This is a genomic window from Streptomyces sp. NPDC086554, from assembly GCF_040686095.1.
In the GTDB taxonomy this organism is placed as follows: Bacteria; Actinomycetota; Actinomycetes; order Streptomycetales; family Streptomycetaceae; genus Streptomyces.
Genome location: NZ_JBFBJK010000040.1, coordinates 1 through 52,600, shown reverse-complemented (window position 1 = coordinate 52,600; position 52,600 = coordinate 1). Strand labels below are relative to the sequence as shown.

The following is a 52,600-nucleotide window of genomic DNA, read 5'->3' as shown; positions in this document are numbered from 1 at the left end:
ACAGTCTTCGTATGAGGCGCCGGAGGGGACTTCCGACTGGCATCGCGGGCACTCTCCAGCGCTGCACGACGGACCTCCTGGATACGATCCGTTGTATCCCGTAGAGCGGATTCTCCGGTCAGGGCCGACCACCACAGCTCCGACGCGGCAGCGGCGACAATCGCCTCGTAGAGCGACAGCTTGAGCGATTCCAAGGAAGTACGTGTCCCAGTCTGGGCGGTCGTCAAGGTTCATCATCCCTTGGTCGCCTTGAAGAATTCAACGAGGTCGGCCTGACTCTTCATTCCGGCCAGCCGGCCTATGTGCTCTCCGTCTCGGTGAGCCACCAGAGTGGGTACCGAGGCCACGTCGAACCGGTACCGGCGCCGGTCACCTCCGTCCATCACATCGGACTCTTCGATCACGACATCAGCGACGATGGCTTCCTGAATGATCACGGGCTTCATTCGCTTACAGGAGTGGCAGGTGGGGGACGTGAAAACGATGTACTCGGTCACTCGGCAGCCTCGCGGTTCTTCATGTCGTAGTCGGCGGCGTCCATCAGCTTTTGCAGGGTGACTTCGTTGCCTGTGCAGCAGAGGCACCCGCCTTCCGCCACGGTTTCTCCGGACGGGTCGTGGATGAGCATGGTGAAGCCCTCTTCGCCGCCCTCTACGTAGTAGTCCTCGTAGCTCACGCGCCGGCCTCCGCTTCCTGCGGGGCGATCATGATGAGCTGCCAGAAGTCGGCTCCCATGGCTTCGGCCAGGTCCCTGGGGCAGCCCCACTCCTTGGCTTCCTTGATGATGAGCCCGGTCAACCGTGCCGTCTTCAGGCCAAGTTCCGCGGCGTTGCCGAGAACGCGTTCGTTCATCTCGGTCTGAAGGTTGTCCATCAGTTCTGCGAAGCCGTCCGTGTTCTTGTCGTCATTCATACTGCCTCCCGGTGGATCACGTCGCAGAGGTCGCAGTACTGGCCCTCGGCCATGTATCCGCAGCCCCAGCTCTTTCCGTATACGGAAACGTCGGTATCGATGAGTACGCCGCTCATGGTTTCCTTCATGATCTGAGCGGCCTTGGTGGTTGCTTTCAGTGCGTGCTCGGCGGGGAATTGGAAGATCACTTCGTCATGCACCGGAAGCAGGCAGTAGGGGCCGTATCCGGCCTTCTGGAGCCGAAGGATTGCTCGACCTGTCACGTCCCTCGAAGCGCTCTGCACGGCGTAGTTCAAGGCGGCGTATGGGCGCCGCTTGTCTACGTACAGGCGTCGTCCCGTGTTGGTGACGATGTAGCCCTTGCGGCGCGCTTCGCGCTGAAGTTCCTCGGAGTACTGCTCGACGCCAGGGAAGACCTTGAAGAATCCCTTGATGGCTCGCTCAGCGACTTCCCGAGTGACGTCCGCCTGCGCCATGAGGGCGGCCGGCCCGCCCCCGTACACGGTCAGGAAGTTGGTCATCTTGCCTGTGCCGCGATCAACCTCGGCGGCATCCGCAGTGATCTGGTGAAGGTCGGCTCCCTCTCGGAACGCCTTCTTCATCGCCTTGTCTCCCGACAGGGCGGCGAGCACTCGGAGTTCCTGCGCCTTGTAGTCAACTGCGCAGATCGTCATGCCTTCATCGGCAACGAAGCCGCGGCGAACCAACGAGTCCCCCGAGGGGAACGTCTGCGCCGGGATCGCTCCGGAGATTGACATCCGAGCTGTCCGGGCGCCGGTTGAGTTGATCCCGGCGTGCAGCCTGTCTTCCGCATCCCGGTTGCTCAGCGCATTGTCGAACCACGTGCTCTTGGCCTTGGCTGCCTTCTTGCCCTGGTAGATCGCCTCGCAGAGCGGGTCTTCGAGGTGGGCCTTCAACAGGTGGTCATCGACCTTCGGCTGACCGGTGGGGGTCCGCTCGGTGATGGCGATGCCACGGGCGACGATCGCTTCCCCGACCTGCTTGGGGCTGTTGATGTTCTCCAGTCCGAGCCGGGCGGCAACGTCCTTGAAGTGGACCTCGGTCTCCGCCAGCTCGTTGGCGCGGTCCCGGATGTACGGCACGTCGGCCTTGATGCCTCGCCGCACCATGTAGGCGCAGGCGGCGGCCAGCTCGTGCTCGTAGGGGACGAGCTTGCGGGCCGTGGCCGGAATCTTGGGCTTGAGGAGCTTGGCCAAGCGGTACGCGAGGATGGGGTCCATGCCTGCGTAGAGGTTGAAGCCCTCATGATCCAAGGGGATCACGGGCCAGACTTCCGCCTTCTTGACCTTCAGCTCCTTGGCAATGGCGGTCATCGAGCCCTTCACCTCATCGGCCACGTCTGCTGAGAGGTAGTGGCGGGTGAGTTCTTCGAGCGAGTGACCTATGCCGCCGTCTTTCCGGCCCCGGCTGTCCACTAGGTGGGCGATGATGCGGCTGTCGAGCAGGCGGGGGAAGACCATCTCGGCCTTGACCCCCCAGACTCGATCCATGCAGAGGACGTCGAACGTGCCGTTCTGCATGACGAGCTTCTTGACCCAACTCACGGCCTTGATGGCGTCTTCTTGGAAGAGGCCGCCCCGCTCCACGGGGAGGACGTAGCTCTCGTACTCGTTGCCGAACTGGGCGAGCCGAATACGGAACCCGTCCTCCCACCAGGAGAGGCCGTCGGTCTCCGTGTCGAACCCAAGGACGCTGTGGTTGGCCTCGACAAAGCGGTGAAACTCCGGGAGGTCAGATTCATCTTCAACGATGTTGATTCGCACCAGATCTGTTTTAACCTTGTACTCGATGATCTTCATTTAGATTCTCCCATATCTCACACTCCAACTTGCTGCGCTCAAAAAGGCGGCCCCTCTGCCTTGATGCGGGCCTCCATGCGGTCGAGAGCGCGGCCGACCGTGCTGGGGTGGACCTCGTAGGCCCTGGCGATTTCGTGGTACGTGCAGCCCACGTCGTTGTAGAGCTGCCAGATCTCTTCGAGGTCGTTCTCGTCCAACTTGGGACGGTTGTCCTTGACCTGGGACAGGGCCTCGCACTTGACCTCCAGCTCCGAGTACTCCTTCGCGGAGATATCAAGCTGTTCCTCAAGCTGGTCGCAGTACTCGTTGAGCCGGCCGATCGAGTTGAGGTGGTTCTGAACGGTGCGCTGCGACAGTTCGAGGGCCGCGGCGAGGTTCCGGATCTCCTCGTTCTTCTTGCGGTAGATCACTTGAGGATTCCTTCCGTCACACCGTCCTTGTAATGAATGAACCCCTCGTATCCGTCGATCCACTTCATCGAGAACTCGTGGTCCAGGTGCTCACTGGCCGGGCTGCCGTAGATGGCGGGGAAGTCCTCGGCGTCGTCGTCATCGAGGTAGTCAGACCACCGGTTGCCGCAGCAGGAGCAGTCGTTGTCGCCGTCGAAGTAGAGGCCGATCTCTTCGGCTCGGTCGATGGCGTCCTTCGGGGAGTCGGCCTCGATGATGACGAAGTGGCTGATGCCGGCCGACTCGTCGTAGTCGAACCCGCCTCCGGAGTTGTTCTGGTTGAAGGTGAAGAACGGCATGTCAGTACGTCCCGTCCAGGGTCGAGGGGAATTCGGTCTCGTCGGTGTCGGGTCCGATGCGCCGTTCGACCGTCATGTTGTTGTGGTCAAAGACGTGCTGGGGGACCTCAGTCCAGTCAGCGAACACCGGCAGCCCCCAGGGCGGCGTCGATCTCGTTCAGGCGCTCCTCGGCGCCCAGGCCCTCTTCCCAGGCCATCTCTCGGGCGGCGTCGGCCTTGATGCCTTCGAGGCGGCGCTTGCGCTCCGAGAGGTGCTTGACGAGGCTCACGTACCGGTGACCGCCTCCGCCCTGGGCGGCCTTGGCCTTGGTGAGGTCTGCGGTGAGGGTCCGGGAGTGCGCCCGCTCCTGCTCGTACCGGTTGAGCCAGTACCGCTTGGCGGTCTCGGCGGCGTCGGCCTTCCGAGTGGCCTCGGCAAGGTCGCGGCGAAGCGTCTCGATGAGTGCCTTGTTCTCTTCCTTGACCTCGATCGTGACCTTGTCGAGCGGTACGTTCATGAGGTCCATCTGCGAGTTCTCGCGCTCGTACTGGACGTTCCAGATGCTCATTCGTTGTCTCCAGGGGTTTCGCAGGCCGGGCAGAAGGCTTCGAGGTAGGGGGCTTCGGTGCGGTCGTATTGCTCGACAAAGGAGAAGCCGCAGTCGCACTGGTAGAAGCCGAGGGTGTCTACGAGGTCAGCCATTACGGGGCGACTCGTCCGTGCTTCACGAAGTGCTCGTGGGTGACGGGCATGAGGCGCTTGAACTCGGCTTCCATCTGGTCGGCAACCATCTGGATCTCGACCTGAGGGAAGCTCTTGTACTTGGCGTCGTCGCTCTTGGTGCGCGGGCTCAGGAAGTGCATGAAACTCTTGGGGTGGACGGGGGCCGGGAGGAGACCCAGCCCCCACGTCTCACACTCCAACTTGAAGTGATGAATTTACTTGCCGTTGAACCACTCGATGAAGTCGCAGCCGCCACCCGAGCGCCAGTCGCGAACCTTTTCGGCGCACTTGTAGGCGCGGTACGGCTTGCCGAACTTGTTCGTGCCCCACTCGGTGTAGGAGCTGGGCTCGCCACACTCACACTCGGGGCCAGGGCCGGGGTCGTTGGACTTCTGGACCTTGCCACCGGAGAAGGAGTTCTTCTGGCCACCGGAGGCCGCAGCCGGGGCCTTGGCGCCCTTCTCGCTCGCGTTCAGCTCGCTGTTGAACGACTGGATCTTGGCCATGCGCTTCATGAGCGAGGCGAGCCGCTGGCCCTCGGCTTCGAGGAGCTGATCCATCTCGGTGACGGTGCCAGCCCGGAGGACCAGGAGGGAGGCGTCGTAGCCGGTGCCGCCCTTGAAGGAGAGGGTGACGCCTTCCTGAGTGTGGGCGGTGGCTGCGGTGGCGGTAGTGGTCACAGGCGACTCCTTGGCGTTCTCAGTGGTGGGATTCTTCGTGGGATCGTCCCACGGGGAGGTGTTTCCGAACGGACTCTCGCTCATATATTTATCCTCTCACAATAGGTCTCACACTCCAACTTGCGGAGCTGTGAATAGGGTCACTAGATGGGGCAGGCTCCGGAAGCGCAAACCTCGTCGTAGCCGGTATCTGCTGCGGTTTCGCCAATGAATGCGATGGCGTCGAGATACGCTTCCTTGCTGATTCGCTGATAGGGCGCCTGGTCTCGGCTCAGCTCGGGAAAGATGGTCGTTCCCTTGAGGGCCGGCAGGAAGCTCTCCAGCACCCGTCGTACGTCGTTGAGGCTGTACTTCTCGGGATCGACGGAGGCTGTGTAGGACACGGCCTGGTCCGCCCAGAGGTCCTGGTAGAGCTTCTGGACCGAGAGCATCTGCTCAAGGGTCAACTCCCCCGTGTGCTCGAAGAACTCGGCGTTCTCCGTGTCCTCTGCGAGGAGCGGGTCCACGGTCGGGATCTCGATGACCGTGGTGTTCGCCGCGTAGATGCACGGCTCGGTGTGGTAGCCCTTCTTCTTGTACTCCTCGATCTGTGCGGCCTCGTTGGGCTCGATGTTGGAGAACCGGATGCGTCGCAGGAAGTAGCCCGCGAACGGTGCGTGGATGCCTTCTCCGGAGGCGGAGGCGAGCTTGCTCGTGGTGCCGGTGGGGGCGATCACGCGCTTCTTGATGGGGACGGGGATGCGCAGTTCGTTGGCGTACTCCGCGGCGGCCTCGTCCACGACCTTGGCGAACGCCTTGAGGTCGTACCGGACCTCGAAGGAGTACGGCGCGGAGCTGTACTTGATGCCCTGCTTGATCAGGTAGTCCGCGAATCCGAGGTGTCCGACGCCGATGCGCCGATACTTCTGGATGGCCGCGTACGACTTCGGATCGGCCACCTTGGCGAAGGTCGCTCGTATCAGATAGCGCGTCGCTAGACGGTGTGCTTCAGTCAGTCCGTCGAAGTCCGGGTCGCCCTCATGAACGAACGAACCGAGGTTGACAGAGCCCAAGTTACATGGTTCGGCAGGGAGCAGAAGAGCTTCTCCGCACGGATTTGTGGTGAAGGTTCCGTCCACCTCGCCGACGTTGGAGAGTGAGCGATTCCAGAAGCCTGGTTCACCCGATCCGAGAGCGCCTTCAGCGAGGGCGTTCATGATCTTGTTGGCACGTTCGTTCCGACCATCGAGAGCCCGAATGAACGCGTTGTCGATCTCGACCGAGATATTCGTCGTCCACATCGCGGTCTGGTCACCGCTCTTGCACTTCAGGAACTCCTCAATCAGGGTGTCGTTCCACGCCATGATGCTCATGCGGGCCGAACGCCTCACGCCGCCCGCCACGATGGCCATCGCAATCTGGTGGTCGATCGCCATGGCGTCCATGCCGGTCATCCGCCAGCCCGCGGCCTCGGTCAAGATCTCTCCGACGTTGACCAGCATTCGTGCCAGCGGCTCAGGCCCACTGGCCGTGCCGCCGAACTTCTTGAGCGCGGCGCCCTTGGGCCTGACCCTGGTCACGTCGTAGACGCGGTTCTCGTGCTTCATCGCCGGATCGTGGGCGGTGCGGATCAGGTCGCCCAGGGCGTCTGCCCAGCCCTCGCGTGAGTCCTCCACGCTGTAGGCCCCGGCCCACTCGTAGTCGTACTCGGTGCTGATGAGCCCGGCCTCGGCCAGATTCTCGTAGTCCTGGTGGCTGGGGTCGCAGACGATGTGGACCTTCATGGCGTTCTCGATGACGGGGAAGCCGTAGAAGTACCGGGAGCTGTAGTTGCTGCCGACGCCGCCGCCTTCGGCCAGGCGGAGGAGCGTAAACGTGAAGTGCTCCTCGGGCTGCTCGGCGTCCCAGCCGCTTGCCCAGCAGTTGTTCAGCGCGAAGTCGTTTACGCCGCTGCTCTTGAGGTGCCGGCCTGCGGGCAGGAACTTGAAGTTCTGGATGAGGTGGATCAGTCGCTCGCGCTCGCCCTCCTCGATGTAGCGGGGCTCGACCAGGGCGAGGTTGCCGTTCACAACGCGCTCGACGGTTTCGGGCCAGGTCTCCATCTCGCCGTTCGGCTTCTTGCGGGAGTAGGTGCGCTTGAAGACGGTCTCGGCGGTCTCGGTCTTGAACAAGTGGTTCTCCTATCGGTGGTTGAGTGCGGCGGTCAGCATTTCGACGAGCCTCGGGAGGTCCTGACGCGGAACGTTGAACTCCGCGGACTCGTCCTTGTCGTGCAGCCCCAGGTAGATGGGTGAGATCGAACCCGAGTCGTAGATGACCTCGATGGCGATGTCTTCGCGGTCGTACTTGTGGTGGGTCTCGATCACGAGATCTGGGCCTCTCGTCGCAGGTTGCGGTTCATCTCGTAGGACAGGGCGACGACGGCTCGGGAAAGGGCGAGCTGGTCTGCGTGGCTGTCCATGGGGAGGCCGTAGACGAAGCGCTTCAGCAGCAGCGTCCGGTACCGGTCATTGACCTTCTTCAGTCCGGCCTCGGCGTCCTGGCGGGCCACGAACAGGTTGTCGGTGACCTTGCAGGACGTGAGGTCGTCCTTCTTCCCGATCAGTTCACCGAACTCTTCGTCGGTGTAGAGGAAGGTCCGCATCGCCGTCTTGGCGTCGTCGGGGGTGTAGTAGTACTCCCCGTCCATGAGGTCGCGATAGTTGCGCTCCTTGGCCGCGTACCGCTGACCGGCCTTCCAAAAGATCTTGCGAAGGAAGTCCTCGTCGGCGTAGTGCCGCTCAATGACGTGACGCTCGTTCAGGGCGTGCATCATGATTTCCTGCTTCACATCGTTGGCCTCTACGATCTGCCAGCGCTCGGCAATGGCGTAGGAGATCCGGCCTGCCACGTTGGCGAGGTAGCCCCAGTCGATGTCGGTCTCGTTCACGCTGCCACCCCCGGCGAGTATCGGTAGCCAGCGAACTCGAACTCGCGGGCCTGATTCATGTAGATCACCTCGGGCTTGAAGTGGCCGTTCTTGCTGAAGTGGAGGACTCCGAACGCCTTCTGCCAGTCGCCGGGCGTCCCCTTGAGGTATCCGGCCTGGGACTCGTCCATGACGTGTCCGACCTCGACCCCCCAGATGGTCTGCGGAGTGCCGATGCCGAGGGTGTGAGGGATGGCCGCGGCTCGGTGGGTGTGGCCCATCACCACGGACTTGGTGAACCGCTTCGCGGCGTTCAGGGCGGTCATCCCGGCGACCTGGGCGAGCCGGATGCGTCCGAGGTGGCCGTGGGTGGTGACGACGTTGGGAAAGACCTCGTAGAAGTCCGGGAGCCGCTGTACGTCGTGGTCCTCAAAGTGGCACAGGTTCTCGAAGTGGAAGTGCTTGGACTGTCCGAGAGCCGGGGCGTACTTCTCAAGGTACTGACGGGGGCGAAGGTCGTGGTTGCCTTCGTGGATGCCGAAGAAGCCGTCGTGAACCTCTCGCACCGGAGCGATGAACTCGTTGGTGAAGTCCTCGGCTTCCTGCTCGACGTTGCCCGCGTATTCCTCTCGGGTGTCCTTTGTCCAGCGGGCCGGCCCTTCGAAGTCGAGGGCGTCTCCGATGTGGATGACTCCGGTTGGCTGCACGTCGGCTATGAAGTCCACGATCGCCTTCATGGCCACTGAATCGTGCTTCGGGTTCTGCGAGTCCGGGCAGACGACTACAACCTGATCCTTGTTCACACAACCACCATCGCCTTCAAATCTTGATTCTCGATCTCTAGTGCCCGAATGCGCTTGAGAAGGGAGTTGCGTGCAAGCATCTCCGCCGCATTATCAGCTTGCGTCACGTCTTGCAGATGGCCAGGATTGATACACTTCCTATTCGCGCACTTGTGATGAACAGCATGGCCGGGCGGGATTTCCCGAACAATGCCTGCATAGATGAACCTGTGAGCCAGATGACATTTCCCTCCGAAATTAATCCTCCCGTATCCGTTCCGCCCCACCCAGCCTGAGTGCTCAAGGCAAGACCCGTTCGGAACGGCCTTCGACAGGACATGCACGGCTTTCTCGCGAGGGTCTTTGAATATCTTCCGTACGTTATTCGGCAACTTCCCAGCCTTGGCGTGCCCGTAATGCGTTGAGCAATAGATCCGCATCCTGCGAACATTTGAGCAGCCCGGCAATCTACAGAGGTCTCCAGCCGCCTCTCTAGCCGCCAGCATCTTCTTCACTCCGCAGCCACTGCACAGGCCACCACGAGTATTCCGCCTAGAACGCTTCCCGCAATCCGACTCAGGGCAAATGTTCACTATTCACCCCGCGCAACTTCGATGTACTTCTTCGCGTACCAGATGAGTTTCTTGACGTCCTGGATTCCGCCGTCTTCGTGCTTGTGCTGACAGCGGAGCAGATACTTGGTCATGTTTCCGAGGAGGTATCCGAGGAATGCTTCCTCGCTCAGGGAGTCCTCGATGATGTCGATGACCTCGTACTGGCCGTTGGTGTAGTGACTGGGGCTATTCACCTCGCCACTCTCACACTCCAACTTTGTGATCTGACTGTTCACTCGATTCCGCACTTCTCACGGAGGGCCTTGGGCCCGTTGTCGTTCACGAACTTGTTCACGTCGCACTTCGCGCCGAAGTGGATGGGTACGACGTTGGGCAGCCGTTCGGCCAGCTTCTCTACGAACTGCTCGCCAGGCCCGTCGCCATCGGTGAAGGCGAAGACTGCCTCGAATCCCAGGAAGGCCGGGTCGAAGTGATCCCTCCACGCGCTGACTCCGGGGACGCCCACGGTGGGGATGCCGGCCAGCTCGGCGGAGGCCGCGTCGAACTCGCCCTCGCTGAGACCGACGTACGGGGAGGCCGTGATGAGTGCCTGCGTGTTGTAGAGCATCGGCCGGGAGCCGGGAAGACTCTGGTACTTGCCGTGGCCCTCGTGCCACTCGTCCTCGCGCCAGGTGCCGTCAGGGTTCTTGATGCAGCCCTCGTTGATGCAGCGGAACCGCAGGGTGGCCACGGCATGGTCTCCCGCTGCGGGCCGCAGGAATGGGATGGCCAGGCGCCCGAGGTGCTTCTCATGCCCCGTAGCGGGGGAAGCGACGTACCCCAGCCCTAGGCGGGTCGCCATGCTGCCCAAACCGCGGTGCTTGATGTACTCCTCGGCCGGGCTTCCCCTGAAGTCCAGGCTGTACCCCTGGGCTGTCTCCACCAGAGAACTTGCCTGCGGCGAACTCTTGAGCAGCGCGGTAGCCACAGTTTTCCTTCCTCATGATCAGGTCCCACGAGTCCTCATGGATGTCGCAGGCGAAGCACGTCCAACGGTTCTTGAATGAACTAACTGACGCGCTCGGGTTGGATTCGACATGTTCGGGGCAGTGGATCTTCTGCCAGCCGTCCCGAGGTTTTAGCTCGACCTCGGGGAAGTAGTGCCGGAAGACCTCGGTGATGTCCAGCTTCCCCATCTCACACTCCAACCTTGAGGGCTGCCTCAAGGCGGAGGTTCTTCAGGTTGTCTTCCTCGACCTTGACCAGCTTGGCGAGCTGGGCCACGGGCATGGACTCCCGGTGGGTGCCGCGACGGTTCTTGTACGTCACAACTGCGGTCTCGTGCAGTCCGAGGTCAGCTTCAGCCTCCAGGAGCCGGAGGAGATTGGTCAGGCCCGTCTTACGAGTAAGGGTGACGTAGAGCTGGCCGCCGTCATAGCTGATCACTTCTTGCCGTCCTCTCGGTGGTAACGCTTGCCTAGGATTCGGATTGCTGGGGGATCTTCGAGGTAGTCAGCCGCATTGCGGAGGATGGTCGGGTTGTCCCGCGCACCCTTCGCCAACAGGTAGTTGTTGCAGCGGCGACAAAGCAGGCCCCGGCATAGCCCAGTCTTGTGGTCGTGATCGACGCTGAGTCTCCGCTGCCGACCCTGGCGGCAGATGGCGCACTTTCCTTCCTGCTGCTGGAACAGTTCGCCGTATTCGCCCGGCCCAAGTCCGTAGGTCGATTGGACTCGCGTCTCGTGCGAACTCGCACTCCTGGTCTTCTTTCGACAGGAGGCACACACCCTGCCACGCGTGGATGTGTAGAACTTCTCTGCTCGGTTCCGAAGGCACTTGGTGCACTTCCGGAAGCCTTTCCGTGGAGGGCTCATCTCCCCTGCCCTTCTTCACCTAGTGTCTCACACTCCAACCTGATGACCAAATTAAGAGGAAGTGACTCAGAACACTTCTTCCTCCACGTCTGTGATGTGGAGATTCGAGGTGTTCACTTCGTACGAGGAGAACGTCTCGCCGCTCGGGTCAGTGAAACCTTCACGGTTCTTCACTGGAGATATATGCAGCGTCCTGCCATCCATCCCGTCCACCTCTGCGTGAATGGTGAGGACGAGACTCGGGACTCGCCCGATCTTCCCCTTCACTCCGGAGAGCGGGATTGGCTTGTTCCCGGATGAGAACTCTCCGACGACGTGATGCATCGCCATGACGTGGGCATGGGTTTCACGCGCCATCTCGTTGAAGTAGTCGCAGAGACCTTCGAGGCCGAAGGTGTATTCCTCTGCGGTGCCGGCCCCGCCTCCATCCACGTTGGTGATGTTGTCGATCACCACGAGGTGGGGGTAGATCCCGAAGACCTCCCGATAGCACTCAAGGTGCGTCTCGATCTCCTTCGGGTTGGGTCGGGCCGAGTAGTTGAAGCGGAGCCACCAGCGCTTCATGAGGGCATCGGAGTACCCCTCGAAGTCGTCGCCCTCGGAGACGAGCTTCCGCTTGATGCCCTTGGCGGAGTCGCCAGTGATCATCGCCGTGGCCCGACTGAGCTGCGTCGCGGCGGTGCTGTCGGCAGAGAAGTACAGGGTGGGAACGTTGGACGACACAGCCAGCCACAGGGCCGTCAGGGACTTGCCTGTGCCGCCCCCTGCGCAGACGACGGAGAAGTCTCCGCGCCGGAACTCCACGTCGAGCTTGCGGAGGCCCTTGAAGGGGCTGGGGATGGGCTCACCGGCCGCGCCCCGCATCCGTACGGACTGGTTGAGACTGAACAACTCTCACACTCCAACTTCATGATCGAAAAAAAGAGCAGGCGTAGGCCACGTCGCAGAACCGGCAGAGGAAGCCGGGGCTCGCCGGGAAGTCGCCGCTCTTGACGCCCTGGTCCATGTCCACGATCCGCTGAGTGATCTCGTCCTGGTCGGCGTCGGCCAGCTTCACCGGCCGGGAGAGTCTGTGCTCCTTGGCGAGGTACCAATCCCCATTGGGGGCTTCCTGGTCCGGGTAGAGCTGGTTCAAGGCCATCTCGTAGACCCAGAGTTGGAACTTGGACTTCGTGGAGCCGGTCTTAAGGTCCCGCACCCGGTTGGTCATGTCCTTGTTCTTGACCACCTGGTCGATGTAGCCGCGCACCTTCACGCCGCCGAAGTCGGCCATGAAGTACAGCTCGACGGCGGGCTTGTCGTCCACGTACCAGAGCACAGGGGCCTTGTCCTGGACATACTCCACGTAGCGTCGGGTCTGCTCGGAGCCCTTCTGATACCGCTCCTCGATATCGTCGGCACCGTCGCCGCGGTTGGCTCGCATCCACAGATCCGGGTCGTTGAGTACTCCAAGGTCGCGGTTGATGCCCTTGGCGTACTCGTCCTGGAAAACGGCTACGGCCTCATCCGCGGCCATCTCCCTGCCGCCCAGCTCGTACTTCTCGGCGGCCGTGTGGAAGCTCGTCCCGTGGGTGCTCCAGGCGGCCGGCCGGGGCACCACCCGCTTCACGCGCTTGAGCCACGCCTTGTAGGCACAGTCCTCGAACTCCGTCACCTGGGAGACGGAGCGAGGCATCGAAGCCCAACGTTCGTAGTTTTCGCCGTCGCTCACTGGGAGACGCCCCCCGAGTAGACCTCCACCTGAACGAACTCGGAGGAGCCTTCCATCTGCGGGTGAGGTTCCCCGACCCGGTCATGGAAGACGACCATTCCTTCAGTCAACTTGTACCCCATTTCTTTCTCCAAGTCCTTGATGCATTCGACTTCTTCTTCCGACATGGTGTCCCCAATCACTATGTGGGTGTAGACACCACTGCCCTTACTTGGAATGACAGCGATCGACATGGCCCCGGTGACAATGCGCCTGACGCACTTCGATCCAGGAACAGCTACCTTCAGAATCTCACTTGCAAGCTCGCTAACCACCAGATCCTTGAAGGCTTCAAACAACACGTTCCCAGCTCTCTCGGCCGCAGTTCCCGTACCTTGAATGACCTTACACGACATTAAACTCAAAGTCTCACACTCCAACTGCGACGCTTGCCACAATGCATCGAACGTGACCCGCTAGTGAGCTGCAAAGGCGATCGCCTCCGCCGCGACCACTCCCCCGTCCCCCTGTGCACCCCCCGCGCGGCATGTCCATGCCCGACGCGGACATCCGGAACGATTCCCCCCGCTCGATTGAGGCAGGTATAGCAGGATTCGAGCGGCAGTTTCCTACCGGTAAGTAATGCCGGGTCTTTCGACCCTACTCCTCGGGACTAAAGTCCCTGAACTCTTCGTGTCGAACTAGTGTCTGGTTAATGGGAGGGGACATACGGTTCCCATACGGAGCAAACGGAAGGTGCCAGGGTTGAGCGAGGATCGGGTCCATCGTGCTGGCGTGTCTGATCTCGTGGTGGCGTCAAACCTGACGCGATACCTCAAGGCATGGCGCGCTGCCCGCGGCCAAGAGCTAGGGCTGAATGGCCCTTTGCCACAGGCCAAAGTCCAGCAAGCCAGCGGCAAGAGCGACCGGTGGTATCGAATGTTCGAGGCCGGCATGCCGGTCAAATACGAGACGGCGACGCTCCTTGCCATCGCGGAGAGCCTCGGCCTCGGCGACTCGGAGCGCATGACGCTCTTTCTCCTGACGATGGGAGTCCCCGCGCCGCTGAATGTCACGCTCAACGACGACGATGTCCGCCTCCGACCTATGTCATGGATTCTCGAACAGCAGGGACGTCGCCCCGCTTACATATCAGACGAGAACTGGGGCATCGTCGCTTTCAACAAAGCCATGTCTGATTGGTGCCCTTGGGTCCACGACCCGAACGCCAACCTAATGCGGTATGTCTTGCTCTACCCCGAGGCCCGCGGTGTTTACGAAGGGTGGGAGAACCACGTCCGCGTGTTTCTCGCAATGATCCGCCTGGAGATCGCCAAGCGTGGATACGAGACCCCTATTGCTCATCTCCTCATCGAGGCGCTGGAAGACTCTGTGGTCAAAGCTCTCTGGGACGAGGAACCTTCCGTTGTGGCCAACCGCGATGGTCACCACTACCGCCTACGGCTGCCCTATTTCCGCAATGAGCCGATTGACTGCATGTCCCAGGTCTTCATTCCCAGCGCACACCCCAACTTGCGCCTCGTCCTCATGACCTGGCCCGACGACATGGACGGCTTCAACACTCCGCCCATCGCCTGAAGGAACCCACACAATGCCCCGCTACACCAACATGTGCGCCCTGCGCTGGTCGGACATGGATGCCAACGGCCACATGAATAACGCCGTCTACGCGACATACCTGGAAGAAACGCGGTTCCGCATGTTCTCCCAGATCGTCCCGGATGACCCCGCCGAACGCCTCTCCTCCAACTTTGTTGTCTCCGAGCAAACGATCAAGTTTGCGCGCCCGCTCGTATACCGAGAAGAACCGGTCACAGTAGAGGCTTGGATTACGGACATGAAGGGTGCCTCGTTTACGATCTGTTGTGAGATCAAGGATGGCGAGGAAATTTACGTCTCGGCTCGTACGCTAATGGTCGGATACGACTCGGCTGCTAAACGACCTCGCCGCCTCTCGGAATATGAACGGAGCATCATCACCTCGTTCACTGGTTAAGGGCACAAAAATTCCCCCTGCGCTTCATAGCGTGGGGGGAATTTTTGCATTTCGTGACATCTTCTCAGTCATCAAGAGTGACGGCACGAAGATGTTCTTCACTGTCCGGAAGCGGAACGTCAGCCGGCCACCGGAGGACAAAGTTCTTGTCCTCCTTAGTGCGAGGCTCATAGGAGAAACCCTTCTCACGGTCGTAGTCGAGCACCAACTTCTTTTGCCTGAGTCGAGCCTCAAAGCGTGAAGCGTCGGTCCGATTGGATGCCGTGATCGTCTCATCGCCCAAACGAGTGCGCATGTAAGCACGCAGCAGCTTGCACGGATAGGTGTTGTGGTGACTCGTCTCCCCGGCCTGGGCGACACCCTTGGTGGTCTTCACATCCCAGGGGATCAGCTCGTTCACGAGCTTGACCGTAGTGGTCCGACGGTACTCGCCCAGGACGAGAGCCTTGTTTACGGCTTGCCCTGAAGTTCCATATCTCCTCCCGATCTCAGCATCTGACAGCCCCCGCTGCGATAGGCGGACCAGAGTGCTGAGGTCGGGCAAAATCCGATCCATCGGACGATCACCTCTCGTGAGTACTGGAGTTCTTAATCACAACTCTAACAGCGCCAGACGCCTGAGCGGCGCGCATAGTTGTGTCGCACCCCAACCTTGAGGGGCATGTCACACTCCAACCCTATCACAGCGTGTCACTCGTCACACTTTGGAGTGTGACCGAGAGATGCGAGGTCAGCACTCACCGACGCATAGAGTGAAGAGCTAAAGAGTAAAGAACTGCTTAGATCTACTTCTTCCCTCTAAGAGTAGAGAGTGAGAGCTACTTCCATGGCCTTTCAGGTGGCCATGGAGATTGATCCCTTCTTGTAGATCTCCTGTTGATTCATTCCAGTTGAGATCCATGAAGGTGACAGGCCCCGGAGCCAGATCAGAATCCTCCGGGGCCTTCATTCGACCGGTCTGGGCTGATCCCCCTGTCCGGTGAAGGCCGGATCGCTACCGGCCGGAATCGCGGTGTGGGCGCGCACTCCTCCCCGTCCGGGAGGCAGATCAGGGTTCGAGTCCCTGTCGATTCACCAAGTCACGGAAGGAGCCACGATGCCCCGAGCTAAGAGCATATGCATGACTGTCGGCTGCACTTCCGTGACTGTCTTCAACGGCCGCTGCGAGACGCACAAGATCGTACGCAAGGGCTGGGACCGCAAGTCGGCCCGGAACCTTTCTCGCCCCGGCGACTGGTCCTCTCGACGGGCCAAGGTGCTCGCCCGCGACCGGTTCACCTGCCAGCGCTGCGGCACCAGGGAAAACCTCCAGGTCGATCACATCGTGCCAGTGAGCCGAGGCGGCTCCTGGGAGCTGGACAACCTCTGGGTGCTGTGCGGCAAGTGCCACGCCCTCAAGACCTACCACGAAGACCGTCGCTCCTGATGAGCGGCGGTTAGTTCATTCATGGAGTGATGATGCACGACCCCAACCCGTGGGACGCCTGGGCTGACGAGTACGACCAGGCGCAGGCCCTCAAGCGCCACCTCCGTCCGTCTAAGGCCGCGGCGAAGCGCCAGTGGCACCAGGACGCCGTGAAAGAGCTTGAGGAGCTGGGTGAACTCTACGGGGTGGACTCCAGCGTTGTGCGGGGGTGGTGAGCGTGGCGACTCGACGCGGGCCTGCCCCGAATCCGAACTCGGTACGACGGAACACCACACACGCCCTGGGCGAGCAGAAGCTCTCCGGTACGGCAGGGGCCGGCCGGGAACTGCCGAAGGCCCTGGGGATCTCCACGGGGGCCGCGAAGAGGTTCTGGAAGACGTGGGCGAAGGCGCCGCAGACCGAGGGCTGGTTGGAGACCGACTGGGCCGAGCTGGAGCTGACGACGAAGCTCGTGGACCTCTTTTACCAGGGTGACACGAAGTTGGCCGGTGAGATCCGTCAGCGGGTTGGCCGGTGGGGTGCGACCACGGAGGACAGGGCCAGACTCCGGATGAGCTTCGACAAGCAGGTTGAGGCCGAGGCCAAGAAGCCTGAGACGGCTTCGGAAACGGATATGGACGCGGAGCTTTACAAGCTCCTGAGTGAGGGTTGAGAGCAGTTCTCCCCTGAACCTAGGGGGTGTTGCCAATGCAGACTGGCAACCTCCCGAAGGGCGTTCCGGCACCGAGCGAGACCCTTGGTTACCAGATCATCCGGTGGGCTCAGAAGTACGTCGTCACCCCCGATGGTGACCGCGCTGGAGAGCCCTGGCAGTTCACTCAGGAGCAGCTTCGCTTCGTTCTCTGGTTCTACGCCATCAACCCCGATGGGACTTGGAAGTACGCAGCCGGCACGCTGCGGCGGGCCAAGGGGTGGGGCAAGACGCCTCTGCTCGCTGCTCTGGCCGTTACGGAGTTCCTTGGACCTGCACGGTTCAGCCACTTCGATGCTTTCGGCCTTCCAGTCGGGAAGCGCGTCCCGCTGCCTGTTGTGCAGATCGGCGCTACGGCGCTCGACCAGACCGAACAGACCATGGAGTTCATCCGCGGCCTCCTCTCCGAGTCTCCTGCCGAGAAGGAGTTCGGGCTTGAGATCACGAAGTCCACGGTTCAGTTCAAGTCTGGAAAGCCGGGGAGCATCAAGCCGAAGGCGACTGCTGGTCGAACGGCGGAGGGTAATCGACCGACCTTCGTTCTGATGGATGAGGTCCACCACTGGGTGGGCAGCAACGGAGGCCCGGACTTCTACCAGACGCTGAAGCGAAACATCGAGAAGACGACGAAGGCCGGTTCTCGGTGGGTGACCACCACCAACGCTTACAACCCAAATGAAGACTCGGTGGCTCAGCAGATCCACGAGTCCGACATGGTGACTCAAGGCTTCTGGCTCTACGACTGTCTTGAGGGCTCGATTGAGCTTGAGAGTATCCGGGACGAAGAGAAGGTCGCCGCGGCTCTGCGCGAGGCGTACGGGGACGCTCACTGGGCGGACATCGAGGGCCTGACGAAGACGATCCTCTACGACCGCACCACCCCCGATTCGACGTACTGCCGCTTCTTCTTCAACCAGATCGCTGAGAGCAGCGACGGTTGGATGTCGAAGGCCGAGTGGGATGCCTGCGAGGCCGATCCTGCGGACGACCCGATTAAGCCCGGCGAGCAGATAGCCGTCGGCTTCGATGGAAGTGTCCGCGGAGACGGCACAGCTTTGGTGGGTATCCGCCTTCGGGACGCGAAGCTGTTCACTCTCGGGCAGTGGCTCAGGCCGGAACACGCGCGGGACGACTGGGAAGTTGATGTGCTTTCGGTCGAGGCCACGGTGAAGCGGGCCTTCGAGACGTACTGCGTGGAGTGGATGTACGCGGACCCGCCGTGGTGGCAAGAGAACATCGGCCGCTGGGCGGTCGAGTGGGGCGACGATTACGTATTCGAGTTCTGGACCAACAAGCCGACGCGCATGGTTCAAGCAGTCGAACGGTTCCGCACGGCGGTACTCGTCGGAGACATCTCCCACTGTGGTGAGACAGAGCTAACTCGGCATGTCCTCAATGCCGTTGTGAAGGAAGTACCTCAAGGCGATCTGATCGTAAAAGACTCGCCTCGATCCAAACGAAAGATTGACCTCGCGGTCGCTGGTGTACTCGCGCTTGAAGCCCGAGCCGATGCCATCGCTGACGGTCGTCTTCAAATCAAGCGAAGGCGCGTAGTCGGGTTCTGAGCAAGGCCCCGCAGAAAGGGGCCTAGATGGTTGCTGCTCTGGACAAACCAGTAGGCGAAGAAGGCGTGATGTCGCCGCCGTCCACTCCACAGATGTGGATGGACTACCTGTCCTCGAAGCTCGCCTCTCGATCCGGGAACTACAAGCGCTACGGCGAGTATTACGACGGCAAGCATCAGAAGATGCTTTTCGCTCAGACCAAGTATCGGACCGAATTCGCTCACATCTTTGAGCGGTGGAACGATAACTTTTGCGGTCTGATCATCGACTCGGTGAACGAGCGGATGTTCATCGACGGCTTCCGACTCTCGGAGGAGCCGACCGAGGACAAGATTGCTCGCGAGATCTGGCAGCGGAACCGGCTCGACTCGGAGTCCAACTCGGCACACCTGGACGCGATGATCCAGGGCGCGTCCTACGCAGTGGTGTGGGGCGACGAGGAGGGCAAGGCGGTCATCTCCATCGAGTCCGCCGAGCACGTTGCCATCCAGTACAAGCCCGGCTCCCGCCACGAGATCGAGGCGGCGGGCAAGTTCTACGTGGACGACTGGGGCCGCCAGTTCTGCACCCTGTGGTGGAAGGACAAGGTCTACACGGGCGACTGGAAGATCGGCGGGTATTCGATCGACCGGACAGAGCCGAACCCCCTGGGCCGGCCTCCGGTAGTTCCGATCCAAAACCGTTCCCGGCTCGTGGGCGAGCCGATGTCGGATCTCGCTACGGTCATCCCCCTCCAGGACGCGATCAACAAGACGGTCGCTGACTCCCTGGTGGCGTCGGAGTACGCCGCCTGGCCCCAGCGCTACGTGACGGGCCTGGAGATCCAGGAGGACGAGAACGGCAACCCCATCGAGCCGTTCAAGGTCGCGGTGGACAAGCTCCTCCAGGCCGAGGACCCGGCCGCCTCCTTCGGCCAGTTCGCCGCCGCTGACCTCAGCAACTACGTGGACCTCGTGGACATGCTGACCATGCACATGGCCTCGGTCGCGAGGGTCCCATTCCATTACATGCTCAAGGGCGGCCAGCCTCCGTCCGGCGACGCGATCACCTCTGCGGAAGCCGGTCTGGTCTCGAAGACCAGGGAGCGGATGCTCCACTTCGGTGAGGCGTGGGAGCAGGTCATCAGGTTGGCTATCGCCGTCGAGAACGGCGGCCAGCTCCAGGAGGAGTACGAGGCCGCGGAGGTCATCTGGCGTGACCCGGAGAACCGCACCGAGGCACAGCACATCGACGCCTTGCTGAAGCTTCAGCAGCTCAACGTGCCGAAGCAGCAGCTCTGGCAGGACGCGGGCTACACGCCCTCACAGATCGCTCGCTTTGACCAGCTCCTTGAGGAAGAGGCCAAGACCGAAATGGAACGGGCCGACAAGTACCAGACGCAGGCACAGCAGCAGGAGCTTGCGCTTGCCAAGCAGGGTGCCGACTCGAAGCTGGCCGTAGACCAGGCCGACATCAAGGCCAAGTCCGCGAAGGACGCTCGCAAGCCGCCTCAAGGCAACTCGGGCAACGCGAACCGGCAGCGGTTCGAGAAGTAGCACAACCCTTACCGACGCTCCCGAAACGGGGGCTCTCTTTTTTGCCTTGAAGTTGGGGTGTGAGACTTCGGGCGATCCGAAACGGATGGTTCACATGGACGAGATCAAGAACGACCAGACCGCTGCCGATCAGGGCCCGGCCCCGGAGGGTCAGGCACCCGACGTGGCTGCACTTCAGGCTGAGATCGACAAGTGGAAGGCGATGAGCCGCAAGAACGAGGAGCGCTTCAAGAGCGCTTCCCAGGAGCTTGACGGCTTCCGCCAGTCCCAGATGACTGACACCGAGAAGGCAATCGAGGCCGCTCGGGTGGAGGCGCGAAACGCGACCCTCTCCGAGGTTGGAAACAAGCTCGTGAATGCCGAGCTGCGTGCCGCTTCCTCTGCGGCCGGAGTGCCCCTTCCTGGCGCCGAGTTCCTGAACTTGGGCTCGTTCCTGGACGAGTCAGGGAACCCCGACTCTGCCCGCATCGAGACGTTCGTCTCGTCTCTTCCTAAGCCGGGTTCTGCCCCTTCCTACTCGCAGAACATCGGCCTCGGTCGTCAGGGGAGCCCGGCCGCCGGCCAGCTCACCCGCGAGGACCTTTCCCGCATGTCTCCTAGGGAGATCAACGAGGCCCGTCAGGCGGGCAAGTGTGATGCCCTTATGCGAGGCGAAATCTAAAAACTGGGCCCTTCGGGGCCTTTTTTTATGCCCAAATGAGGTAACACATGGCTACTCCTTCGTTCAACCCCGGCTTCACCAACCAGGCCGGTAACAACACCGGTGCCGGCTCCCTCCAGGCCACGCCGGGTCAGTTCATTCCCGAGCTGTGGACTGCACAGCTTCTCCAGGACCTTGAGGACAGTCTGATCCTCGGTTCTGCGGAGATCACCAACCGGAACTATGAGGGTGAGTTCCGGCGCGAGGGCGACCGCATCCGCATCCCCCACTTCGTGGACACCGTTGAGGACCGCGGCCTGGTCAAGGCGTACGGGGACATCGGCGAGAAGGACCACGCAGCCCTTGAGTACATCCCCATGACGGTCGGCAAGGGTTCGAGCTTCCACCTTGAGGTGGATGCCCTTCACCAGCTCCAGACCAAGGGCGGCATCGACCTCATGTCCGAGCTGGTTCGCCAGCGTGGCCGCCAGGCCGCCGTCACCATCGACAAGGTTCTCGCTCAGACCCTTCTCGCTGCTGCGGCCGGTAAGGACGCCAACGGCGTCGAGACGATCCCCGCGGACTTCAAGTCGCTGGCCGATCTGCACGGCAAGATCGACACCATCGCCTATGACAAGATCGGCGCCCGCGAGACCGAGTACATCGGGGCGTATGACTACGTCGTCGCGATGCTTGAGAACCTTGACCTGAAGAACGCTCCCGAGGGCCGCTTCCTGTTCATCTCCCCGCGCCTGCGGTCCCTGCTCCTGCGCGACCCGAAGTTCATCGACGCCTCCCACTTCGGTGGCGGCGCGGTCATGCCGTCCGGCGTCATCGGCTCCATCCTGGGCATCCCGGTCCGCGTCTCCAACACCCTGGGCACCGCGGCTCCTGCAAAGGATGGCCTTGTGAAGGGCCGTCGCCACGACGCCTTCAAGACCGTGGACATGTTCATGGGCTCGACCGCGGCTACCTCCCTGGTGATCCCGTTCGCGCAGATGGAGGCGTACAAGCCCGAGAAGTCCTTCACGGACGCCATCAAGTCCCGCGTCATCTACGACGCCAAGGTCATCCGGCCTGAGCAGCTTCTCATCGCGACCGGTGTCGAGCAGGCCGTCAAGGACCACAACGTCAAGGCGGACGAGGCCAACCGGAAGGTCATCGCGACCAGCCCCACCAAGTAGCTATCTCTCTTTTTTGCCCCAAGGTTGGAGTGTGAGACATGTTCGTCACTGTTGATGACGTTGAGGTCCGCCTCGGGCGCAAGATCGAGGACGTTGAGCGACCGAGGGTGGAGGCGTTCATCGAGGACGCCTCCGCCTTGGTTCTGGACTACTGCGGGAGCGGCTTTCGGGAGTCGGCAGGCACGAAGGCCGTGGTCTGTGCCGAGGTCATTCGATGGCTTGCAGTGCAGCCCGGAATCGTCTCCGAGAAGGTTGGAGACATCCAGGTGGAGTTCGGCACCTCGGCTACGACGCAGTCCCTTTCTCCTGCCGCTCGGGCATCTCTGAAGCGTTACCGGAAGAAGCTCTCCTCGATCCCCCTGGCGATTGATCAGCCTAAATGGGATGCGGTGATTGTCGAGGGGGGAAGATGAAGAACCTCTTCCTTGACTCCGTGCTGATCCTGCGGACCGGGTTCGTGGACACGGCCTACGGCAGGAAGCGGGACTGGTCGGCCGCCGATGTGGTCTACAAGGGTCGGGCGAACGTCCAGCCTGATCGATCCTTCGAGGTCCGGTCTCCGGAGCGTGAGACCGCGCAGGAGCGCGTGATGATCTACCTCCCGTTTGGGACCGAGGTCGATTCCGCGGACCGCGTTCAGTTCGCCAAGCACCTCTACGAGGTTGATGGCGTCCCGATGAACTGGGGCTACGGCTCTATCCGCCATGTCCGAGTTCGAGCTTGGCGGGTGGAGCACTAATGGTGAAGGCACGAGTCGTACTGAACGAAGCGGCCCTGCACAAGGCGATGTCCACGCACGTGACAGCCAAGCTGCTCTCCCAGAAGGCATCCGAGATCGCGGCCACAGCCCGAAACGATGCCCCGAAGAACTCGAAGGGCTCGTGGAACATGTACGCCCGCTCCCTGTCGGTTGCGGCCTTCGAGGTGGATGGGGTTGTCCACGCTGCGGTGTTGGCGGACCGCCACCCGCTCCTGATCGAGTTCGGCTGGCGAGACAAGGGCGGTAGGCGCCACGCCGGCCGCCACGTCCTCAAGAACGCCCTGCTGAAGGCGAGGCAGTCATGAGGATTGATCCGGTAGCAGTCGCCCATCACTTCCTGAAGGGCAAGAAGGAACTGGCCGACGCCGTGACCGGTGACCTGGCTGGCCGGGAGCCGACGCAGACCACGATCTACCTGGAGCACGCGGGTGGGTTCCGTGTGATCCGGGGCTGCATGGACCGAGCGGACGTGACCTACCAGGTGTACGCGGAGGACCGCCAGGAGGCGGCCGAGCTGGCGTACGCGGTGCGCGAGTACCTGCTTGAGGACATGCCGGGACGGGTTGTCGGTGACGCCCTGGTCCTCGATGTGGCCGAGGGGATCTCTCCTCGGTACTTCCCCGATTCAACCTCCCGTGAGCACACGTATCTCGGTGAGGTCACCATCTTCATTACGGAGGCTTAGCCTTCCTTCTTTTTCGTCGCGAAGTTGGAGTGTGAGTCTCTAACTCGCTCTCGCCCCCTGCCATGGGGGCTTTTTTCATGCCCAGATTCAGGAGGCCCTTATGGCTGATCAGACCGGTAACTCCGGCAACGCGAAGAAGATTCGCTTCGCCCCGCAGGGCGAGATCTACGTTGCGGAAGCGAGTTCTGTCACAGAGCTGCCCCGTGACTGTGAGCCGATTGGTGTCACCGACGTGTTCCGCGCTCTCGGTTATGTAGACGAGGGCGGCGTGACTATCACGCCGTCCATCGAGACCGACCCGGTGAATGTTTGGCAGAGCGCAGTTCCGGTCAACGCATAAGCACGGGCCGCCCTAGTCAGTGATGGCTAGGTGAACAACTTCGCTGTATCGGTGAACCCCACCTGTTGCATGGGGAATACCGAGGGAACCCACGCTTGGGACTCCGTAGAGACTGCACGCGAAGCCACTCCTGTAGGGTAAGCACTTAGGCGTTTAGGTGTGCTTGCACTGGAGCGGAAGATACAGTCCGAGCTTGCGGGATGGAAAACCGTAAGAGTCAGGCAGAAATGACCTGGCCCCGCCTACAGGCGGAGTAACAACACTGCCTCTACAACGTGAAGTCGGCCTCGTTCCAGCTCAAGGCCACTCTCATGGAAACCAATCAGCTCACGACCGAGCTGTTCTTCGGCGCCAAGTGGGTGCAGGCGCGGGAGGCTGACGGTTCGGTCATCGAGGGCGTGTGGCGCCTCGACCTCAAGTCCACGCCGGACCTGAGCGAGCTGGCCATCGTCGTGGACTGGTCGCAGACCGTTGACGGTCAGCCGGTCCGGTACCGCTGCGTCATCGGCCGCGCAATGATTTCGGACCGTGGTGCCATCCAGCTCCAGCGGGCGGAAAGCGGTCGCTTCGAGCTGACGATTGACGCACTCGACCACTCCGGCTCGCTGGGGTATGTCCTTACCGACGACAAGGTGATGGACGACCCGATCACCGTGCCGGCCGAGGTCACTCTCGCCCCGAACACCGTTGCTCAGGACGGCCACTTCGACGTGGTTGGCAAGGGCTTCCCGAAGGGCGAGACCGCGACGGTCACCGTTTCCCCGAGCGGCGAGAAGTTCACCTCCACTACGAAGCCGGTGGGCGAGGACGGCACCTTCACTATCCCGGTCACCGTCGCTACCGACGCTCCGGTTAGCTCGGAGTACGCGGTCTCGGTGAAGGCCGGTGCCGCAGAGAAGGTCGTCGCCGTTGACAAGCTCACGGTTGAGGCCAAGCAGGGTTCTTTCTAGAGGCCCCGGCCGGTCTGAAGGCCACGCCAGCTGAGACTTCGGTTTCGCTGGGGTGGTCTGCCGTGACCGGGGCTACCGAATACGAGATTTCGTACGGCCAGGAGAAGACGACCCGGAAGCAGCCCTCCGCCGTTGTCCAGGGCCTCACCGCGGAGACCAACTACACCTTCAGGGTTGTGGCGAAGGCCGATGGTTACGAGGACTCCCCTTCGGCTGAGGTGACTACCCGGACTCTTTCGGCAGAGCCCGAAACGCACTCCCCCAACTGAATTGATCCCCGTGGCGGGGAGGGAGAAATCCCCGCCTCTCTCATCTACCCCGCCCTTTCCCACTTTGGAGTTCAACATGGCTGCTACCGCTGCGAAGAAGACCGCTTCCGCCAAGAAGGCGGAGGCCGAGGACACCCCGACCACGTTCGAGTTCAAGGGGGTCGAGTTCACGATTCCGGCTCCGATGGACCTCTCCGACGAGGTACTTGACGTGATCGAGGAGGGCGGCGGAGAGCGCGCCATCACCCGAGCCATCCTGGGCGAGGAGCAGTGGACCAAGTACAAGGGCCTGAAGTGCCGTATCCGCGACTTCAACGAGTTCCTTGAGCTGGTCACTGACGCTGCCGGGTTCGGTGAGCCGGGAAACTAATCCGAACCGTCCGCGTCATTGAGGAGTACAGCGACGAGCTTGAAGCTGATCTGCTTCAGCACTTCGACGTTGACCTCTTGGACCTGTGGCGCGGGCGGCTCTCGCTCCGCCGAGTACACGTTCTCCTCCAGGCCCTCTACAAGAAGATGGGCGAGTCCACTCTGCTCTCCGCGGTGGACGAGACTGCAACCTGGTCGGAGACAAATCACATTCTGGCTCGTATCTCTGACGGCCTTGAGCTGTCGAACTACCTGTTCATCAAGGCCAATTCCTCTGATGAGGATGACGACTTTGAACCTCCGAAGCCACTTCCCCGACCGGGCCAGGTCGCTGAGGAGCCCGCGCCTTCTGTCGCTCTTGCCTCTGGTGCTGAAGTGGCTGACTTCTTCACCAATTTCGGCAAGTTCTAGGAGGCCGTATGGCTACACGAGGGAGGGCACCGGTCAAGGTTGGCTCCGGGTATATCGACATTAACCCGGAGCTTTCAAAGGCTGGATTGACCAAGTTCAAGAACGAACTGACTCGCAGCTTGAGTCAGATTGCGGCAGCCAGCTCGAAGGCAGCCAAGCAGGCCGGCAAGCAGACGGAGAAGTCGGCCACCGACACCTCCAACAAGCTCCGCCAGATCGAGAGGAGCCTCACCCGCTTCCACGGGGAGGAGGCCGGGCAGCGATTCCGTACCTTCCGCAATCTGGCCAAGCAGCGGGAGCAGCTTGAGCAGAACACCTCCAAGGCCACCCGCAAGGCGATCTCGGAGGTGGTCAAGTCCGACCGCCAGGCGGCCACGGAGCGGGCTCGCATCGCCCGCGAAGAGGAGCGGGCCAACCGCTCTCGTGCTCAGGAAATGCTTCGCTCCTACCGCAACGACGTGAAGGCGTACGGCGCCGCACAGCGGGACAAGGCCAGGGCACACCGAGAGTCGAAGGCCGAGGAGCGGCGTGAGGTAGCGGCCCTCAAGCGAGAGGAGACTGCTGCCCTCCGCGAGGTCCGCCAGGTGCAGCGTCAGGTCGCGGCCGAGGCCCGGACCGAGAACAAGCGCATCCGTGACGAGGAGCGTGCCCAGGAGCGGGAACGTCGGGAGGCGAAGGCCGCAGAGAAGCGTGAGACGGCGGCGATACGCCGCGTCGAGGCTGCGGAACTGCGGGAGGTTCGGCAGGTCCAGCGCCAGGTATCCGCGGAGCGGCAGAAGGACCTCGCTGCGGAGCGTCTTGCACAGCAGCAGCTTCGTGAGGCTGAGCGCCTGGCTGCGTCCGAGCGTCGGCAGCAGGCCGCCCTCGACCGCGCCAATGCCGCCCTGCGGGTCGAGGGATGGCGTAGTGAGATACGCGCCCTCCAGGAGCAGCGTTCCGCCTACGCAGACACGGTCCGTGCCAACCGTTCTGCGATCTCTCGGTTCGACCGTGAACACACGTCGATCATGAAGACTGCCTCGGGGTACTGGCACTCGTTTGCCCAGACCTCCGAGACCTTCGGCCAGAACCTTGAGCAGGTTGGGCGCTCGATCACTCAAAACCTCGTGCTGCCGTTGATGGCAGCGGCCGGGTACGCAACAAAGATCGGCGCCACGTCTGCCGACATGCAGTTCTACTCGTCGGAGGGTTTGAACCGCGCTGGCTTCAACCAGAAGGAAGTCTCCAAGGGTATCCAGTCCATTCAGGACTTTGCCGTCAACACACCTTTCTCCCTGGAGGACATGACCGACAAGTTCTCGCAGGTTGCTCGCAACTTCGAGAGCTACGGCAACTCGACTTCCAAGTCCCTTCAGAAGTCTGAGCTTCTGATCAAGGGCATTGCGGACTATGCCGCGTCCTTCGGTGTCACGAATCCGGAGAAGGTCAAGGGCGGCATGTTGGCCGCCGACATGATGATGGACCAGGGCAAGCTGTCTACCCGGTACCTCCGTCAGTTCGTTCGCGGAACCGGCATTCCCATGAACGAGATCGGAAAGATTGCCGGTTACAAGGGCGGACCTGACTTCCTCAAGGAAGTGCAGGACCCCAAGGGCGGGGTGAACTCGCGCGAGTTTTTCGACAAGTTCATCAAGGCGTACCAGAGTGCTCCTGGCGTGAAGGGCTCAGCGGAAACACTCGGCACTGGCTCCATCGGTGGACACTTCACCGCTGTCAAGGAACAAGCCCAATTGAACCTGGGCAAGTTGTTCGGTCAATTCAACGAGGACACAGGAAAGTTCGAGTGGACTGAGCTTGGCCAGAACACTCACAAGCTCGCTGACCGTCTTGGAGAGCTGGTCGAAGACCCGGACTTCCAGAAGCTTTCCGGGAGTCTGTCTGGGAACCTGGTCCGGGCTATCAACCTGCTGATCACCGGCTTCGAGGAAACTCAAGGGTTCCTCGACGATCACCCATGGCTGAAGGATCTCGTTGCGAAGGTGGTCAAGCTCGCTGCGGTCGTCGGGCCGGCAGCCATCGCGCTCGGGCTTCTGACGAAGACCTTCGGCAAGGTAGGCAAGGCGTTCTCCCCGCTCATCAAGCTGGGTGCCGGCCTCTCCAAGGGCATTCGAGGCGGCTTCCGCACGGCGAACCAGTTCCTCTCCGGTGTGGGTGCCGGTCAGGGCAACTTCCGTGAGGCGTACCGGCAGCGCCGGGCCGACCTCCACGGCGGCGATGACCGGAGCGTTTTCCAGCGGGGCCGAGACCGGATGACAGGCCGGGACTCTCGCTCGACCCGCCTCACGGTGCAGACCGATGAGGCCGAGCGTGCGCTGAAGGAAGTGGATCGCAAGATCCAGGAGATTCAGAATCGCATCCACAACCTGAACCGTGAGCGGCTGACCCAGCTCGCCTCCGAACTAGGCGGCGAGGGCGGCACGTCCGTCCGTGGCCGTGCAAGCAGCGTGGACCGTGAGATCGACCAGGCCCGCCTTTCGGTGCGGGAGTTGAACCAGGGCAAGGTCAGTGAGCTTGGTCAGCGTCTCGTCGCTCTCAAGGAGAAGGCGGAGTCCGCGGAGCGGCACGTCAAGCAGGTCCGCCAGGCAATGAACAACCTCAACGACGGCAAGCTCGGCATGGTCCGTCAGCAGGTCCAGTACCTCAAGGACAAGTCAGACACGGCCAAGCGTGGTGTCCGGTCCGTCTCCTCGGAGGTGAAGGACCTCAACGGCCGTTCCCTGGGGTCGATCAAGAGCAAGTTCTCTGGCTCTCTGACGCCCGCAATCAGCGGGTCGCACAACCAGGCAAAGGACCTCAACAGCAAGATCAAGGACGTCAACGGTCGCGGCCTCGGCTCGATCACCGGCAAGGTCCGCACCCTGAAGGATGCTCTCGACAAGGCCGGAGACAAGGCCGGCACTCTTGAGGGCAAACTGATCGCGGTCAACGGTCTTACTGGCTTTGGCGGGGCCGGGAACGGGAAGCATCGCAAGCCTGGCCCGAGCAAGCACGCCCTTGGCGGGATCGTTCCCGGCTATGCGCCCGGCGTTGATAACTACCATGCGCTTCTCTCTCCGGGGGAGGCCATTCTTCGCCCCGAGGTTGCGAACGCGCTGGGTTCGGACACTATCAACTCGTGGAACTCTGCTGCGGCCCGAGGCCATATCTCTCGCCATGCGAAGGGGAAGGCGGGCAAGGGCTCCTCGAAGTCTGGTAAGTGGCCTCTTTCCGTTCTGGAAGAGCTGTACGACATCGTGAACGTCGGCCCCGGGATTGGGGCGTTCACTAGTGGTATCAGTATGGCTTCGGCGGGCCGCGGGATTGGTGGTGCGACCGGAAGCGCCGTACGGCAGTGGGGTGCCCAGGCTGGTGGTGATGGTGCTGGCCGACTGGTGAACAACCGGTTCGGCAAGATGAAGGAATTCGTTCTTGAGCGGGTGCCGTCGTTCCTGACGAAGGCTCCTACCGGTATCGGAAATCTCATCGGTATCGTCGCAGGCGCCTTGGCTCCGACCGCAGGTCAACTCTTCTGGGATGACGTGTGGAAGGGCGACGGAAATATCCTTCAGCGTGGCGGCCGGTTCATGGCCGACATGGTTAAGTCGCTACCGTCGATCTTGAAGGATCTCGTCACTAATATCTGGGATGCCGGTACGGAAATCCTTGGTGCTCTGAAGGATGCGATCTCCGACCCGAAGGGCTTCTTCGAGGGAGCGATCAGCTCCGTGAAGGACATGTTCCAGGGGATGGTTGATCAGGTCCGCGAAATGGTCCGCCTCATGCAGGAGATCTGGTCGAATCCTTCTGAGTACGCCAAGGAAGTTTTCGACAACTTCATTGGTCGAGTGCGCGAGCTGATGCCGAACACCGAGGGCCTATTCGCCTTTGCTGACGGCGGAATTGTTCCCGGATACTCCCCTGGAAACGATAGCGTACCTGCGGTCCTTTCACCCGGTGAAGCCGTGCTCCGTCCGGAGGCTGCTCGCCATCTCGGGTACGCGATGGTGAATCAGCTCAACTCCAAGGCGAAGTCCGGCACCCTTTCTGCGGGCTCAAAGTTGGAGTGTGAGACTCCGGTCCCTGACGCGAAGGCGTACGAGGAGGCGGTAGCGAAGGTCCGAGCCGCCCTCGATTCGCTGACGAAGGCTGTACGGGCTCATCGCACGTCGGCCTCAGCCGACTGGGACCAGGTGACCGCCAAGGTTCGCACCTCGGTGGACAGCGGGATCAGGCCCGCCCAGCAGCGCTGGGTTCAGCACCTTCAGGGCCCGCTCACGCAGGCCGAGCGGAACTTTCAGAACACCAACCGGTCCACCTGGGCCAACGTGGCGTCGCAGGTCTCTTCGTCGGTGTCGAACGTCAGCAGCTCGTTCACGCGGCTTCGCTCGAACCTCGACCAGACGAAACGGTTCTTCGAGACCAGCTCCAGCCGCATCCGTGAGGTGTGGCGGTCGGCCATGTCCTACGTGGACAGCTCCACGAGGAGCACGGTCGCCGGGCCGTACAACCGTGGCGCGGTCTCGATGATGTCCGCGATGGCCAAGCTGGCCGGCACGAAGGCCCCGCTCGACGCGGTGCACTTCGCTGCTGGTGGCATCGTGCCCGGCTATCAGCCGGGCGTAGACACCGTTCCCGCGATGCTCTCGAAGGGCGAGGGAATCCTTCGTCCCGAGGTCGTTCGCGCCCTTGGTGCGGAAACGATCCTGCGCTGGAACGAGCAGGCCCGTAAGGGCGGCCACGTCTACGCCAACGGCGGGGTCGTCGGTCAGCAGTCCTGGTCTGGGGCTTCTGGCTCGGACTGGGTGAAGAAGCACAAGGACGACGACTACGACGGCTACACCAGCGCTTTCAAGGCGGGCTGGAAGTCGGTCGTCAAGCCGATGCTCGACACCGTTTCGCGGCGCTTCGGGGTCGCGGGTGGGCTCAACTCCGCGGGCTTCGAGAAGGCGCAGCCCTGGCTCCAGAAGTGGACTTCGTGGGTTGACAAGCACACCTCCGGTGGAGGCGGTGCGGTCGTCAAGAAGGCCATTGAGGAGTTCCAGAAGGAAGCCCCGATGGTGGGCGGCTCGAAGTACAACCTGGGTAACGGCGAAGCCTGGTGTGCGGACTTTGTCTCGTACGTCGTGGATAAGGCCGGTGCCAATCAGGCGTACGGAAATTCCCCGAAGGGTGCTCCGCAGAATCGCTGGCCGGCAGTGGCCACCTGGAACGCCGCAATGCGGCATGTTCCCGTTTCGCAGTCGCAGCCCGGCGACCTGATGACGTACCGGGGCAACGGTCACATCAACATCAAGACCGGTGCTGACGAAACCATTGGCGGCAACGAGTCCAACTCGCTTCGCCGTCAGCGCGGTTACTGGAAGTCGGCTACCGCGGCACTCCGTCCTACGGGCGGTGCGACCACGGCTGTCGGTCCGGTTCTGAATCCCTGGCCGGGATCGGTCCCGAAGTTCTCGGGGACGCTCGGTGGGGGTGTTGACGGGGAGATCGGCAAGGCCATCGCGAAGGCGATGGGCCTGACTGGTGTCTCGGGTTCGAAGTGGGCCGAGGGTATTGCGACGATCATTCGTCGTGAGTCTGGTGGAAATGCTCGGGCGGTCAACAACTGGGACTCGAACGCCAAGGCCGGCAACGCTTCTCGCGGGTTGATGCAGGTAATTCCCCCCACATTCAAGGCGTACCACCAGGCCGGTACCTCGTGGGACATCTTCGATCCTGTGGCGAATATTGCTGCGGCGATCAACTACATCAAGGCCCGTTACGGCGACATCAGTCGCGTGCAGCAGGCCGACCCGTCGAAGCCTCCGAAGGGCTACTGGACCGGAACGAACTATGCGTCTCCCGGCCTTGCTCTCGTGGGCGAGAAGGGTCCGGAGTTGATCAATTTCCGTGGCGGTGAGCGGGTCTACAACAACGGGGAAACCCGTGACCTTCTCGGGTCTCGCTACGAGATCCACATCCATGAGGCCAAGAGTGAGGACACGACTCAGGCCGTGATTCGCGGCCTCAAGTACGTGGAGACCATGTACGGCATGTAACAGGTGGCATGAAGGGCCCCGGCTTCGGTCGGGGCCCTTTGTGTTGCCCGGATAGCGAGGTATTCAATGCCAATTCCGGGTTATCGACTCCCCAGTTGGGAGGACAACAAGCCCATCGTCGGTGTACCGCCGCAGCCGGATCGCTGGGGCCACACCAAGGTCACGATCCAGGGCGCCAACGGCACGGGGGAAGTGATCCCCTTGACTGACTTTTCGGGCCGGGCCTGGCCCGCCATCTTTCTGCAGGACGGTGCGACCGGCCTCGACATGCCTCCGATGGAGGTTCGCTCGGACACATCTCCGAACCTCGATGGGGGCTGGTACCGCTCCACCAGGGCGGCCGAGCGCGAGGTCCTGCTCCCCCTCTACCTGTACGGCATCGACCGCAGGACGATCCGCGATCTGAAACGGAAGCTGTCCCGAACCCTGAATCCGCGGAACGGGTACTGCGTGCTGCGGTTCACCGAGGGCGACAGCACATCGCGATACCTCACCGCCTACTACAACGGCGGCATGGAGGGCAACGAGGGCTCGGACGACGCCGGGTTCACTTGGTGCCGGTACGGCATCCAGCTCACCGCTATGGACCCTTGGTTCTACGGGGACCGCGACGTGATCGCAGAGTGGAAGACCGGCGTCGGCAAGGTCTTCCTGAAAGGGCCGGGAAAGCCGTTCCTTCCGTTGACCATCACTGAAGGAACTATCTCCTCGCGCGGGGTGACGATCTTCAATCCGGGCGATGTTGAGGCATGGCCGGTATGGGAGATCGCTGGTCCGGTTCGTTCGTTCACGATCTCCAGTCCGGATGGCCGCTCCTTCGGCATCAACCCGCAGGACCCCAAGGTGGACCTGATCGCGTCCGGCGAGTCGCTGACGATCGATACCCGCCCCGGCTACAAGACCATCACCCGCAGCAACGGCGAGAACTTCTGGCCGAAGCTCGATCCGAACCCCGCGATGTTCGAGCTGCCTGCCGGTGAGTCGAAGGTCAACGTCCATATGAATCCGGGTGCTTCCGATGCGGCTCTGCGCCTGAAGATCTCCCCTCGCTTCGAGAGTTACTAGGAGGAGTCATGGGTTACAGGATTTTCGTCCGTGACTCTCCTGGTGCGGACGGCAGGATGCCGCTCCTCGGTGAGATCGACACGTGGTTGAAGCTCGACTTCACAGCGCGGTTCAACCAGCCCGGCTCCTGGCAGTTGCTTGTCAGGGTCGGCACACCGCACGAGCGGCTGCTGAAGCAAGGCCGCGGAATCGTCATCTACCAGGATGGCGTTCCCGATCCGATCTTCAGCGGCGCCATCGACGCTTTTGAGAAGTACTGGACGGTAGAGCAGCACACGGGGCCTGGCTCCGTGTTCGTGGGCGGGAAGTGCGACAACCAGATCCCCTTCAACTACCTGGCCTTTCCTTCGGTCGTCGGTGGAGGCACGGACGCGATGAAGCTCCGCCCCATCTCGAACCAGTGGGAAGGCATCGACCGCAGGCCAGCCGGTGGCTCGGTGGGCCAGGCCATGTGGGTGGAGTGCGATCTCGCCTTCGGTGCCCGCGCTTTGTCGGACCGTGCACTGCCCGGCGTCGTCGTCGGCGCGAACCCCAAGGTGGGCCAGGAGGTCAAGGACACGCTCCGATATGACAACTTGGGCACGAAGTTCGGTGACTGGCTCAAGGACAAGAAGACGTTCTTCCGGTTCCTCTACAACCCGACCTCGCAGAAGATCGAGCTGAAGATCGACAACTGCCGGGACCTCGGCAGGACGATCCGGTTCTCCCCCGAGCTGAGCAACATCAAGCAGTACACGTGGCAGCTCAAGGGGCCCTCGGTCACCCGCGCCATCGTGGCGTGCCAGGGCGAGGGCAAGGACCGGTACATCTACCAGGCGAAGGACGGCGAGGCCGAGAAGGTCTGGGGCCTGGTGGTTGAGCAGTTCATTGACCGCCGTGACATCCCGCTGAAGACCGTGAAGGGCAAGGTCGAGCTGGTCGTCCGGAAGAGCGACGACGGGACCGAGGACATCGGGACCGGCCCGGACGGCAAGCCCTGGCCCGGCAAGACCCCGGCTGAACAGAAGGCCGCGGCTCTCAAGCACTACACGGAGGCCGTCCAGGAGGCCGCGAAGAACGCTCTCAAGGAGGGCGAGAAGTCAGGCCATTTTCAGGTGTATCCGATCGACACTCCGCAGTGCATGTACGGCCGGGATTACGTCGTGGGCGACATCGTCACAGTGGAAGCGGACGGCCAGACGATCACGGACAAGGTGAATGAAATAACCATCACCGTGGACGACGGGGGCCGAGTAGAAACGGTGACTCCGAAGATTGGCGATCAAGGCACCGGACAGCCTTTGAACCTCTACAAGCAGGTCTTTGAAATGCGAGAGAAGCTGCGCAAGTTGGAAGCGAGGATGTAAATGGCTGAGATCAGTTACCCGTTCGACAAGGACTCCAACATCGGAAAGCCCGAAGAGGGCGGAGGCCGGCAGGCCGTCACGCAGAACGACTGGCAAAACATGGCGACGCAGTTCGCAGACGACCGGATCGACCACGTTCTGAACAGCGGGAACATGGTCGCGGAGTCGATGCCGTTCTACGCCGAGGTGTACGACGCGAACACCATCAAGGTGCAGCGAGGCGAAGCGATGGTCGGCGGCTTCTACTACAAGCTGGACGCGGCGACGACGGTCCGCGTGGAACACAACCTGGACCAGAAGTACGACCGCCAGGACCTCTTGGTTATCCGGGCCGATCTCGCCAAGGGCTACGCCAAGTTGGAGGTGTCCCAGGGAGCGGCTACGGCCAACCCCCAGGTGCCGAAGGTCCTCAAGGAGCGCGGAGGCCGCTGGGAGCTGCCTCTCTACGTGATCCGTGTGCCGAAGAAGCAGGGACAGCCAGTCATCTCCCCCGTGCACCCTTACAAGGCTCCGGAGGACGTTTCCGCGGTGGCCCCGGCACAGTCGGTAGCCGCCCACCAGGCGGAGGGTTCATTCATCCGCAACCTTGCTCCGTCGGCTGGCGGTGGCCAGTACGAGGCGTTCGCGGGTGCTGACGGCCTCACCATCACACGGGACCTGGGCGCCACAAGGACCTACACCCCGGGGATTCGATACACGCGAGTCACCCCGAAGGGTCTGGTGGCTCGTGGCCGCTATCGGCGTATCGCTCCGAACCTCATCTGGTACTCGATCGACATCAACAATCCGACGAACACCGACTACTGGAATGACGCGAAGGACAACTGCATATCCTTCACTCTCCCTAAGGATGCACCCCTCAATGGCACCAACGGCCAGGTTTTCTCCGGGGTCATGGTGAACGGCGGGTATGACGCTGGGATGCCCAACTTCGTGGACCTTCGCGGATATTCATGGGGTGGCCACAAGGGCGACTACGTTCGGATGCTTTACCAGAACGCCAAGTACCTGCATGAGGGCCTTGATTACCTCCGCGTGTTCCCCCGCAAGTCCTACATCCTCTTTTCCGGCGTCTACGAGACGCAGGGCCTCAAATAGCTGGAGGGCTCATGGCACGCAACGTATTTGGCGGCACGGCTGCTGACGCGGCCGAGAATGAATCTGGTGGCCGCCTGCCGAACCTGAAGGGCCGGGTCTACCTCACGGAGGAGTCTCCGGACGAGGTGAAGGATCTGCTCGACATGGCGGGCAACGAGCTGAAGGACGGCCTCCTCACCGACGAGCGAGGCATGATCCCGATGTTCCAGGGCCCTGATGGGGTCGAGCAGCTATGGGTGGACTTCAATGCCGGCCGGGTCATGCTGACCCCGAACGATGTCGGTACGAGGCTGAAGGCGCACACCGAGTCCTTCGACCCGCACGGCGCGAAGCAGTACACGGACAGCCGCCTGGACGCCTTCCTCTCCAAGGAAGGAGGGGAGGTCAGTCTGCCCGCGAATCAGCGCTGGCTCGGGCTGATGAACAGTTCGACCGCGCCGGGCGGGGACACGATCTATCAGAGCAACGGCGGCTCCACGTACAACTTCACCCTTCGCCAGAACGGCTCGGCGACTTTCCACCAGCACACCAAGTCGCACATCCCCGTGGAGATTCGCGCCGGGTCCAAGTCTGCTGGTGCCGAGGTCAACGGCAACGCGTTCGTCATCAACGGCAACGAGTTCGCCAACGGCAAGGGCTCGTTCAAGGTCAACTGGGAAGGCTCCATCGACACGGGCGGGGACATCACAACCCGCGGCGACGTGAACGTGGGCGGCACCGTGAGCGCGGCCAACATCGGTACCGCACGGGTGTTCTCCGGGACCACCGATCCGAAGGACCAGGGCATTGCTCTCCGTCCCGGCGATGTGTGGGTGAACTATGGCGCCTAGCTCTCCCTACAACAAGATGTTGGTCTGGGACGGGACCACGTGGGTCGAGGGCAAGAAGGTCATCTGGGACGGCTCGAAGTGGGCCGAGAAGCCCTCGGTGCAGATCTGGGATGGCGTCCAGTGGATGTTCAAGTACCCGGACCCCGTGTACTACCCGACGTGGCACGACTCCAACGGCGGGATCAAGGACGGCGAGTACCGCACCTTCAAGCTGCCGAAGGATCTGCGCCTGGGTGATTTCGTCGTGACGCTCTGCGTCTCCCGCGACTCCATGCCGCAGCTCCTCAACCCGGCCGGGAACCTGACCGGCACCAAGCAGCTCGCCTCGGGCACCTGGGTCTCCTGCGTCATGTTCCGCTACGACGGCGAGTGGAACCTCCGCAACGGTGACGCAGTGCGCTGGAGGGTGCCTGGCGGTGGCGAGTCCTCCATCGCGAACTACGTGTACCGGGGAGCTGAGACACGAGATATCCCCATCACTCCGTTCTACGAGGTGAAGGAGTACGCGAACGTCAGCGAGGTCCCCCTCAACTCACCAGCGGGCAACACGACCCTGTATTTGGCCCTGACCGAGGCGAAGAACCTTACTAACGTGCAGTTCCCCGAGGGAGTGACCTCCCACAGGCCGCCGATCCAGGGCGTCTTCGGGGAGTTCCAGCTCCTCATTCATTCCGGGGACATGCCCGGCACGGGCAGCGAGGGATTCGGCAAGGTCCTCTTCGACACCACCGTGCCGGCCGCTTCCGTCATCACCGTCAAGATTCCCGGTGACCCCAAGAGCCAGCCGGTTTGGGTTCTTGGCGATCAAATGGCCTCGATCCTCGGTAAGACGACCATTCTTCAGTGAGGTGATTCATGCCCAAGCCGAATCTGACCAAGTGGGGCAAGCGGGAAGTGGTAAACCCGAAGGCGATGACTGATCGCATCACAGCCCCGCAGAAGTACTACGGAAAGATGCCGTACTTTGCCGCACAGGGCTGCGCCAACAATACCTCGAATCCTCGTAGCGGAATGGCGCTCTACAAGGGGAAGATGATCGATGTGACGTGGCCCAAGAACAAGGTTAAGCAGTTCGGGTTCACGACTTCCGCAGACGGAAAGTACTTCATCGTCCCCGAAGATGGCATCTACCACATGTACTTCCAGGCATCCACCTACGGAGACAAGAACCGCACCATAGGAAGCAACATCAACGTCTACATCGAGGCCGAGAACAATGCGGCCGGTAACGGCGCGGTGGGTGAACTTGGTGTGGTGATTCAGCAGCACTTGACCACGAACTACTACCACACCACCCCAGTGGGGGTGACCGAGTTCCTGACCAAGGGCACCAAGCTTAAGGCGAAGGTCTACCTCGACGGCGGCGCAGAAGGCCACTGGGTAATTGCTGACGGCGCAATGGATACCACCTTCTACGCCTTCATGATCTCTCCGAGTTCCGAGGGCTGGCACTATGCCACCCCTGGGCCGGCGTCATCGATGAAGCGCTGGACCGACGACGAGTTCGTTGACGAGATTCGCATGAACGAACAAACCACCGCTCAGTTCAACGCCCTGGAGAACCGGGCACGGGTGACCGGCCGCGGTGTCACCTTCAACTGGAAGGGCCAGCGCGAGGACAAGAATGCGGTCACCTGGGCTGCCATCTACCGAAACAGCACGAAGCCCGGCTGGCTCCAGGACACGGAGGCTGCCCCCGGATGGGGCGCCAAGACAGCCGTGGAGATTCCCTGGGACGGCATCTACCTCGTTTCCGTCATCGGCAATGCTCGGCACAACACGCAGCCCGTTGCGAACGTCCAGTACATCTACCAGATCGGCGTCTACGGCAGTGGCGGCATGAGCGCGAAGCCGATCCTGCTCAGCCAGGGCGGCAACACGCGAACGGACCATGAGTCGGGCCAGATCATCAGCGACGTGGTTCCCCTTAAGGCCGGGGACAGGCTGAACGTCCGCTTCTGGGGTGCCAACACGGCAACGAACTGGGACTCAGGCCGCAGCGGATCGGTGAGCGGTAGTCGCTGGTGGAATTTCGCAGTCACCTACCTCGGAAGGGGGACCTATGGCAGCGGTGGATGAGAAGTGGACTAGTCGTCAGAAGATAGACGCAGCCACAATGAACCGCGCTTCTTACGCGCCGATTCAAACCCTGGCCAACCCCCCGAGCATGCGGGCGGCCGGTATGTCCAATGACAACGTGACCGGCGAAGTTCCGATCACCTGGAAGCAATTCAGCACCGTGGGCGGGTTTACATCTAGCAATCGGAGAGACTTCAAGCCGCCCTTGGCCGGCCTCTACTGGGTGACGTGCACAGCCACGATGACAACCCCAGGAAACTGGAATGGGCTAACTAGCACGGGAACCTTGCTAATTCAGGTGGGAACCACTGACGGCTCCTCAACTCCGACAATCCTGAAGGGCTTCACCTCGACCAAGGTGAAGGGAAGCTACCAGTCTGTTCACACTTCCGGCCTGATGTTCTTGAACGCTAGACAAACCATCTGGACTTCGATCCAAAGCTACGGCGGGACATGGACAAAAGCCAAATCCGGGAACCCGGATGAAGCGCTCTCCTCCTTCTCCGCGGTTCTCATATCTCCCGACGCGACCGGTTAGCGAGGCCGCATGAATACGACGACTCTCATATTGAACCTCTTCGGAATCGTAGGAATCCTAGCCACCGTGATCGGTGGCTTTGTTGTTGTCCGGGCTGCGAAGGAAGCCAAGACAGCCGAGGTATGGAAGGCCGAGGCCGAAGCCCAGAAGGCTCGCGCTGACCGCCTTCAGGAGGACCTGACCGAGATCAAGGACCGCCTTGGTCGCATCGAGGAAGAGAACAAGCGCCTGGTGCAACTGGTCTCCATCATCGACCCAGAGCGACTGAGCATCTTTCGCCACAACTGAATGAACGAACCAACTGCGACCAGTTAGTTCACGCAGGGGCCGTCCGGCTGGGCGGCCCCTTTGTCATGCCCGGAAGGGGGCAACATGAGTCAGGTTTCAAAGGTCCTTTCCATAGCCAAGGGAGAGGTCGGCTACCAGGCAGAGCGCGCTCCAGGTGAGCGCCCCTCTGGACATCAGAAGTACTCGGCGCAGGTTCCGGGGCTTGAGTGGTCCAACTACCAGCCCTGGTGCGCGACCTGGACGAGTTGGGTCGCCATGAAGGCCGGTGTCGCCGCCCTGTTTCCGCGCACTGCCTCTGTGTGGACCGCGATGAACTGGTTTAAGCAGCGCGGCCGTTGGAGCGCCTACCCGGCTGTGGGCGCCCAGGTCATTTACGGGACGACGGGCAGCACGCATACCGGTATCTGCTACGCCTACGACGAGACCTACATATACACCTACGAGGGGAACACGTCCCTCACGAACAACGCCAACGGCAACAAGGTCATGGCCCGCCAGCGCCGACGCCGCGACGCCTACGTACACGGCTACGGCCTGCCGGCCTTCACTGAAGGGATCGTCACCGCAGACCCCACCAGGAAGGGCAAGGCGGGATTCACCTACGCTGCCAAGGCCGCGGGTTCGACCAGCGGCAACGGGGACTCCTCGGGTACGAGCACGAGCCGGTACAAGGTCAAGAAGGGGCAGACCCTCGGCGGCATTGCAGCCGTTCTCGGCGTCTCCCTGGCGGCGCTCCTGGCGGCCAACCCCGGCATCAAGAACCCGGACGTGGTCCATCCGGGGCAGGAGATCAACGTCCCAGCTAAGCCCAAGCCCCCGGCCAAGCCGAAGCCTCCGACCGAGAAGCCCAAGCCCAAGCCGACGAGGCCCCCGACGAGCGGGGGAACGTACACGGTCGTCCGGGGGGACTCGCTCTCCTCGATCGCCAACCGATTCGGTGTCAGTCTGACCCAGCTCATGAGCTGGAACCCCGGCCTGGCTGCCAATCCCCATCTGATCTTCGTCGGGCAGAAGGTGAAGGTCCGCGGTGGCAAGCACGCCGCCCAGCCGACGCCGACCGTCGTGAAGGAGCTGAAGCCCCGTGAGCAGTTCCGTCCCTCGAAGCCTGTTGCGCCTGCGGTTCAAAAGCCCTCACAGGATGACCGTCTGGCCCGGATCGAGAAGGAGCTGCGAGAGGTCAAGGGCAAGCTCGATGAGGTCTCCGGGAAGCTCGACAAGCTGACTCCGCAGACCAGTCGGAAGCCGACCGAGGAGCCCGAGCCCGTGAAGCCGGACGTGCCGGTTCAGCCCGAGGTCTCGACGCCAACGCAGGTGCCCGTCGTCCCCCAGCTCGTCATCCCGACCCCGGAGGTTACTCATGCTCCGTAAGCACATCGTGCGCCTTCTTGGCGCCCTGGCCGCGCTGACTCCCTGGCTGGTCGCACAGTTCCCGGGTATCCCATGGGAGGCGCTGATCCCGTTCTCGCTCGCCCTGCTCGGTGGCGCTGAGGTCGCACAGCGGGTCGAGGACCAGAAGACTGGCACCGCCCTCTCCGAACCCTCCCCCGACGAGGCCGCAGCAGCGGCCCACCTCCGTCTCGCGCTCCTGGAGACGGAACACGCTTCCAAGGGTGGGACCTTGGAGGAGTAGATGAGAACACCCGTGAATGAATGAACTAACCACAACACAATGGTTGGTACAAAATGGGTACAAAAAAGAGCCGGGGCCCGCTTGGGGCCCCGGCTCTCGTCAGTTTCACCTCAAGGGCTCAACCATTCTCTGCACCCGACAGTATCGGACGCCACATCTCCAACTGGGCGACAGTCCTTTGGAGTTCACTGACCACCTTGTCAAGCTCGGCCTCCGTCGTGACCTCGAAAGAACCAGACTCGCCTTCGATCTCGACGTATGGCCCTGTCTGTCCGCCACCTAGCCTGCCCCCAATCATACGGAGGCCGAATCTTGGGGGCTGGAATCCCTTAGCGCGCGGGACATCCCAAGTCAGCGGCTCACTTTCGTGGAATACACCGTCACCGACGATGAGCGGCGGTGCATCCCTCTCATGCTCGGCGACACACCAAGTCGGACAATCTCCGCAAGATTGACTATGGACGATCGAGTTGTACATAAAATAAGAAACTACCCCAACTTGTTCGTTGCGATGCAGTCGGGGCGTCGCCAGGCCACCCCCGACCTTGAACGCAGCCGTTACTCGTTGACGTGCTTCACGGCCTTGTCCAGGATCGGCAGCTTGCCCGGACAGTGCTGCTTGTAGATGGCCCGGTAGGCGTCTTCCGCGGCCTTGTCCGCTCTGGACTCGGGAACCCCGTTGTCGGCTGCGAGGTTGGCGATCGTGATCAGACCACCACTGACGCCCCCAACTGCTACGCCCTCGTCCTCGGGCTTCGAGCAGAGGTCCTTGACGGACAGGTCCCACACCTTGTCCTCGCTGATCCAGCCCCCGTTATCCTTCACGGCCTGGACGACGTACGCCTTCGGAGAGTCGGCCGGCTCGCTCGCCTGGCCCTCGCTGCCACTACTTCCACAGCCGGAAAGCGTGGCTGCCACCCCGAGGGCGAGCGTGACGACGAGGGCAGTCTTCCTTGTGTGCATATGCCTAACCTATCGACATATGCGACACCGTTGATCATGGGGACTAGCGAAGCCCCAGTTCGTTCATGCCAAACGAAAGGGCCCCTCCGGTTGGAGGGGCTCTCACGTCGAAGCTGGGACTACGGGACCGCTTGCCCCAGCTTCACGACCTTGATCGGACGACCAGGCTGGCCCGTCCGCAGAGACTCGACCACAGCGCCGATCCGGATCACAGCGGATTCGACGTCTCCTGCCTCCGCCCCGAGCTGTCGGAGCAGCGAGGACCAGGCGACGCCTGTCGGCCCGGCATCGCTCAGAATCGTCTTCAACTCAGCGTCCAACGTCAGCCTCCTCCATCTTGTCCATGTTGATCCAAAGGCCGGGTGCCCAGCGTCGCGCCAGGTTCGCGTACCTCCCCTGCACGATGCGGTTCGGCCGCCTCTGTGGCATCTGGCTGGGGCTCACAGCAGGTCTGCCATCGAAATGGCCATCTGGTCCTCCTGGCGCTCTGAGATCGCCTTCGACGGCCCCACCTCCTTCTGCTTCGCCGTCTTCTTGGCTGGGGTCTTCTTCGCGGCGGCCTTCTTGCCCGCCGCCTTCTTCAGGGTCGGGGTCGGCCGCTGGGGAACGACCGAGAGCTTCGGCCGCTCCTCCTTCTGCTCCTGGCCCTGGCCGACCTCGGGCTTCCCCTCAACCAGACGGATCACGAACGAGGGGGCACCGCCCTTTGCACCGGAGCCCTTCCGCTCCATCTCGACATCCGGCATTCGCTCGATCGCTGCGTTCAGCGAGTCGGCGTTGCCCCGGGTACCGAGCGACCGCAGCATGAGCGTGCGGGTGCACTCCCCGCCATAGCGGTGCAGCGTCTCGCGGATGATCTGCTCGATGGACTTCATGGTGCGGCCCGTTCCCTGCTGTGCCTCGTTGATGAGCTTTTCGGTGCAGGCCATCGAGTACTCGATGATTTCCTTCGCGGCCTCCCACGCCTTGGCCGAGACGACCGTCTTCCGCTCGGCCGCCGTGAGGATGCAGGCGAGACGGATCAGGTTCTCGTCCCCACGCTCGATGAAGCACGAGACGTTCTCGGGTAGCTCGGCCATGCGGTCATCGAAGGCCAGCCGGTAGGCGTCGTGCTTCTGCGCAGCCTCCGGGGACAGCTCCATCACACGGACCTTCTCCCGAGCCCACTTGTAGGCGCGGGTCAGAGCGGGGGTTTCCTTCACCGCGGAGAGCGGGTTGCCGTTCGAGGTGGGCAGGTTCTTCGACTTGTCCACGATGAAGTGCGGGATGCGGTTGAAGGCACCGCCAAGCGCGTGCTCGGGCTTCACCAGCGGCGCCCAGCGGCCAGGCTGAATGTGGACGTGGTAGCCCATGAGAGGCCGCTCGATCCGCTGCTCCTCGCGCTTCCCTCCCTTGCCCTTGGTGGTGTTGGCGACGGCCACTCCGTCCCACGCGTTGATGAGCTGATCGTGGTAGGTGGCGTCACGGTTGGCGCGCTTGAGGATCGACGCCCATTCGTCTTCCGCGACCATCACGCGACCGTCCCGGCCGTCCTCGGAAGTAAGTGACTCCTGCTCGACCTCGAAGAGGGTCGTCACGAGTGCCGGCCCGCTGCTGATCCCCTTCCGGGACCTGGTGGCGAGGAACCCACCGATCGACGGGCCAACGACCGCTAGTGCAGTGGCCAGTGCGAAGCCCTTCCGTCCGAGCTTCGACCGTCCGACGAGCGCCGACCAGAACACGGTCGGCCGCCCGTTGGGCTGGAGGACCTGACCGTTGACGGCGGCCGAGAACAGAGAGAGCGTCGCCGCGTAGACGCCCACGGCGTCCGCCTCGGTGTGCGGCATGGCCGCCTTCACCGCCTTACCGAGCGGGCCGTACGCCATCTTGTTGAACTGCTGACTCACGTCGATCTCCTTACGCTGCTGCGGTGTTGGTGACGGCCTGGCCGAAGAGGTCCGCGAAGTACGCGGCGAACCTGTCGGCGTGCTCCTGGCACAGGTCGTAGGTGTCGTCCTGGACTTGCAGGGTGGTGACGGCTTCTCGCTGCTTGTCCTTCGCTGCGCAGCCGTCGCAAGTGATCTGTTCGACCATTCGTCGCGCCATTTCTTCGCTCCTGAACTGAGGGGCCATGAACAAAGGGCCGCCCCACTGGGGCAGCCCTCGGCTCAAAGCTCATCGGGTCACGCGTCGTGCTGCTTGTGAACCTGGTAGGCGTACCGACCGAACGGGGTCACGTCCTCGTCGCTGTCGATGAACTCGAAGTTGCGGAGGCGAGCGGACGACGTACCGAGCCCGGAGACCTTCCCGCCCTTGCCTCGCGGAACGTCCCCGACGAGCTGACCGAGGACCTTGAGGTTGAAGCCCGTCAGCGTGTGCACGCGCTCCAGAAGCGTCATGTCCTCGATGCGGGCCGTGCGCTCGCAACCCGAGCCCTCACGCTTGTGCCAGTTCTTCTCGCGGCCTTCCGGGACCGGCAGCGGCCGGTAGTGCTTGGCCGCCTCCTCCTCGCTCTCGATGACGCCAGAATCCAATTTCGTTACAGGAGTGGCGGAAGGGGCGTCCGAGGGACCGTCGAGGACCGAGCGGCGGTACGCCTCCTGGATGTCGTCGGGGATGCGGCCACGGTCGTTGACCTTGAAACCGTTGCCCTTGGCCCACTCGCGTACGGCCTTGGTGTCGAGCTTGTTGCCGTTGCGGGCTGCGGGCCGCTGGACGGGTCGGCCGGCCTCGTCCCTGGCCTTCCTCCCGGCCTCGATGTACGGGGCCAAGAGCGCGCGAAGCTCCTGCTCGTTGTCTCCGGTCAGGTCGATCTCGTAAGAGACTCCGTCGAGCCCGAACGTGACGTTCGAAATGGTGCCGGGCTCACTGCTCTCCGTGCCGTCGATGTCGTCAATGAAGAGGGTGATGAGCTTCTGGGCCATGGCGCTTTGCCTCCAAGGGATGGGGTGTTGGGTTGACCGACTGGCCATGGCAAAGGCCCCGACCGAAGTCGGGGCCTCACCAAGGCTGTTCGGGGCTTAGCCGTACTGCTCCTCGTACATGGCGATCTCGGCCGTGTTCAGCCGTGCCAAGACCTGATCAACGAGGATGGTCGGGAAGTTCAAGAGCGTGTGTGCTTCCTCCGCGCCGCACGTGAAGTGCGTCGGCTCCCCGTTTCCGGCGAGCGTGAAGTGTGCGGCCCCGTCGTCGTCCGTCCAAATGTCGAGCCACATCGGAACTGTCATCTCCAGGAACGAGTCGCACTCGTCCACGGGGCAGGGGTAGCGGGTCAGGTTGTCGCTCATCAGGGGGCCTTTCGGATTGCGGTTATCTCGATGTCGTCGGCCCGACCGGCCGCCCCGTAGTGGCTGATGCTGAGCATCAACGGGAACTCCTCCAGCGGGTTGCGGCCGTCCTCCAGCACGCAGAGGCGGAGCCACGAGAACCCCTCGGCGTCCGTGAACTCGACCTGCCATTTGGTGATGCCGTCGCTCATAGCTCGACCTCTTCGGGCTCGGCCTGGAAGAACTTCACGAACACCGGCTTCAGTGCCGCCCGCCGTGCCCGCCGCTCCGGGCGGTTGAGGTCACCAGGCAGCACGGCAACCGCTCGATCTATCAGCAGATGCGGCGAACGGTTCCGGACGTGGACCGCACAGCGTTCGCACGATGCCCACGCCTCGGAGTAGACGCGCGTGACTCCGCCCTCGATGTGCACGATGGCCTTGCGGGTGTAGAAGGCGGTCATGGGCACGTCCGCAGAGCAGAAGTCACAGACCCCCAGCAGCCGGCCTGGGTCCTGGGGTACCGGCACGGCCGCGTGGTCCCACTCCTTACCCACCCAATCGGGGTGCACGTACCTGGAGCCCAAGAAGTCCGTGCGGTAGTTCAACGGGGTGCAACAGGTGTCGCACATCCTCTTGTCGGCCTCGGTCACGACGGCTCGACCTCCACGGGGGTAAGGACGATCTCTTGGCCGTTGTCCAGGGCGTAGACCAACTCGTCGCCCTGCACTTCGAGCACTTCGCAGATATGCGCGATGTCGTCCGTGCTCAGACAGAGGCGGGGTAGGCGGCTACTCACTTGCGTACGCTCCGATCTTTTGGAGGAAGGCCCGGCAGCCGTCGCAGATGGCGACGGAGCCGAGTACGGGATGGGGGATGGTCTCGACGGCCGCCCGGCCCTCGTAGACGTGGCGGGCGCTGTACTCGCACGTCATGCCGCAACCGCGTCTTCCGTGATCTGCGTGGTGCGGCTGTCCATGTAGGCCGCTACCGCTTCCTTCACGAGCATCGCGGCCACCGCCGGGGGGTGGTGGTAGTGCTTGGCGGCATCCCCACACATGGCCCAGACGTGTTCCATCTCGGCCCTGCGGCCGTCCATGGTGAGTGCGTGGGCGGCCTCTATCGCGGCCTCTCGGATCTCCGCACGATCGGTCTCGTACGCCTTCATCGCGCCCATGTCGGGCCTTCCTTCCGTGCTGGTGGTGCAGAGTCTTAGCGACTCACCCCCAGACCCTCACACTCCAACTTGAGGGCCTGAGAGAAAGCGGCTAAGCGTCAGTAGTTGCGGACGAAGTGCCAGGTGCCGCGCCCCTCGTACAGGGCGGACTCGCCCGAGAGCAGCCGGTCTTGGGCCTCGCTGATCGCGATGGCCCGCATGTGGCTGTGGTACTCCTTCGGCAGGTTCTCCCAGTAGTGGTCTTCCTGCTCGATGATGTACGCGCCGTAGGCGTTCTCCTCCGGGCCTATCTCTTCCTCCACCGTGCCGATGAACCGGTCTTGGCAGGTCTCGTACAGGTCCTCCGTGTCCACCTCTCCGTGGAAGTGGCTGACCACGACGGCGGGGAAGTCGTCCAACGCGAGAGCGATCAAGTGGAGGTCATCAAGGGACTCGTACTCTCCGAGCGAGATACCGCCGAACCCGTCGTAATCGTGGATCGCGTACTCTTCCGCGCCCTTGATGGGCGACCGCTCCAACATGAGCTGAATCTCATGGTTGATGGAGTCCGGGTCTTGGGTGGCGTCGATCCACTCGCCGTGAAGGATGCCGTTGTTGTACGCGGCGAGGCAGGCCGCATAGATCTGGTGCATGGGGTTAGCTCCTGGGCTTTCGAGCGTCAGCAATGGGGATGATGTCGGGGCATGTGATCTCGTGCGGCTGCTCGCCCTTCTCGGCCGAGTACCAGTCCTGCACCACAAGGTGTGTGATGTTGGCGCGCTTCATCTTGGGTTCGCCGTACACAACCCCGATGACCTTTCCGCGCTGCCACGAGCGAACGTGACGCGTCTTGTACTCGACGCGTAGACCGATCTCGACGGCGGCCGAGCTCACCATCCCGACCACCACGAGCGGACCTCTTCCGGGTCTTCGTCGTAGCACTCGGTTATGACCTCATCCAAGGTGTAGTGCGGGTTATCCAGAAGGGTCATGACCGCGTTAACGACCATGTTCATCAGGTCCGTATCCCGCTCGCTCCCGGTGAGTTCATCGGCCACCAGGTCCGCGCCGTTGTTGACCGCGTTGGAAATGTCCTCGCGAGTCCAGACGTAGACCGGCTCGTGAATCTCTCCGGTGAGTGCTGCCGCGCGCTCGCCCACCTTCACCACGTCGGAACCAATCACCCGCGTGATGTCCTGAGTTACCGTCATTGCTCTTACTCTCCGTCTCGCACAAGCGCCGCGTGTCCGTGCAGGACCGCGACATGCCCCAGATAGGGGGCGGCATCCTTGAAGATCTCTTCTGCCTTTTGGCGTGCGTCGTCGCTCGCATCGCAGGCATTCGCGGACCACACGTAGAAGGTCACGGGCTCGTCTTGGCCGTAGTCGCGGACGTCGTCCGCTCCGGACTCCCACCAGTCCGATTCCCAGTCCATGACGACCGTGTAAGGGTTCATGCCGGGGTGAGCGTGGGCCGCTTCGAACTCTCCGCGAAGCGTCTTCAACAGGTCGAGCGAATCCGCCCCGTTGCCCTTCACGCGCCACTCAAATTCGTGCCACTTGATGCGCTGGATAGCGTCCCGCAGGATCTTGGACGCGACCGAACCCTCTACCGGGCAGACGTGTTCTTCCCACTCGCAGTGACCGCAGTAGACCGTTTCCCCGCCGTCCTCGTAGTCGGACGGGTAGGCCAACAGGTCCATGCGGCATCCGTTGCAGACAACCTTGCCGTAGTCGGTAACCGCCATCACTTGCCGCCCTTCAGGGTCACGGTGTCTATGAGTGAATCGTCAATCTCGTGCCGGTACTTCACTTCGTCTTCGCTGGACACGTCCCACCAGAATTCATCTGCCAACTCCCACGCCGCGTCCTCGTTTTCCGCCTCGATATCGAATCGGTACGTAGCCGTCTGGAAGACCTCAACCTGATACGTCGGCATGGTTCAGCGGCCCTCGATCCAGACGCCGTTATAGTCAATTCGAGCGGCACCGGTAAGGAATCCATCGGCCGCGCCGTGACCCTTGAGGGGCACCCAAATGCCCACATGGTCACCCTTGATGTATTCAACGGTCCCCCGGTAGGCGCCTGCCTTCCACCCCATGTACGGGTCATCACCCATGCGGATTCGGACGCGCTTCCCCACGGGGAAACACGTCAGGTCCAGGGTGCTCATGTGCCGTGTCTCTGCCATCGCATCTCGCCTTTCGTGTCAACTCTCTTCGGTTCTGAGAGTCCATAGCCAGGCTCACACTCCAACGTGTGGGCCTGACTAAAGCCGCTCAGGTACAGCCGGTGGCTACGTCTATCTCGTGCTCGGACCACATGAACAGTTCGCCGCATTCCCAGTGGAAGGCGAACCCGTCCGGGGCCCGATCGGACAGGTAGTCCGTTGCTTCGTCCGCGAAATCGTCCATGTCCCACGCGTCGCTATCCGCTAGCGCGTTGGCGTAGAACGCCTTCAGCAGCCCGTGAATATCAGGGTGGTCGGGCTTATAGCCGTAGCCCATGGCTATCTCGACCACTCGCCCAACGTTGGTCCACCCAAAGTGGCCGTCCAGCCAACAACCGGCCGCTTCAATACCGATCGCATTCATATGCTCACACTCCAACCTAGATACCCAACTTGAAGCCACCGTGCGGCCAGCGCACGGGGGAGCAGGTCTCACAACCACGCTGGACCTCTCGCAGGTCCCCGACCGTGGGATACCGCGACATGTGCCGCATTGTGTCCACGTAGACCGGGATGCATTCGCACTCGCCCTCTTGCTCACGGTCGGCGCAGTCGTAGCAGACCCGATCGGACGGGTACTCACCCGTTTTGATCCACTCGTCACAGTCCATGCATTGGCTGTATTCGAGTGAGGCCAACGCGTCTTCCACATCACAGGATGAGCAGTTGGAGCAGTGCGGGACTTCCGGCATTTGCCGGATCACATCATCGCCCGTGACCCCTCCAGGGAGCCGGTACAGGTCCTCAATCATCTTGACTGCGTTGTCCCATTCGAGATCAGACAGTCGCTCATCATCCAAGACGGGATAGCCGCCCAGGGCTCGCCCGATGCTGCGGGCAATCTCGTGCCCGGCACGGTTGGACGCGTCCCACACGAGCCACCCATTCACCTCATGGGTTTCGACCCCGGCCGACTTGAACGCTTCCCGTGCGGACTCATAGTTGACCCGCAACAGGTTCTCTCGACAGTCGCAGTTGTAGTACCCGTATTCGGACCACGTTTCGAGCGGTTCGCCCGTACCATCATCCACCAGGCCGAAGCCTGCCCAGCACATTTCCCGCGCCTCTTCGGCGAAGTCATCAAGGCTGTGCCGATAGTACGGCTGACGCTCCGCGTACTCCCGAGCGAACTCATTGAACTTGACGTCAAGAATCGTCATCGCTGTACCTTTCGTTTGATGACTAGCTCGGCACAGACAGACTCACACTCCAACTTGTGAACCTGCCTGAACCAGACTAGGCAGCGTTAAGAATGACCATGATCTGACACAGGGCACAGAGGTACCCGGCACCTTCGGTCCACCACACAAACCGCGTGCGCTCGCACTCTCGACACGTCCCGAGCGCCATCACTTTTCGCCTTTATCTCGCGGTATCAGAACCTCTCTGATACTCACCCCCACACACTCAGTCTCAGACGCTTAGAGGCGCACCTAGGCCCGTCGCTCACGGCTTTGGGTCTGTACGCTGGACACGTCGTGTTGATGGGTGTGTGAGAGTCAATCTCAGATGGTTACGGGGTACCTTCCCCGCTAGCTTAAATGCCTGATCTATCCATCTCGGGGCGATCACTTCCCGCTATCTGCTCACGTAGCCCGCCGATCATCGCGAAGGTTCCTCTTCGCTCCCGTAGCCGGTGCTCGCTCCCCTAGCTATTCGCTTCTAGGGTGTGGCGCATGTGATGTTCCTAGTCGGTTTCCCTGCACCCTGTGGGCCTTTCAGGCAGGGACCTTCACTAGTACCTATGTTGTTTGAGTTCGGCCCTTAGAGAGCCGTTCCGCTCGCTTCACGCATCCCCGGTTACTGATCTCCCGTTCCGCATCCTCACTTAGTGAGTGGTACTTGGGGCGCTTTCCTGTGGGGCGTTCTTTGCGATGCCCAAACACTCTCACACTCCAACCTTGTGTGCAACAGCGTGTCCACGTCAATAGAGCTATGTACCACGCTTTGTATTGCCCTATCTGGCCCTGTAATCAAAGAGACGCACGCGATGACACATCACGCATTCATCGTCAACAGTGAATGATGTGAAAGAGGCCACAATCAGAGCATGAAAACACGCTCTGAATGCACATCGAATGCATTTCGTCAAGGGCTATCGGGCCCTTTCGCTGGTGACACATACCCTATCGGAATACGGACCTATAGCGCACCTTCAGTGACCTTTAGGCGGCATGTACCGCACCTATGCAAGTGCTAGTGATGCGTTTCAGGTGTGCCGTCAATCACATACTCTATCTGCCCGCATCGAATGGACATTCATGCACGCGACCGAAGGACTACCCCATAACACTCCGTCCGGGTCTCAATACCCACCGAATACAGTTAGTTCATTCATTCCTGGGCGGCATTCCCCGCTAGTCAGAATGCCCACAGAGATATTCACCCATTCCGAATGCCAATGCATGAACGAACTAACCATAATACAATGTCTGATACATAGGCGGGGGTAATGCCTGTGCATTCATTCAAAGGACCCACCAGGGGTGCCTTCCTTCGATCACGTACGGGTATGAACTAACTGACCAGCCTCGTGCCAGCCTTCCAGTCCCCGACCTCTAGGGACCCTCCAGGGTCTCTCAAAGGCGCTCAGATCGCCGCACAGGCCTCTTCTTGGATCGATGGCGTGGTCACGGCCACCTCATGTCGCGCTCCAACCTCACCTCAGCGTGATCTACATCTCTCTTCCGCGGTTCACTGAGAGAGTTCGGGTTCGTTCTCGCCGACGCTTTTGTTGTAAGCGGGGGTTGCATGCCCCCGCTAGTGACCAGTAAGCCGCCCGAGGGCAGGACGAGGAGCCAGTCTCCACCCCCGCCCTCCGAGGGCAGAGAGGGTGCATCAACAGTGATGAATGAATGAACTAACCGCAGTACAGATCGTCCTACAAAGTGGGGGACCCCTGCCTCGGGCCGGGGCCCCCTCGATAGCTAGCTCGTGAATGAACTAACCAACCGGTACAGCCGTGAACTCACGCAGGCGTTCAACCATGTCATCAGGGAAATCTAGAAGGACTCGTGCGGGGTTCTTCTTGTTTCCTGTCGGCCAGACCTTTGAAGTGACTCCGCATTCCCTCAAAAGCTCTCCACGCTCGGACCAGGAGAGCTTTTCCCAGGTTTGGCGGTACGTTTCGCCGGTTTCGACCCACTCAAAGTGCGGCTTGATCGCTTCTTGCGACTCCAGAGACACTTTCCGATCAGTGAGCTTCTTCAAACGGGCAATATATTCTTCCGAGCCCCCTTGATACCGGTACAGGCCGGCATCCTTCTCGGCCCGAATGTCCTGGATCAGAAGATTCACCTCTTCCAGACGCTCCCCTACGTCGTTTCCGGCATGGAACTCTCGCCTCATAGCTCGTTCATCCCCAACCCGGTCCAGGAAGTACTGCTCGATCATCACCTTCACCGCGTCCATACGGATCGTCTTCACCTCTGGATGGCATTTCCGAGTCCCATTAGCCGAGGCGCATCGAAGGTACTTGTACTCGACCTCGCCCTTTTCATTCCTGTGACCCACCACGCCGTATTCGGGCCTTCCGCAGTTGAGGCAGTAGGCCACATCACGCAGGAACATGGACGCCTTGGTCGCCGTGGCAGAGGGGTTCGCCCTTGCGGCGAGCTTCTTTTGAAGTGCCTCGAACTTCTCCCTTGTGATGAGCTGCTGTGCCCGCATGACGACCTCACCTTCGTCGTTGCGGACGGGCCGGCCGTTGTGCCAGGACTCGCCGGTGATGACTCGGTTGGTGATGAGGGCGTACACAGCGCCGGGGTGCCACTGTCCGGGGTCACGCTCCGCGGCTTCTTCCTCGGTGAGCTTTCCGGCCTTGATGAGGCGCTTGCGCTCCTTCCACTCGGCCGGGGCGACTGCGCCACGCTCCTCCAGTTTGCGGGCGATGTGGCCGGTGCTGTGCCCCTCCCAGGCCAGGTTGACCATGAGTTCCACCCACCGGATCGTGTCTTCCTCGAAGAAGAGGAAGTACTTCCCTTTCCGGTTGGGGTCGCGTACCGGAACCCATCCGTAGGGGACGGGGCCACCCTTCCAGTACCCCATGGCCCTGTGCTTCTCGGTAGCTTCCATGTTCCGGTCTTGGATGGCTTGCCACTCCCAGGAGGCGACCATGGCCATCATCTCAGCCATGATCTTCCCACTCGGGGTAGTGGTGTCGATCCCGTCGTCCGTGATGATCGCCTTGCCGTAGGTCTTCATCCAGTCCATGAGGATGTGGAAGTGGATGGCCCTACGAGTGATGCGGTCCATCTTCCAGGCTGCGATGGCGTCCCACTGCCCCATGCACGGGTTCTCTGGGGTGTGCCCACACTCGCTCGTCTTGCAGGCCGGTACGAGATCCCGGAACCACGGGCCCAGGCCCGCTCGCTCCATGGGGTTCGTGCGACCCGACACGTTGAGGTCTTCGGCTACGGCAATCAGCTCGCGGTCGTCGCGGTCAGTGATGCGGCGAAGGGTGTCGTGCTGCCTTTCAGGGCTCGTGGTGTGGTCGCCTTCGAGCGAGAGCCGAAGGTTACCGAGGCAACGTATTACCTGGTCAGAGGGGGCGTGGCGATGGAACATGCTGGCATCCTAGGTTGGAGTGTGACACTTTTGTCAAACCAACCGATGCCTGGACTGGC

The 52,600-nt window shown here is 61.9% G+C and carries 73 protein-coding genes, 1 tRNA gene and 2 pseudogenes (1 of these 76 cut by a window edge); 30 read left to right on the top strand and 46 right to left on the bottom strand.

Going from position 1 to position 52,600, the window contains the following annotated elements:
• From AB0O76_RS40840 to AB0O76_RS40720, 25 genes and pseudogenes are all read right to left on the bottom strand, one after another.
• Nucleotides 1-234: the 5' portion of a deaminase gene (locus AB0O76_RS40840; RefSeq protein ID WP_365502272.1), read on the bottom strand. 144 nt of this gene lie to the left of the window's left edge; 234 of the gene's 378 nt are visible here — the first part of the coding sequence; its start codon is at nt 232-234; its stop codon lies off the left edge, out of view.
• Complete coding sequence (locus AB0O76_RS40835) at nt 234-497, bottom strand: thioredoxin family protein (RefSeq protein WP_365502246.1); 264 nt, start codon at nt 495-497, stop codon at nt 234-236. The genes AB0O76_RS40840 and AB0O76_RS40835 overlap by 1 nt, the downstream gene beginning before the upstream one ends.
• On the bottom strand, nt 494-676 hold the full coding sequence (locus tag AB0O76_RS40830; RefSeq protein ID WP_365502244.1) for a hypothetical protein: 183 nt from the start codon (nt 674-676) through the stop codon (nt 494-496). Before AB0O76_RS40830 ends, AB0O76_RS40835 begins: the two co-directional genes overlap by 4 nt.
• Complete coding sequence (locus tag AB0O76_RS40825; protein WP_365502242.1) at nt 673-912, bottom strand: hypothetical protein; 240 nt, start codon at nt 910-912, stop codon at nt 673-675. Before AB0O76_RS40825 ends, AB0O76_RS40830 begins: the two co-directional genes overlap by 4 nt.
• On the bottom strand, nt 909-2,732 hold the full coding sequence (locus AB0O76_RS40820; RefSeq protein WP_365502240.1) for a DNA polymerase: 1,824 nt from the start codon (nt 2,730-2,732) through the stop codon (nt 909-911). Before AB0O76_RS40820 ends, AB0O76_RS40825 begins: the two co-directional genes overlap by 4 nt.
• Before the next feature lie 38 nt (nt 2,733-2,770).
• Nucleotides 2,771-3,142 (bottom strand): hypothetical protein, encoded by a 372-nt coding sequence (locus tag AB0O76_RS40815; RefSeq protein ID WP_365502238.1) that lies wholly within the window; start codon nt 3,140-3,142, stop codon nt 2,771-2,773.
• Entirely contained in the window at nt 3,139-3,480 is a 342-nt protein-coding gene (locus AB0O76_RS40810) for a hypothetical protein (RefSeq protein WP_365502236.1), read from the bottom strand. Before AB0O76_RS40810 ends, AB0O76_RS40815 begins: the two co-directional genes overlap by 4 nt.
• Before the next feature lies 1 nt (nt 3,481).
• The gene (locus AB0O76_RS40805; protein ID WP_365502234.1) at nt 3,482-3,607 is read right to left on the bottom strand and encodes a hypothetical protein; all 126 of its coding nucleotides are present in this window, start codon (nt 3,605-3,607) and stop codon (nt 3,482-3,484) included.
• Complete coding sequence (locus tag AB0O76_RS40800; protein ID WP_365502232.1) at nt 3,597-4,028, bottom strand: hypothetical protein; 432 nt, start codon at nt 4,026-4,028, stop codon at nt 3,597-3,599. The genes AB0O76_RS40805 and AB0O76_RS40800 overlap by 11 nt, the downstream gene beginning before the upstream one ends.
• Complete coding sequence (locus tag AB0O76_RS40795) at nt 4,025-4,162, bottom strand: hypothetical protein (protein WP_365502230.1); 138 nt, start codon at nt 4,160-4,162, stop codon at nt 4,025-4,027. The genes AB0O76_RS40800 and AB0O76_RS40795 overlap by 4 nt, the downstream gene beginning before the upstream one ends.
• Nucleotides 4,162-4,323, bottom strand: coding sequence for a hypothetical protein (locus AB0O76_RS40790; protein WP_365502228.1), 162 nt, complete (start codon nt 4,321-4,323; stop codon nt 4,162-4,164). The genes AB0O76_RS40795 and AB0O76_RS40790 overlap by 1 nt, the downstream gene beginning before the upstream one ends.
• Before the next feature lie 75 nt (nt 4,324-4,398).
• Nucleotides 4,399-4,863: a hypothetical protein gene (locus tag AB0O76_RS40785; RefSeq protein ID WP_365502226.1), complete on the bottom strand. Its 465-nt coding sequence runs from the start codon at nt 4,861-4,863 to the stop codon at nt 4,399-4,401.
• 143 nt (nt 4,864-5,006) lie between these two features.
• Entirely contained in the window at nt 5,007-7,013 is a 2,007-nt protein-coding gene (gene nrdJ / locus AB0O76_RS40780) for a ribonucleoside-triphosphate reductase, adenosylcobalamin-dependent (RefSeq protein WP_365502224.1), read from the bottom strand.
• Between the two features lie 9 nt (nt 7,014-7,022).
• Complete coding sequence (locus AB0O76_RS40775) at nt 7,023-7,208, bottom strand: hypothetical protein (RefSeq protein ID WP_365502222.1); 186 nt, start codon at nt 7,206-7,208, stop codon at nt 7,023-7,025.
• The gene (locus tag AB0O76_RS40770; protein ID WP_365502220.1) at nt 7,205-7,771 is read right to left on the bottom strand and encodes a hypothetical protein; all 567 of its coding nucleotides are present in this window, start codon (nt 7,769-7,771) and stop codon (nt 7,205-7,207) included. The genes AB0O76_RS40775 and AB0O76_RS40770 overlap by 4 nt, the downstream gene beginning before the upstream one ends.
• A complete protein-coding gene (locus AB0O76_RS40765) occupies nt 7,768-8,553 on the bottom strand; it encodes a hypothetical protein (RefSeq protein ID WP_365502218.1) in 786 nt (261 codons plus the stop codon). The genes AB0O76_RS40770 and AB0O76_RS40765 overlap by 4 nt, the downstream gene beginning before the upstream one ends.
• A complete protein-coding gene (locus AB0O76_RS40760) occupies nt 8,550-8,972 on the bottom strand; it encodes an HNH endonuclease (protein ID WP_365502270.1) in 423 nt (140 codons plus the stop codon). Before AB0O76_RS40760 ends, AB0O76_RS40765 begins: the two co-directional genes overlap by 4 nt.
• Before the next feature lie 152 nt (nt 8,973-9,124).
• Nucleotides 9,125-9,340, bottom strand: coding sequence for a DUF3310 domain-containing protein (locus AB0O76_RS40755; RefSeq protein WP_365502216.1), 216 nt, complete (start codon nt 9,338-9,340; stop codon nt 9,125-9,127).
• A 38-nt stretch (nt 9,341-9,378) separates the two neighbouring features.
• Nucleotides 9,379-10,074 carry a topoisomerase gene (locus AB0O76_RS40750; RefSeq protein ID WP_365502274.1) on the bottom strand — a complete coding sequence of 232 codons (696 nt, stop codon included), beginning with the start codon at nt 10,072-10,074 and terminating at the stop codon, nt 9,379-9,381.
• Nucleotides 10,075-10,099: 25 nt separating this feature from the next.
• Nucleotides 10,100-10,282 (bottom strand): annotated as a pseudogene (locus tag AB0O76_RS40745) (CHC2 zinc finger domain-containing protein); the annotation flags it as partial.
• A 1-nt stretch (nt 10,283) separates the two neighbouring features.
• Nucleotides 10,284-10,532, bottom strand: a complete 249-nt coding sequence (locus tag AB0O76_RS40740; protein WP_365502214.1) for a hypothetical protein — start codon at nt 10,530-10,532, stop codon at nt 10,284-10,286.
• Entirely contained in the window at nt 10,529-10,960 is a 432-nt protein-coding gene (locus AB0O76_RS40735; protein ID WP_365502212.1) for an endonuclease VII domain-containing protein, read from the bottom strand. The genes AB0O76_RS40740 and AB0O76_RS40735 overlap by 4 nt, the downstream gene beginning before the upstream one ends.
• A gap of 66 nt (nt 10,961-11,026) precedes the next feature.
• Nucleotides 11,027-11,851 carry an AAA family ATPase gene (locus AB0O76_RS40730; RefSeq protein ID WP_365502210.1) on the bottom strand — a complete coding sequence of 275 codons (825 nt, stop codon included), beginning with the start codon at nt 11,849-11,851 and terminating at the stop codon, nt 11,027-11,029.
• 16 nt (nt 11,852-11,867) lie between these two features.
• A complete protein-coding gene (locus AB0O76_RS40725; protein ID WP_365502208.1) occupies nt 11,868-12,635 on the bottom strand; it encodes a PD-(D/E)XK nuclease family protein in 768 nt (255 codons plus the stop codon).
• Between the two features lie 32 nt (nt 12,636-12,667).
• Nucleotides 12,668-13,066: a hypothetical protein gene (locus tag AB0O76_RS40720; protein WP_365502206.1), complete on the bottom strand. Its 399-nt coding sequence runs from the start codon at nt 13,064-13,066 to the stop codon at nt 12,668-12,670.
• A 379-nt stretch (nt 13,067-13,445) separates the two neighbouring features.
• Between AB0O76_RS40720 and AB0O76_RS40715 the strand changes: the two genes are divergently transcribed.
• Together AB0O76_RS40715 and AB0O76_RS40710 are read left to right on the top strand one after the other, a co-directional pair.
• Nucleotides 13,446-14,249, top strand: coding sequence for a hypothetical protein (locus tag AB0O76_RS40715; RefSeq protein WP_365502204.1), 804 nt, complete (start codon nt 13,446-13,448; stop codon nt 14,247-14,249).
• 13 nt (nt 14,250-14,262) lie between these two features.
• Nucleotides 14,263-14,667: a thioesterase family protein gene (locus AB0O76_RS40710; protein ID WP_365502202.1), complete on the top strand. Its 405-nt coding sequence runs from the start codon at nt 14,263-14,265 to the stop codon at nt 14,665-14,667.
• Between the two features lie 64 nt (nt 14,668-14,731).
• Here AB0O76_RS40710 and AB0O76_RS40705 read toward each other — a convergent pair whose 3' ends face one another.
• Complete coding sequence (locus AB0O76_RS40705) at nt 14,732-15,067, bottom strand: hypothetical protein (RefSeq protein WP_365502200.1); 336 nt, start codon at nt 15,065-15,067, stop codon at nt 14,732-14,734.
• A gap of 604 nt (nt 15,068-15,671) precedes the next feature.
• Here AB0O76_RS40705 and AB0O76_RS40700 point away from each other — a divergent pair.
• The 28 genes from AB0O76_RS40700 (at nt 15,672) to AB0O76_RS40565 (ending at nt 40,383) form a co-directional block, all read left to right on the top strand.
• A tRNA-Asp gene (locus AB0O76_RS40700) sits at nt 15,672-15,744 on the top strand.
• Nucleotides 15,745-15,808: 64 nt separating this feature from the next.
• Nucleotides 15,809-16,093: an HNH endonuclease gene (locus AB0O76_RS40695; protein ID WP_365502198.1), complete on the top strand. Its 285-nt coding sequence runs from the start codon at nt 15,809-15,811 to the stop codon at nt 16,091-16,093.
• Between the two features lie 32 nt (nt 16,094-16,125).
• Nucleotides 16,126-16,308: a hypothetical protein gene (locus tag AB0O76_RS40690; protein ID WP_365502196.1), complete on the top strand. Its 183-nt coding sequence runs from the start codon at nt 16,126-16,128 to the stop codon at nt 16,306-16,308.
• 2 nt (nt 16,309-16,310) lie between these two features.
• Entirely contained in the window at nt 16,311-16,745 is a 435-nt protein-coding gene (locus tag AB0O76_RS40685) for a hypothetical protein (protein ID WP_365502194.1), read from the top strand.
• 35 nt (nt 16,746-16,780) lie between these two features.
• Nucleotides 16,781-18,349 carry a hypothetical protein gene (locus AB0O76_RS40680; RefSeq protein WP_365502193.1) on the top strand — a complete coding sequence of 523 codons (1,569 nt, stop codon included), beginning with the start codon at nt 16,781-16,783 and terminating at the stop codon, nt 18,347-18,349.
• A gap of 26 nt (nt 18,350-18,375) precedes the next feature.
• Entirely contained in the window at nt 18,376-19,884 is a 1,509-nt protein-coding gene (locus tag AB0O76_RS40675) for a phage portal protein (protein WP_365502191.1), read from the top strand.
• 94 nt (nt 19,885-19,978) lie between these two features.
• Nucleotides 19,979-20,545, top strand: a complete 567-nt coding sequence (locus AB0O76_RS40670) for a hypothetical protein (protein ID WP_365502189.1) — start codon at nt 19,979-19,981, stop codon at nt 20,543-20,545.
• Nucleotides 20,546-20,592: 47 nt separating this feature from the next.
• Complete coding sequence (locus tag AB0O76_RS40665; RefSeq protein WP_365502187.1) at nt 20,593-21,708, top strand: hypothetical protein; 1,116 nt, start codon at nt 20,593-20,595, stop codon at nt 21,706-21,708.
• A 38-nt stretch (nt 21,709-21,746) separates the two neighbouring features.
• The gene (locus AB0O76_RS40660) at nt 21,747-22,121 is read left to right on the top strand and encodes a hypothetical protein (protein ID WP_365502185.1); all 375 of its coding nucleotides are present in this window, start codon (nt 21,747-21,749) and stop codon (nt 22,119-22,121) included.
• Nucleotides 22,118-22,447: a hypothetical protein gene (locus tag AB0O76_RS40655; RefSeq protein ID WP_365502183.1), complete on the top strand. Its 330-nt coding sequence runs from the start codon at nt 22,118-22,120 to the stop codon at nt 22,445-22,447. Before AB0O76_RS40660 ends, AB0O76_RS40655 begins: the two co-directional genes overlap by 4 nt.
• Nucleotides 22,447-22,773: a hypothetical protein gene (locus AB0O76_RS40650; protein WP_365502181.1), complete on the top strand. Its 327-nt coding sequence runs from the start codon at nt 22,447-22,449 to the stop codon at nt 22,771-22,773. The genes AB0O76_RS40655 and AB0O76_RS40650 overlap by 1 nt, the downstream gene beginning before the upstream one ends.
• Nucleotides 22,770-23,153, top strand: coding sequence for a hypothetical protein (locus tag AB0O76_RS40645; RefSeq protein WP_365502179.1), 384 nt, complete (start codon nt 22,770-22,772; stop codon nt 23,151-23,153). The genes AB0O76_RS40650 and AB0O76_RS40645 overlap by 4 nt, the downstream gene beginning before the upstream one ends.
• 100 nt (nt 23,154-23,253) lie before the next feature.
• A complete protein-coding gene (locus AB0O76_RS40640; protein ID WP_365502177.1) occupies nt 23,254-23,493 on the top strand; it encodes a hypothetical protein in 240 nt (79 codons plus the stop codon).
• Nucleotides 23,494-23,768: 275 nt separating this feature from the next.
• The gene (locus tag AB0O76_RS40635) at nt 23,769-24,443 is read left to right on the top strand and encodes a hypothetical protein (RefSeq protein WP_365502175.1); all 675 of its coding nucleotides are present in this window, start codon (nt 23,769-23,771) and stop codon (nt 24,441-24,443) included.
• A gap of 14 nt (nt 24,444-24,457) precedes the next feature.
• Entirely contained in the window at nt 24,458-24,712 is a 255-nt protein-coding gene (locus AB0O76_RS40630) for a fibronectin type III domain-containing protein (RefSeq protein ID WP_365502268.1), read from the top strand.
• Between the two features lie 76 nt (nt 24,713-24,788).
• Complete coding sequence (locus AB0O76_RS40625) at nt 24,789-25,082, top strand: hypothetical protein (RefSeq protein ID WP_365502174.1); 294 nt, start codon at nt 24,789-24,791, stop codon at nt 25,080-25,082.
• Between the two features lie 77 nt (nt 25,083-25,159).
• Complete coding sequence (locus AB0O76_RS40620) at nt 25,160-25,492, top strand: hypothetical protein (protein WP_365502172.1); 333 nt, start codon at nt 25,160-25,162, stop codon at nt 25,490-25,492.
• Between the two features lie 8 nt (nt 25,493-25,500).
• The gene (locus tag AB0O76_RS40615; RefSeq protein ID WP_365502170.1) at nt 25,501-31,509 is read left to right on the top strand and encodes a transglycosylase SLT domain-containing protein; all 6,009 of its coding nucleotides are present in this window, start codon (nt 25,501-25,503) and stop codon (nt 31,507-31,509) included.
• Between the two features lie 66 nt (nt 31,510-31,575).
• On the top strand, nt 31,576-32,574 hold the full coding sequence (locus AB0O76_RS40610) for a phage tail family protein (protein ID WP_365502168.1): 999 nt from the start codon (nt 31,576-31,578) through the stop codon (nt 32,572-32,574).
• A gap of 8 nt (nt 32,575-32,582) precedes the next feature.
• Nucleotides 32,583-33,920, top strand: a complete 1,338-nt coding sequence (locus tag AB0O76_RS40605; protein ID WP_365502166.1) for a siphovirus ReqiPepy6 Gp37-like family protein — start codon at nt 32,583-32,585, stop codon at nt 33,918-33,920.
• Entirely contained in the window at nt 33,921-35,018 is a 1,098-nt protein-coding gene (locus AB0O76_RS40600) for a hypothetical protein (protein WP_365502164.1), read from the top strand.
• Nucleotides 35,019-35,029: 11 nt separating this feature from the next.
• On the top strand, nt 35,030-35,848 hold the full coding sequence (locus tag AB0O76_RS40595; protein WP_365502162.1) for a hypothetical protein: 819 nt from the start codon (nt 35,030-35,032) through the stop codon (nt 35,846-35,848).
• Nucleotides 35,838-36,695, top strand: coding sequence for a hypothetical protein (locus AB0O76_RS40590; protein WP_365502160.1), 858 nt, complete (start codon nt 35,838-35,840; stop codon nt 36,693-36,695). Before AB0O76_RS40595 ends, AB0O76_RS40590 begins: the two co-directional genes overlap by 11 nt.
• A gap of 8 nt (nt 36,696-36,703) precedes the next feature.
• Nucleotides 36,704-37,927 (top strand): hypothetical protein, encoded by a 1,224-nt coding sequence (locus AB0O76_RS40585; RefSeq protein WP_365502158.1) that lies wholly within the window; start codon nt 36,704-36,706, stop codon nt 37,925-37,927.
• Nucleotides 37,911-38,465, top strand: a complete 555-nt coding sequence (locus AB0O76_RS40580; protein WP_365502156.1) for a hypothetical protein — start codon at nt 37,911-37,913, stop codon at nt 38,463-38,465. Before AB0O76_RS40585 ends, AB0O76_RS40580 begins: the two co-directional genes overlap by 17 nt.
• Nucleotides 38,466-38,474: 9 nt before the next feature.
• Nucleotides 38,475-38,753: a hypothetical protein gene (locus tag AB0O76_RS40575; protein WP_365502154.1), complete on the top strand. Its 279-nt coding sequence runs from the start codon at nt 38,475-38,477 to the stop codon at nt 38,751-38,753.
• A gap of 84 nt (nt 38,754-38,837) precedes the next feature.
• The gene (locus AB0O76_RS40570) at nt 38,838-40,121 is read left to right on the top strand and encodes a LysM peptidoglycan-binding domain-containing protein (RefSeq protein ID WP_365502152.1); all 1,284 of its coding nucleotides are present in this window, start codon (nt 38,838-38,840) and stop codon (nt 40,119-40,121) included.
• The gene (locus AB0O76_RS40565; protein ID WP_365502150.1) at nt 40,111-40,383 is read left to right on the top strand and encodes a hypothetical protein; all 273 of its coding nucleotides are present in this window, start codon (nt 40,111-40,113) and stop codon (nt 40,381-40,383) included. The genes AB0O76_RS40570 and AB0O76_RS40565 overlap by 11 nt, the downstream gene beginning before the upstream one ends.
• Before the next feature lie 558 nt (nt 40,384-40,941).
• Here AB0O76_RS40565 and AB0O76_RS40560 read toward each other — a convergent pair.
• From AB0O76_RS40560 to AB0O76_RS40465, 20 genes and pseudogenes are all read right to left on the bottom strand, one after another.
• The gene (locus AB0O76_RS40560; RefSeq protein WP_365502148.1) at nt 40,942-41,346 is read right to left on the bottom strand and encodes a hypothetical protein; all 405 of its coding nucleotides are present in this window, start codon (nt 41,344-41,346) and stop codon (nt 40,942-40,944) included.
• Nucleotides 41,347-41,465: 119 nt separating this feature from the next.
• Complete coding sequence (locus AB0O76_RS40555; protein ID WP_365502146.1) at nt 41,466-41,666, bottom strand: hypothetical protein; 201 nt, start codon at nt 41,664-41,666, stop codon at nt 41,466-41,468.
• Between the two features lie 120 nt (nt 41,667-41,786).
• Nucleotides 41,787-43,232, bottom strand: a complete 1,446-nt coding sequence (locus AB0O76_RS40550) for a DUF3987 domain-containing protein (protein ID WP_365502144.1) — start codon at nt 43,230-43,232, stop codon at nt 41,787-41,789.
• A gap of 10 nt (nt 43,233-43,242) precedes the next feature.
• A complete protein-coding gene (locus tag AB0O76_RS40545) occupies nt 43,243-43,431 on the bottom strand; it encodes a hypothetical protein (protein ID WP_365502142.1) in 189 nt (62 codons plus the stop codon).
• A 464-nt stretch (nt 43,432-43,895) separates the two neighbouring features.
• Nucleotides 43,896-44,249: pseudogene (locus AB0O76_RS40540) on the bottom strand (Lsr2 family protein); the annotation flags it as partial.
• Nucleotides 44,250-44,345: 96 nt separating this feature from the next.
• Entirely contained in the window at nt 44,346-44,612 is a 267-nt protein-coding gene (locus AB0O76_RS40535; protein WP_365502140.1) for a hypothetical protein, read from the bottom strand.
• Entirely contained in the window at nt 44,612-44,803 is a 192-nt protein-coding gene (locus AB0O76_RS40530) for a hypothetical protein (protein ID WP_365502138.1), read from the bottom strand. The genes AB0O76_RS40535 and AB0O76_RS40530 overlap by 1 nt, the downstream gene beginning before the upstream one ends.
• Nucleotides 44,800-45,243: a hypothetical protein gene (locus AB0O76_RS40525; protein WP_365502136.1), complete on the bottom strand. Its 444-nt coding sequence runs from the start codon at nt 45,241-45,243 to the stop codon at nt 44,800-44,802. The genes AB0O76_RS40530 and AB0O76_RS40525 overlap by 4 nt, the downstream gene beginning before the upstream one ends.
• Nucleotides 45,240-45,389: a hypothetical protein gene (locus AB0O76_RS40520; protein ID WP_365502135.1), complete on the bottom strand. Its 150-nt coding sequence runs from the start codon at nt 45,387-45,389 to the stop codon at nt 45,240-45,242. The genes AB0O76_RS40525 and AB0O76_RS40520 overlap by 4 nt, the downstream gene beginning before the upstream one ends.
• On the bottom strand, nt 45,382-45,525 hold the full coding sequence (locus AB0O76_RS40515; protein WP_365502134.1) for a hypothetical protein: 144 nt from the start codon (nt 45,523-45,525) through the stop codon (nt 45,382-45,384). Before AB0O76_RS40515 ends, AB0O76_RS40520 begins: the two co-directional genes overlap by 8 nt.
• Nucleotides 45,522-45,767: a hypothetical protein gene (locus AB0O76_RS40510; protein ID WP_365502133.1), complete on the bottom strand. Its 246-nt coding sequence runs from the start codon at nt 45,765-45,767 to the stop codon at nt 45,522-45,524. Before AB0O76_RS40510 ends, AB0O76_RS40515 begins: the two co-directional genes overlap by 4 nt.
• Before the next feature lie 98 nt (nt 45,768-45,865).
• Nucleotides 45,866-46,399 (bottom strand): antirestriction protein ArdA, encoded by a 534-nt coding sequence (locus tag AB0O76_RS40505; RefSeq protein WP_365502132.1) that lies wholly within the window; start codon nt 46,397-46,399, stop codon nt 45,866-45,868.
• A 4-nt stretch (nt 46,400-46,403) separates the two neighbouring features.
• Nucleotides 46,404-46,643: a hypothetical protein gene (locus tag AB0O76_RS40500; protein ID WP_365502130.1), complete on the bottom strand. Its 240-nt coding sequence runs from the start codon at nt 46,641-46,643 to the stop codon at nt 46,404-46,406.
• A complete protein-coding gene (locus AB0O76_RS40495; protein WP_365502128.1) occupies nt 46,637-46,957 on the bottom strand; it encodes a hypothetical protein in 321 nt (106 codons plus the stop codon). Before AB0O76_RS40495 ends, AB0O76_RS40500 begins: the two co-directional genes overlap by 7 nt.
• Before the next feature lie 5 nt (nt 46,958-46,962).
• Nucleotides 46,963-47,493, bottom strand: coding sequence for a hypothetical protein (locus tag AB0O76_RS40490; protein ID WP_365502126.1), 531 nt, complete (start codon nt 47,491-47,493; stop codon nt 46,963-46,965).
• Nucleotides 47,493-47,684 carry a hypothetical protein gene (locus AB0O76_RS40485; RefSeq protein WP_365502124.1) on the bottom strand — a complete coding sequence of 64 codons (192 nt, stop codon included), beginning with the start codon at nt 47,682-47,684 and terminating at the stop codon, nt 47,493-47,495. The genes AB0O76_RS40490 and AB0O76_RS40485 overlap by 1 nt, the downstream gene beginning before the upstream one ends.
• Before the next feature lie 3 nt (nt 47,685-47,687).
• Nucleotides 47,688-47,918: a hypothetical protein gene (locus AB0O76_RS40480; RefSeq protein ID WP_365502122.1), complete on the bottom strand. Its 231-nt coding sequence runs from the start codon at nt 47,916-47,918 to the stop codon at nt 47,688-47,690.
• A gap of 106 nt (nt 47,919-48,024) precedes the next feature.
• A complete protein-coding gene (locus tag AB0O76_RS40475) occupies nt 48,025-48,339 on the bottom strand; it encodes a hypothetical protein (RefSeq protein WP_365502120.1) in 315 nt (104 codons plus the stop codon).
• A gap of 16 nt (nt 48,340-48,355) precedes the next feature.
• Nucleotides 48,356-49,135: a hypothetical protein gene (locus AB0O76_RS40470; RefSeq protein WP_365502118.1), complete on the bottom strand. Its 780-nt coding sequence runs from the start codon at nt 49,133-49,135 to the stop codon at nt 48,356-48,358.
• Between the two features lie 1,783 nt (nt 49,136-50,918).
• On the bottom strand, nt 50,919-52,541 hold the full coding sequence (locus tag AB0O76_RS40465; RefSeq protein ID WP_365502116.1) for a recombinase family protein: 1,623 nt from the start codon (nt 52,539-52,541) through the stop codon (nt 50,919-50,921).
• Nucleotides 52,542-52,600 lie beyond the last annotated feature (59 nt).

Coding starts and splice junctions, on each gene's coding strand:
- AB0O76_RS40665 (WP_365502187.1), top strand. CDS start 20,593: ATGGCTACTCCTTCGTTCAACCCCGGCTTCACCAACCAGGCCGGTAAC.
- AB0O76_RS40570 (WP_365502152.1), top strand. CDS start 38,838: ATGAGTCAGGTTTCAAAGGTCCTTTCCATAGCCAAGGGAGAGGTCGGC.
- AB0O76_RS40760 (WP_365502270.1), bottom strand. CDS start 8,972: ATGCGGATCTATTGCTCAACGCATTACGGGCACGCCAAGGCTGGGAAG.
- AB0O76_RS40735 (WP_365502212.1), bottom strand. CDS start 10,960: ATGAGCCCTCCACGGAAAGGCTTCCGGAAGTGCACCAAGTGCCTTCGG.
- AB0O76_RS40530 (WP_365502138.1), bottom strand. CDS start 44,803: ATGAGCGACGGCATCACCAAATGGCAGGTCGAGTTCACGGACGCCGAG.
- AB0O76_RS40670 (WP_365502189.1), top strand. CDS start 19,979: ATGGACGAGATCAAGAACGACCAGACCGCTGCCGATCAGGGCCCGGCC.
- AB0O76_RS40480 (WP_365502122.1), bottom strand. CDS start 47,918: ATGAGCACCCTGGACCTGACGTGTTTCCCCGTGGGGAAGCGCGTCCGA.
- AB0O76_RS40490 (WP_365502126.1), bottom strand. CDS start 47,493: ATGGCGGTTACCGACTACGGCAAGGTTGTCTGCAACGGATGCCGCATG.
- AB0O76_RS40810 (WP_365502236.1), bottom strand. CDS start 3,480: ATGCCGTTCTTCACCTTCAACCAGAACAACTCCGGAGGCGGGTTCGAC.
- AB0O76_RS40575 (WP_365502154.1), top strand. CDS start 38,475: ATGAATACGACGACTCTCATATTGAACCTCTTCGGAATCGTAGGAATC.
- AB0O76_RS40590 (WP_365502160.1), top strand. CDS start 35,838: ATGGCGCCTAGCTCTCCCTACAACAAGATGTTGGTCTGGGACGGGACC.
- AB0O76_RS40660 (WP_365502185.1), top strand. CDS start 21,747: ATGTTCGTCACTGTTGATGACGTTGAGGTCCGCCTCGGGCGCAAGATC.
- AB0O76_RS40680 (WP_365502193.1), top strand. CDS start 16,781: ATGCAGACTGGCAACCTCCCGAAGGGCGTTCCGGCACCGAGCGAGACC.
- AB0O76_RS40505 (WP_365502132.1), bottom strand. CDS start 46,399: ATGCACCAGATCTATGCGGCCTGCCTCGCCGCGTACAACAACGGCATC.
- AB0O76_RS40640 (WP_365502177.1), top strand. CDS start 23,254: ATGGCTGATCAGACCGGTAACTCCGGCAACGCGAAGAAGATTCGCTTC.
- AB0O76_RS40825 (WP_365502242.1), bottom strand. CDS start 912: ATGAATGACGACAAGAACACGGACGGCTTCGCAGAACTGATGGACAAC.
- AB0O76_RS40495 (WP_365502128.1), bottom strand. CDS start 46,957: ATGACGGTAACTCAGGACATCACGCGGGTGATTGGTTCCGACGTGGTG.
- AB0O76_RS40610 (WP_365502168.1), top strand. CDS start 31,576: ATGCCAATTCCGGGTTATCGACTCCCCAGTTGGGAGGACAACAAGCCC.
- AB0O76_RS40690 (WP_365502196.1), top strand. CDS start 16,126: ATGCACGACCCCAACCCGTGGGACGCCTGGGCTGACGAGTACGACCAG.
- AB0O76_RS40615 (WP_365502170.1), top strand. CDS start 25,501: ATGGCTACACGAGGGAGGGCACCGGTCAAGGTTGGCTCCGGGTATATC.
- AB0O76_RS40645 (WP_365502179.1), top strand. CDS start 22,770: ATGAGGATTGATCCGGTAGCAGTCGCCCATCACTTCCTGAAGGGCAAG.
- AB0O76_RS40465 (WP_365502116.1), bottom strand. CDS start 52,541: ATGTTCCATCGCCACGCCCCCTCTGACCAGGTAATACGTTGCCTCGGT.
- AB0O76_RS40725 (WP_365502208.1), bottom strand. CDS start 12,635: ATGCCTCGCTCCGTCTCCCAGGTGACGGAGTTCGAGGACTGTGCCTAC.
- AB0O76_RS40470 (WP_365502118.1), bottom strand. CDS start 49,135: ATGACGATTCTTGACGTCAAGTTCAATGAGTTCGCTCGGGAGTACGCG.
- AB0O76_RS40560 (WP_365502148.1), bottom strand. CDS start 41,346: ATGCACACAAGGAAGACTGCCCTCGTCGTCACGCTCGCCCTCGGGGTG.
- AB0O76_RS40565 (WP_365502150.1), top strand. CDS start 40,111: ATGCTCCGTAAGCACATCGTGCGCCTTCTTGGCGCCCTGGCCGCGCTG.
- AB0O76_RS40625 (WP_365502174.1), top strand. CDS start 24,789: ATGGCTGCTACCGCTGCGAAGAAGACCGCTTCCGCCAAGAAGGCGGAG.
- AB0O76_RS40820 (WP_365502240.1), bottom strand. CDS start 2,732: ATGAAGATCATCGAGTACAAGGTTAAAACAGATCTGGTGCGAATCAAC.
- AB0O76_RS40580 (WP_365502156.1), top strand. CDS start 37,911: ATGGCAGCGGTGGATGAGAAGTGGACTAGTCGTCAGAAGATAGACGCA.
- AB0O76_RS40500 (WP_365502130.1), bottom strand. CDS start 46,643: ATGGTGAGCTCGGCCGCCGTCGAGATCGGTCTACGCGTCGAGTACAAG.
- AB0O76_RS40485 (WP_365502124.1), bottom strand. CDS start 47,684: ATGCCGACGTATCAGGTTGAGGTCTTCCAGACGGCTACGTACCGATTC.
- AB0O76_RS40545 (WP_365502142.1), bottom strand. CDS start 43,431: ATGGCGCGACGAATGGTCGAACAGATCACTTGCGACGGCTGCGCAGCG.
- AB0O76_RS40720 (WP_365502206.1), bottom strand. CDS start 13,066: ATGTCGTGTAAGGTCATTCAAGGTACGGGAACTGCGGCCGAGAGAGCT.
- AB0O76_RS40535 (WP_365502140.1), bottom strand. CDS start 44,612: ATGAGCGACAACCTGACCCGCTACCCCTGCCCCGTGGACGAGTGCGAC.
- AB0O76_RS40595 (WP_365502162.1), top strand. CDS start 35,030: ATGGCACGCAACGTATTTGGCGGCACGGCTGCTGACGCGGCCGAGAAT.
- AB0O76_RS40655 (WP_365502183.1), top strand. CDS start 22,118: ATGAAGAACCTCTTCCTTGACTCCGTGCTGATCCTGCGGACCGGGTTC.
- AB0O76_RS40510 (WP_365502133.1), bottom strand. CDS start 45,767: ATGGGCGCGATGAAGGCGTACGAGACCGATCGTGCGGAGATCCGAGAG.
- AB0O76_RS40710 (WP_365502202.1), top strand. CDS start 14,263: ATGCCCCGCTACACCAACATGTGCGCCCTGCGCTGGTCGGACATGGAT.
- AB0O76_RS40600 (WP_365502164.1), top strand. CDS start 33,921: ATGGCTGAGATCAGTTACCCGTTCGACAAGGACTCCAACATCGGAAAG.
- AB0O76_RS40800 (WP_365502232.1), bottom strand. CDS start 4,028: ATGAGCATCTGGAACGTCCAGTACGAGCGCGAGAACTCGCAGATGGAC.
- AB0O76_RS40475 (WP_365502120.1), bottom strand. CDS start 48,339: ATGAATGCGATCGGTATTGAAGCGGCCGGTTGTTGGCTGGACGGCCAC.
- AB0O76_RS40790 (WP_365502228.1), bottom strand. CDS start 4,323: ATGCACTTCCTGAGCCCGCGCACCAAGAGCGACGACGCCAAGTACAAG.
- AB0O76_RS40515 (WP_365502134.1), bottom strand. CDS start 45,525: ATGACGTGCGAGTACAGCGCCCGCCACGTCTACGAGGGCCGGGCGGCC.
- AB0O76_RS40650 (WP_365502181.1), top strand. CDS start 22,447: ATGGTGAAGGCACGAGTCGTACTGAACGAAGCGGCCCTGCACAAGGCG.
- AB0O76_RS40675 (WP_365502191.1), top strand. CDS start 18,376: ATGGTTGCTGCTCTGGACAAACCAGTAGGCGAAGAAGGCGTGATGTCG.
- AB0O76_RS40605 (WP_365502166.1), top strand. CDS start 32,583: ATGGGTTACAGGATTTTCGTCCGTGACTCTCCTGGTGCGGACGGCAGG.
- AB0O76_RS40585 (WP_365502158.1), top strand. CDS start 36,704: ATGCCCAAGCCGAATCTGACCAAGTGGGGCAAGCGGGAAGTGGTAAAC.
- AB0O76_RS40795 (WP_365502230.1), bottom strand. CDS start 4,162: ATGGCTGACCTCGTAGACACCCTCGGCTTCTACCAGTGCGACTGCGGC.